This window comes from Paenibacillus ginsengihumi DSM 21568 (assembly GCF_000380965.1).
Lineage (GTDB): Bacteria > Bacillota > Bacilli > Paenibacillales > NBRC-103111 > Paenibacillus_G > Paenibacillus_G ginsengihumi.
The window spans coordinates 58,338-115,788 of sequence record NZ_KB905558.1 but is presented as its reverse complement, the minus strand read 5'-3'; the positions used below and the strand labels follow the sequence as shown (position 1 = coordinate 115,788).

Sequence of the window (57,451 nt, the reverse complement as noted above, 5' to 3'; positions counted from 1 at the left end):
TGCTGATGATGTATTGGCTATTCATGCATACGAACTTTGGCCTTCGTTCGCGGGCCACGATGCAAAACCGCGCGGTGGCGCAAAGTCTCGGCACGAACACCTCCGGCATGTACACGATCACCTTCATGATCGGGTCGGCGTTCGCCGGCTTGACGGGAGGCTTGTTCGCGCCGACGATGTCGATTTCGCCGACCTTCGGCTCCAGCTTCATTATGCAAAGCTTCGTGACCGTCATCGTCGGCGGAGCGAACCCGCTGGTCGGCACGGTATTGTCGGGCGGCGCTTTATCGGCTGTCAACAGCACGCTGTCGATGCTGTACGGGACGCTCATCGGCAAGCTGGGGCTATTGCTTGTGGCCATTTTGTTCATTCGCGTATTCCCGCTCGGCTTCTCGGGACTCGTCGAGAAAAAATGGCTTCGGGGGAGGTAATCACATGAAGATCCGGTTCAATGCGGAAAATGCGACCGCCGTGCTGATGTTCGCCTTTCTGGCGTGCATTCCGCTCGTCGCGTCGGCTTACAAGGTCGTTAATGTCGCCAACTTCCTCGTCATGGTGTTTTTGTCGCTATCCTTGGCGCTTATTTGGGGCAAAACGGGCATCTTCAGCTTCGGCCAAACGATCTTTTTCGGCGTCGGGGGCTATACGTACGCGATTTTGTTTTTGAACGTCAACGAGCTGTCGTTAACGCTGCCCGCGATGCTCGCCGGGGTGGCGATCGGCGGATTGGTCGCCTGGATCTTGGGCTACCTGATGTTTTACGGCGGCGTCAATGATGTGTTCGTCGGCCTCATTACGCTGTGCGTGACGCTCGTGCTGGAGACGTTCATGGCGCAGACGGCTGGGGCGGAATGGAAGATCGGCTCCGTACCGCTCGGGGGGTATAACGGGATCAACGGCATTCCGACGCTCCACCTTGGCTTCGGGGACAATCTTGTGGCTTTCACCGGCAAAAGCTTCTACTACCTGGTATTCGTGCTGCTGCTCGTTACCTACTTGCTGCTCCGTTACCTCGTCGCCTCCAAATGGGGGTATGCGCTGCTGGCGGTTCGCGAGAATCGGGACCGCAGCCAAATGTTTGGGTACAACGTGCCGAAAATTCAGACGATGGTGTTCACGCTCAGCGGCATGATTGCCTCGCTCGGCGGCATCCTGTACGCCGCATGGGGCAATTACGTCACCCCGTCGACGATGGGACTGGCGGCGGCGACGCTGCCGGTCGTGCTGGTGGCGGCCGGCGGGCGCAAAAGCTTGACCGCCGCCATGCTGTTCACACTGCTGTACAGCTGGTTCTCCCAATACTTGTCGTCGAGCGGGAGCCAATACGCGCTTGTTATTTTAGGGGTGTGCCTGCTCCTCGTCGTCCGGTTCATGCCGCAGGGCGTCGTCGTGGCTTTGTTCGAGGGCATCGACCGGCTGCTGGAGCGCAAAAGCAAGCGGGCGGGCGAACCGATCGAGCTCGCGAAGGAGGGTCTGCATGGCAAATCTACGGTCTGAAGCGGCGGCGGTGGCGAAAGCGGCGCAGCCGGGCGGCGAACCGATCCTGGAGCTGCGGCAGGTCGTCAAGCAGTTCGGCGGCCTCAAAGCCGTGGACGGCGTCGACCTGACGGTTCGCCCGGGCGAGCTGAGATGCCTGATCGGCCCGAACGGCGCCGGCAAAAGCACGGTGTTCAAGCTGATCATGGGCATCTACGCGCCGACGCAAGGGCAAATTTGGTTCCGCGGCCAAGATATCACCAGGCTGAACACGTGGCGCAGAGCCCGCATGGGCATCGGAATCAAGATGCAGGTGCCCGGTGTATACGGGGAACTGACACTGCGGGAAAACATGCGCATCGCCATCCAAAACTTCGTCAAAGGCAAAGAGATCGAGACGGAAATCGACCGTCTGCTGTCGTTCGTCGGCATCGACAAGCTCGGCAATCCGCAGGTCGGCAATCTGTCGCACGGTCAGCAGCAGTGGCTGGAGATCGCCATGGCGCTCGCGGCCAAACCAAGCATCTTATTGCTCGACGAACCGGCGGCCGGGATGGGCCCGGAGGAGACGGAGTTTACGGCCGAGCTGGTCAAGCAGCTGAATGCTTCCGGCGTCACGATACTTTTCATCGACCACGACATGGAGTTTGTGCGGCGGATCGCGCAAAGCGTCTCCGTCCTGCATTACGGCAAGCCGTTCGCCGAAGGGACGCTGGAGGAAATCGAGGCGAACGAGGAAGTGGTGCGCATTTACCTCGGCAAAGTGTAATGCAATGTGAAGAAGACATATGGGCAAAAAGGAGGCGGAACGGTTGCTTACGGTCGAAAAGCTGACGTCGGGATACGGTAAAGTGACGGTCGTGCGGAATGTCGATATTCATGTGGGCCAAGGCGAGATCGTCTCGATCATCGGCCGCAACGGGGTCGGCAAAAGCACGTTCGTCAAGACGCTGATCGGCTTGAATCGGGCGACGTCCGGAGTCATTCATTTTAAGGGCGTGAACATCTCCGCGATGAAATCCCATGATAGAGCGCGCAGCGGCATCGGGTACGTTCCGCAGGGCCACGGCATTTTTCCGAAATTGACGGTGGAGGAAAATTTGAAAATGGGCCGGGACATCAACAAGTCGTCGCCCAATCTCGATTTCGGCGTCGTTTACGATTATTTTCCGCGACTGAGAGAGCGCCGCTTGCAGAGAGCGGGGACGCTCAGCGGAGGGGAGCAGGCGATGCTGGCGATCAGCCGGGCGCTGGTCGGCCGGCCGGAGCTGCTGCTTCTGGACGAGCCGTCGGAGGGCATCCAGCCAAGCATTATCGTTCACATCAGCGACATCTTGAAGCGGATCAACCGCGAAACGGGGCTGACCGTGCTGTTCGTCGAGCAGCATATCGGGCTGATCCAGCAGCTGTCGGGCCGCTGCTACGCGATGGATAAAGGAAGCATTGTCGGCGAGCTGACGGAGGGGGACATCGCCGATTACGACAGCATCAAGCAATATTTGGCGGTATAGACGTATGTATAGAATAGGCAAGCTGCGAACGGAAATGTCGAAAGGGGAGACCGAAGATGCAAGAAATTCGCCAGCCTGGAGCGCACAGCTACGTATTCAGCCGGTATTTGGAGCCGATCGCCAAGGTGAAGCCGGGCGAAGCCGTCGTCATTCATACGAAAGACGCGTTTGAAAATCGGATTACTAGCGATTCCGACGTTCCGTCCGAGCTGCTCGGGGACTATCTGAACCCGCAGACCGGGCCGATTTGGGTGGAAGGCGCCGAGCCGGGCGATACGCTGGCCGTTCATATTCTCGACATCGAGCCGGCGCGGGACTGGGCGGTCAGCGTCCATAAACCGGGCTTCGGCGGACTGACGGCCACCGCGGTCACGCGGATGCTGCATGAGCCGCTCCCGGAGAAAGTGTTCATCTACAAGCTGGAAAACGGCCGGCTCACGGCGAATCCCCGGCTGTCGTTCCCGTGGCGCCCGTTTCTCGGCACGATCGGCACCGCTCCCGAGCTTGAAGCGGTGTCCGCGCTGACGCCCGCCGATCACGGCGGCAACATGGACGTGCCGGATACAAAGCCGGGCAACATCGTCTATTTGCCCGTACGGGTTCCCGGCGCTTATTTTTTCACCGGGGACTGCCACGCCGGGCAGGGCGACGGGGAGCTGTGCGGAGTCGCGCTGGAAATATCGGCTAAGGTGACGCTGAAATTCGAGCTGATCAAAGGGAAGGCGATACGCTGGCCGCGCATCGAGAGCAAGGACGAGCTGATGGTCGTCGGCAGCGCCCGCCCGATGGAGGACGCCGCCCGAATCGCTTATGCGGAGTTGATCGACTGGATGATCGAGCTCGGTTGGGACAAGTGGGAGGCGTATCAAGCGTTGACGCAGATCGGCAAGCTGCACGTCGGCAACATGGTCGATACGTACTATTCGTTGGTGGCGAAGATTGAGAAGACGTACGCGTATATCGACGACAAGGGGGGATCGCCGGAATGAACAGCTTTTCGTTTCAAGCGGCGACCGTACAGTTCGAGCCGCGGCAGTTCGAGAAGGAGCGGAATATAAGCCGCTTGTGCGAGCTGGTCGAAGAGGCCGCCCGGAACGGAGCCAGGCTTATTGTCACGCCGGAGATGGGTACGACGGGCTATTGCTGGTACGACCGGGCCGAGGTGGCGCCGTTCGTCGAGCCGGTGCCGGGACCGACGACAGACCGTTTTGCCGGTTTGGCCGCCCGCTGCGATTGCTATATCGTCATCGGCATGCCCGAAGTCGATCCGGTGACGAACGTCTACTACAACACCGCCGTGCTGATCGGCCCTGAAGGCGTCGTCGGCAAACACCGCAAAACGCATCCGTACATTTCCGAACCGAAATGGGCGGCGTCAGGCGACCGGCACGACGTGTTCGATACGCCGATCGGCCGCATCGCGCTGCTCGTCTGCATGGACATTCATTACATTGAGACGGCGCGTCTCGCGGCGCTGCAGGGCGCCGACGTCATCTGCCATATCAGCAACTGGCTCGACGAGCGGACGCCGGCTCCGTACTGGATCACCCGCGCGTTCGAGAACGGCTGCTACGTCATCGAGAGCAATCGCTGGGGCTGGGAGAGAACCGTTCAATTCAGCGGCGGCAGCTGCATCATCGACCCGGACGGAAGCGTACAGGTGGCGATCGACGAAGGGGACGGCATCGCTTACGGGACGATCGATCCGGAACGTGCCCGGAACAAGCGGGCAGGGGAAGGAGATCGGCTTGCCGACCGGCGGCCGGAGCTGTACCAGCAGCTGCTGCTTGATTCCTATTTGTGGAATCCGCTTGATTTCTTCGGACTGTACGGAAAATCGCCGCTTCCGCCGGGCCGGGCTTCGCGCATTGCCGTCGTGCAGTGCGAGTCGTCCGATGACGTGCAGGCGAATTTGCAGACAATGGAGACATACCTCGCCGAAGCCGCTGGCCGTCAGGCGGAGCTGGTTGTCTTTCCCGAGCTGTCCGTGAGCGGCCCCTATGCGGGCCAAGGGGGTGAACCGGTGCCCGGCCCGTCGACCGAAGCGCTGATCGCGCTGTCGATCCGCTACCGGACGTACATTGTCGCCGGCCTAGTAGAATCGGACGGGGACCGGCTGTACAACACCGCCGTGCTGACAGGGCCGGAAGGGCTTGTCGGTACCTATCGGCAAATTCATGTAAGCGGCAAGGACCGGGCATGGGCGTCGGCCGGCAGCGATTGGGCCGTCTTCGACCTGCCGGTCGGCCGGGTTGGCCTGCTGATCGGCCGCGACGCCCTGTTCCCGGAAGCGGGCCGCGTGCTGGCGCTGCTCGGCTGCGACCTGATCGTCTGCCCGTCCATGGCGCGGGAGCCCGTCCCGCAAGGACATGCCGGAACCGGCATTCGGCACAATTACCCGATCCCGACGGGCGCCGACCCGCATCACTGGCATCTTCATCGGGCGAGAGCAGGCGAGAACAACGTCTATTGGGCATTTGCCAATCCAGAGAGCCCGCAGGCCGGCCTATTCGGCAAAAGCGGTATTTTCGGACCGGAGACATTCCGCTTCCCGCGCCGCGAGGCAATCGTGCCTGCCGGCTCCGGCATCGCCGTACTGGACATCGATACGTCGAACCTGGACACCCCGTATCCGACCAATCCCGTCCGGCGCAAGGACCTCGTGCTGATGCGCCAGCCGACGCTGTATTACGGGCTGATCGCAGACGGCGGCATGGGGCGTTGAAGGTCGCCAAGACGGCAAGCCGTAAGGCTGTATTGCTGCAAAGCTGTATTGCCGCAAAGCTGCCAACCCGCAAACCTGCAAACCCGCAATGTCATAAAGCCGCAAAACAAAGACCGGAGCGTCAGCTTCGGTCTTTTCCCCATAAATTGGGATATTATTATCTCCATCTCCAATTGAAAGAGCCATCTTCATAGACGGCGGGAACGATAATTCCTCTCTTTAATCCGGCGTTGTCAATGATGAACCAGTTATCCTCATTCAACCAATCTTCGTCATACCGGTCTTCCTGGAATTCATTTTCTTCGTCCACCAATGCATTAAAAAAGCTTCTGAATTTTTCGAGGTGATCGTTCGGTATAATCTCCCCGTACAACCAAAAGCCGTCGGCTGTATAGTCGTCTTTTATTTCGCCGAGGTTTTCGTCTTTATAGTATAAATGCAATAATTAGGACTCCTTCCTGGAATTTTACAGAACTTGCAATCAATGATGCACTTCCAAGCAAAGCGGTTCTCCCAGGTCGGCCGGAATTCCTTCTTCCCAAATCGAAAACGGGATCGAAACGATGCAGTTATCTTCTCTGGGAGCGGTCAGCTTTCTTTTGGATGACAAATCAATCATTCCCCAGCCTTCGCCGTCAACGATCAGGATAGCCTTTGAGGAGTCATCCGACCAGGCAATGCCCACTTCTTTACATTCTTGAATAGGCGGTAAAATTTGATTATAAATCCACAAGGCGTCGGCAATGCCTAACATATTTCCATCAGCGGACATCGGACAAAAATACAAGTACCCCGTCTCGCCGTCATCCTCAAACACGCAAGCCCATTTCCCGTCTGGCGAAATCCGATCAATCAAAAAGCGTTCGTCTTGTGCATTCAACGAAAGTCATCTCCATCCAAGCTATTATTTAGCCATGGTTCATTTATATCAGAATGGTCGTGCGGGATCAACAGATCGATATTTTCATCGAGCATTCCGTTCATTGCCAGCAGTTTCAGGAACAACAACGGCATGTGGTCGACCGACCGCCGTCATGCAGCGAAATCACCGCGCGCTGGGAGCCGCGCACGGTGCGAATTCGCCAAATGGCTGAACGGGGGCTGGAGCGAGCTTGCTTCCTGAGAGCAGGGGAGGTCCTCCCTCGCTACGGATAACGTCCTGCCGAGGCGCTAAACTCTCTATTCCGCGGCGAAATTTCGCGCAATAACGCCGTGGCAAGGCTTTATTTCACGGTCGGAGCCCGCAATTGGGGCCGAAACGAGCGATCGCGAGAAAATAACGCCCTGCCGAGGCGCTAAACTCAATTCCGTGGCGAAATTTCGCGTATTAGCGCCCCGTCAAGATCTTATCCCGCGATGGGGTCCCGCCAGAACGCGGCCGAAACAGGCGCTGACGGGAGCCTGCCCTGCGATCACAGCCCCAACCGCTAAAGCCCCTCGCAACCGCGAGCGGTCGAGAGGGGCTTGCCTAACGGCCTTGAGCGCTCAAGCGAGCTCTTGACTGCCCAGGCCTCACATTTTTATGTTATTTTTCCCGAATCATCGTCTGCCACAGCGCCGCCGAATCGTAGCCGAGCCTCCAGGCGGCGACGCCGGCAAGCTCGTATTTCTTGGCAATGGCGATGCGCTCCTTGACCGTTGTCTCATCCTCCAGCCAAAATACGTACGTGTAGCCGCCTTCCTGATACTCGACTTTATATTGATTGAAGCGGCTGTCCCACGTCTGCTTGGCGTTCTTCTCAAGAATGAGCGCCGGCAAATCCTTCATCAGCAGAGCGCGGTTGCTTACCAGCTTGCCGGACGAATCGATCTGCCATTCCCGCACGTAGAACGGGATGCCCATGATCAGCTTGTCGCGGGGGATGCCATATGCGAGAAACTCCCGCACGCCTTCCTCGACCCACTGCAGACCGGCGACTGGGCCTGCTTCCGCGCTGCCCTTCCAGTGCTGGTCGTACGTCATCGTGATGATATAATCCGCGATGCCGGCCAGCTTCTCGTGGTCGAACGCGGTTTTGGCGTTCCAGGCGGCGCTGCCGCGCGGCAAATCGACCGAGACCAGCAAGCCTTTGGCATGCGCCGCTGCGGCAAGTTCCTGCATGAACAGGGTGAAATTGGCGCGGTCGCTGCCCGCGACGCTTTCGAAATCGACATTGACGCCGTCTGCTCCGAGCTCTGTCAGCCGGCTGACGAGCGCTTCGACGAAACGCTTGCGCGCCTCGGCGTCCGCCAGAAACTGGGTCGTCAAGGCCGTATCGAACTGGTTGGCGACGAGCGGGTGCACCGCATATCCTTGCTGCTTCAGCCAAGCGACCGTTTCATGGCTGGAGCTGTCCTGAAGCGCGCCCGCAGCGTCGGCAAGCTGGAAATAAGTCGGCGACACGACGTCGAGTCCGGCCGTATTGGTTACTTGGCTGCGAATCATGGCGTCGCTGGAGCTGCCGTTCCAGCCCCAAAACTGCAGTTTGCGGATATTGTCCCATATGACAGACCCGCCGTCCAGCCGGCGAATGGAGGAATTCGCGTACTGCCTGGCGAATTTCAGCGCTCCCTCGATCGTCGTCGACTCTCCGATCAAAGTATCGTTCTGGTACACTTGATAATAAGGATAATTATTCCATATTTGATTGTAAGAGGAAGGGGCGCTGTCGTTAATAATTTTCGAATGCGCAAACCGCTCCGCATAACGAATCGCCTCATCGAGTGCGACGAAGCTGTCCAAATAATGATCGTGCTGATAAACCCGGTACTTCTTGACGTTCGAGAACACCTCTTGGCCGGAATCCGTGCGGACGATTCGGGAATTGCTCCAGCGCAACGCTTCGCCGACCGCTTCCTCCAAGGCGGCGAAGCTCCAGCCGTCCTGGGTATATGTACCTTGGTACACCTGATATATTTTGTTTCCGGAGGCGCGCTGCTTCGCCTTGACCTCTTGCGGGATGTTGTCCCATACCCAGCGGTTGTCCTTCAGATCGATGATATGCGCGTTGCTCCATTTGGCCGCTTCGCGCTTCGCCTGATCCAGTGTGGCGAACTCCCAGGAGGAGCCGAGCGTCACGTCGCCTTGATACAGCCGGTAGCGGGCGTAATTGTTCCACACCCAGCCGCCGCCCTGCAAATCTCGGACGCTGGCGTTGCTCCATTTGGAAGCCTCGCGGATCGCCTGATCCAGCGTGGCGAATTCCCACTTCGACGTGCTGTAGCCGTGCTGGTATACTTTGTAGCGGGGATAATTGTGCCACAGCCATTCCCGCGTGCCGATTTGCTCGACGTGACTGTTCGCGAACTGCTTCGCATACGCCTCGGCTGACTTGTAATCCTGCGTTTCGGTGAGCAGCTTGTTATCCTGATACACCCGATATTTCGTCGTTTTGTCAGCGGCCGCGACAGCGTCCGGCGATATCGACAATACGGCGGAAGAGACGAGCATGGCGAGCATAGACACGATGAGCGACTTTTTTCTTGTCAAATTGCGATCAACCTTCTTTCTCCCTAAAGTCTATTCTATTAAACGCAGGGAGAATAGCGAAGTTGCGATGGAATTTAATAGGAGGGGGCGATCGCGGCCCAAATAAGCCCTTGGCATTGGTACGCCAAGGGCTTTAAGCACGTCATTTTATTCGATATCTGCGATAATCTCGTCCTGCAGATCCAGACGAATCTGCGAGCGGAACACCCGCATTTGATGCTCTTTCAGCAAATAACGTTCGATCGCTTCAAGGATGCTTGCGGCGGAAATCTCCTGCATCTGCCCCTGCGCCGTAACTTCCGCGGCGAAGCCTTGCTCCTCGTCCCACAGCATCTCGACCTGAACCTGGGTCGGGAGAATCTGCTTCCGTTCGGCCATATGAAGGCAGATCGCGTTGACGATCTCTTGCTCTGATAGTCTCAAGTCGATGTCACTCCGTTTTCAGCGTTTAGTAACGGCGGGTATTGTCGTTCAACCGTTTGCGTTCGCGGAAAAAGACGAAAATTTTGCGGATCACCACGAACAGCACCACGATCGCCAGCACATTGACCAGGAGGCCCAAAATGTTGCCGAGGAAGCCCATGCCTCCGAACAGACCGCCGAACAGCAGCCCGGCCAGGCCGCCGAGCATCAGGCCCTTCATGAGGCCGCCGCCGAACCCGGAGCCGGTTCTTGTCTGGTTCGTCGCGGATGCCGGCGATTTGGAAGCGGCCGGATCGGCTTTGGTCGCATTGCTGGACGGGTTTTGCGTGTTCGTGTTGGTCGTATTCGACGTCGCGCCGGATTTGTAGCTCTTCGACGACGACCTATATTTTCTCGCGTCGGCGACGTCCGGCGACGAGAACGAGAAGACGATCATCCCCGCCAAAAGAACCATCGAAAGTTTTTTCCACATGCCCTTTCCTCCATACTCTATATAATATATTGAGCCTAGACGGCTCCGTAACTATACATACGAGAAAACTTTGCGGCGGTTTCATCTTTTTTTTCGGCACGGAAAGTTTAACTTCGCTAAAGCGATGATGCGAAGTGCGACTTTCTGTACCAAGAAAAACAACTGCTGGACCGAGGCCCGCTCATCCTTGAATAGACTTCGATAGACGTTTTTCTTATCAACAGGTTACAATAAAATTGCAAATCGATTTCATAGACCGCTATACTCATCATTGTTGCCACAAAGTGATCATTATAAAATCATTGCGAATCGAGGTTGCCGCCGCATGCTCAGCTATCCTGACGCTTATCTCGAATATTTGTTTCATTTTCACGGAAGCAGAGATTTTTTCGAATGTCATGAAATCATGGAGGAATACTGGAAGGAGCATCCGCGCGATCCGCATAGCCGCACGTACGTAGCGCTCATACAGATTGCCGTCGCGATGTATCATCACCGCAGGGGCAATGTAGCGGGAGCCGTCAAAATGGTGCAGGCGTCCCTTCGGAATTTGCAGGACGATGCCGCGGCTTCGCTGGGGCTGGACGCAGCCGGGCTGCGCCGCATGCTGCAGTGCCGGCTGGAGAGCCTTACGCGGGCAGAGGCGCCTTACGCGGACATGAATTTGCCGATAACCGATCCCGGCCTCATCCGGCAGGTTGCCGCCATATGCGAAGAACGCTCGGCGGCTTGGTGCCGCAGCAGCGACATGAGCGACCCCGAGCTGATCCACAGGCATCGCTTGCGCGACCGCAGCGGCGTGATTGAGGAACGGCAAAGAGCGATCAAAGAGCGTTCGCGGGCCAAAGGGCAGAGGGAGTGAAGGGGGAGGCCGCACTGCCACACCGCTGGCCTGCCGTCCCGCCGCCGGCCAAACGCCGCAGCGGCAGGAGCGCTCCGGCGGCTGCCTCTATGCGAAGCGTCGCCGCCCCGCCCATCGCGGCGCGCGGTAGCTTGCGGCGATCCGGTCTCAGCGGCACCTGGTCCGCCCTATCAGCGTCTGGTCTTGCCTTGTTCCCGGCTCGCGATATATTCGTAGCCGTCGGTGATAACGTCCAGTCGACCGGTTTCGGGGCTGATAATGAGGCCGTGGACAGGCAGATTGGCGGGCAGCAGCGGGTGATTGCGGATTACCTCGACGCTGTTCAGCACGCTGTCGTGGACGCGCTCGAAGCCGGTCAGGAACTTGTCCAGCTCGATGCCGGCATGCTCCAGCATGCGAATGAGCTTGTCCGGCACGCCTCTTTCGCGGGCCTTGGCCAGCACCTTCTCCGAGTTGAGGCCCGTCATGCCGCAATCGTAGTGGCCGACGACGAACACTTCTTCTGCCGACAGATCGTACACGGCGACGATCAGACTGCGCATGATGCTGCCGAACGGGTGCGAGACGAGCGCTCCGGCGTTTTTAATAATTTTGGCGTCGCCGTTGCGCAGATTCATCGCTCGCGGCAGCAGCTCCGTCAAGCGGGTGTCCATGCAGGTGAGAATGACCATCTTTTTATCCGGGAATTTCGAAGTCAGGAACTGCTCGTACTGCTTGTTCTCGACAAACTGTTCATTGTGCGAGACGATGTTGTCCAGCAAGCTCATATTCATCCACGTCCTACCAAAAGTTTTTTTATTGTTAGCAAGTCATAGCCCAACCTAAGCTTCCGATGAGGGGCGCTTGTCGATCAGGTTCATGTAGGCGCTATATATTTGGCTGCTGCTCTTCAGCACGTAGCGAAGGCCGTCCTCCATATAGTCGATCGTCATGCGGTCCTCGAAGAACACCTCGTCCTTCGTTTCAACCCACACCTCGAACGGCTCGCCTGAATAAACCGATTCGCGCCCGACGGGCTCGTCCACGATCCAGAGCGCCGGAACCCCGCTTACCGCGCAGCCGCAGCCTTCCGTATCGTATACCAGCTTAAGCCGGCCCTTCTTGGCGCGGCTCATCGCTTGGCCGATAGCATCGGCAGCCGCCGCGGTGAAAGCAATATGCATATCATTTACCTCTCTTCCTGAAAATTTGACGGTCATCCACGGTAAATGTTCAGCGGCCGCAGTCGGCGGCCGGGCGACGCAAAGATCGTTCGCTCGTCATAGACGTCTCATTTAATGTACACGATATTTGCTTCTCCGTTCAAGAAAAAGTATGATCGATATATGCTGACGGAAAGGGGAAAAGCGTATGAATGAGAAGCGTTTGGCCGAATTTCGCGCGTTTTTGAAAAAAATGAAAAGCTACGAGGAAGCGATCGGGCTCATCTATTGGGATATGCGCACGGGCGCGCCCAAAAAAGGCCTCGATGCCCGCTCGGAGGTTGTCGGCGTGCTGTCCGGAGAGCTGTTTCGGATGTCCGTCTCCGAGGAAATGGGCTCATTTTTGGAGGAATTCGGGTCGCCGGAAACGTTGTCCCAACTGTCCGTCATCGACCGGCGCATCGTCGAGGAATGCCGGAGGGAATACGATCGCAGCGTGAAAATACCGCCGAAGCGCTACCAGGAATACGTCGTGCTGACCTCGCAGGCCGAATCGGTCTGGGAGGAAGCGAAGGAGAAGGCGGACTTCGCCATGTTTCAGCCATACATAGAGAAAATCGTGGCAACCAATCTCGAATTTATCGATCTGTGGGGATGGGAAGGCCACAAATACAACACGCTGCTCGATATGTACGAGCCCGGCATGACGGTGTCAAAGCTCGACCAGGTGTTCGGCGCGCTGCGGGAGAAGGCGGTGCCGCTGCTCGCCGCCATCATGGAATCGGGCAACAAGCCGGATACGTCCTTCCTCAGACAGACGTTCGACAAGGAAAAACAGAAGCAGTTCAGCCTGTTTATTCTGGAACAGATGGGCTACGACTTCGCGGCAGGCCGGCTGGACGAGACGGTGCATCCGTTCGCGACAGGCCTGAATCCGGGCGATGTGCGGATTACGACGCGCTATCTTCCGGACGACGTCAACAGCGCCTTGTTCGGCACGATCCACGAGGGCGGCCACGCCTTGTACGAGCAGAACATCTCGAAGGAACTGATCGGCACGCCGCTGTGCACCGGCACATCGATGGGCATTCACGAGTCGCAGTCCCGCTTTTGGGAAAATATGATCGGCCGCAGCCGCGCCTTCTGGAACCGCTACTACCCGGATTTGCAGCGCAATTACCCGGGCCAATTCGATAGCGTGTCCGCGGAAGCCTTTTACCGGGCGACGAACGAGGTGAAGCCGTCGCTCATTCGCATCGAGGCCGATGAATTGACCTATAATCTGCATATCATGGTCCGCTACGAGATCGAGAAGGCGCTGATGAACGGCGACGTGAAGGCGTCCGAGCTGCCGAACGTATGGAACGAGAAATACCGCGAATATTTGGGCGTCGAGCCGTCCCACGACGGAGAAGGGGTGCTGCAGGACGTTCACTGGTCGGGCGGCGCCTTCGGCTACTTCCCGTCCTACGCGCTCGGCAACATGTATGCGGCCCAATTCTCCCGGACCATTCGCCGGGAGATGCCCGATGTTGACGCCAAGGTGGAGGCCGGGGAGCTGCTGCCGGTCAAGGATTGGCTCGCGGAGCGCATCTACCGGCACGGCAAGCTGCTGACGCCGAACGACATTGTGCTGCAGGTGACCGGAGAGGAACTGAATCCCGACTATTTGATGGACTATCTTACGGAGAAATATACCGATATTTATAAGCTGTAGCCGGCTTTAGTACGGCACGGTCCGGCTTCATGAACTGCTCCTCGGGCGAGGGGCGGTTTTTTTGTCTTTGAACTTCCCGGGCCCGGCAATGAATCTGTCCCAGGGTATTATGGACATGGAGCGCAGATTGCAGCCAGGTACGAAAAGCAGCTGAGGCTGAGTAGGATCAAGGGAGGCGTATCGTGAAGAAAGGCCCCAAGCCGCAGGTCCGCGAAGGAGACCGGCAAGAAAGAATCCAAGCCGCAGGTCCGCGAAGGAAACCGGCAAGAAGGGCCCCAAGCCGCAGGTCCGCGAAGGAGACCGGGAAGAAGGACCCCAAGCCGCAGGTCCGCGAAGGAGACCATGGAAGGAGGCACGACCTGCGGCTCGCTTCTGAATCGCTGCCAAGGCGGATTGCTTGCTTTACGTTCTCTGCCAGGGAACCGTCGCCAGCACTTGCGATCGGCGGACCCGAGCTTACGGGAATGGATTGCTTGCTTGGCTAGCCTCACGTTGCAAGCCTCGTTTGGCTTGCCTTACACTCCCGTTTTGCCGGGCAGACCTTAAGCTAACGCTAGCCACAGAGCTTATTTCGCTCAAAACGCTCGATTTGAAATTGTAACGCAAGTGAGCAGCCTTATTTCGCGTTTTCGGCTACCCGATTCAGCGTTTTTGACAAAATAGCGCTCCCTGGCCAGCGTTACATTTTAAACAGGGTACGATTCAGCAAAATAGCGTTTGTCACTTTCGTTAGAGAGGATATTGGTGGCCAGATAGGCGACCAGATAGGCGGGGCACCAGTGTCCCAGGTGGGTCCCGTGCCCCAATACGCTGTACGAGCCGATCCTGCGGGAAGAGACGCCTGTGACGAGCGATTCCTTTCGCCATTCGTCGTCACCTTCGGGATTGTCGGTGGTTACCGCCCAATTTTCAGTAGAGTCAGCAAATGTTGTATTTTGTACAACAAAAACGGGGAGATATCCTGCACTTGCCGCTCATTGTTGTAGAAAGTGCAACATTTCGGGTTATGCGCCTCGATTTGAAACCAATCTCGCCTAAATTGTTGCACAAAATACAACATTCCCCTGCTTCTTGCGCCGAAGATGCGGAAAATGTTGCATTTTTTGCAGGATTTGCCCGCCTCCGGGAAGGGGCAGCGCCAATGCGGAGTCTGCACGTTGACGTGGATTCCGCACGCCAATGCGGAGCTTGCATGTTTACGTGGATTCCGCACGCCAACGCGGAGTCTGCACGTTGACGTGGATTCCGCACGCCAATGCGGAGCTCGCATGTTTACGTGGATTCCGCACGCTAACGGAGAGTTCGCACGCTTACATGGAGTTCAAACGTAAACGCGGAGCTCGAGGGTCGCGGGCCGAGTATCTCCGTCGCAGCGAAGTTGCGCGCTAAAGGACCTTGCCGAAGGCAAGGTTCGGCAGTATCGCCGCGTGCGCGGTCTTGTCGCTAAAGCCGCCAGGGCGGGCGCGTATCCTTTCGCATCTTTGCGTCCTGCACGGCTGCAGCCCTCACCATTGTCTGGGCTCATGCATAGGATGACAGCAAGCGATCGCGACAAAGCTCGAACGTCGCGGGGGTGGGAGGGATTGCACATGAGTCAAAGGAGCAGCTGGATTGCCGCTGCGCTCGCGGTCTGCCTGACGCTCGCCGCCGCGCTGGCGGGATGCGGGGGGACGCAGAGCGGAGGGGCGGCAAAGGTGCGGGTCGGGGAAGTGACGCGCTCGATCTTTTATGCGCCGCAATATGCCGCGCTGCAAAAGGGCTTTTTTAAGGAAGAAGGGCTGGACGTGGAGTTGACGACGACCTTCGGCGGCGATAAGACGATGACGGCGTTGCTGTCCGGAGGGATCGACATCGCGCTCGTCGGGTCCGAAACATCCATTTATGTGCATCAGCAGGGGGCGGGCGATCCGGTCATCAATTTCGCCCAACTGACGCAGACGGACGGAACGTTTCTGGTCGCCCGCAAGCCGGCTGAGGGGCTTTTCGACTGGAGCCAGCTGAAGGGCTCGACCTTTCTCGGTCAGCGCAAAGGCGGAATGCCGCAAATGGCCGGCGAATTCACGCTCAAGAAGCACGGCATCGACCCGCAAGTCGATCTGAACCTGATTCAAAACGTCGATTTCGCCAATATTCCCGCCGCGTTTGCCTCGGGAACCGGCGAATATGTGCAGCTGTTCGAGCCGCAAGCGACGATGTTCGAGAAAGAGGGCAAAGGCCATGTCGTCGCCTCGTTCGGAATAGAAAGCGGCAAGCTGCCGTACACCGTGTTTATGGCCAAAAAGAGCTTTATCGGCAAAAACGGAGATATCGTGCAAAAATTCGCCAATGCGGTGCAGAAGGCGCAGCGATGGGTGCAGGCGGCCAGCGCGGAGGACATTGCGGAAGCGATCGCTCCGTTTTTCCAGGATACGGATAAAGGGGTGTTGACAGATTCCGTCAAGCGCTACAAGGAGCAAGGCTCGTTCGCCGCGGACGGCGTCGTCGACGAGCAGGAATGGAACAACTTGCAGGACGTCATGGAATCGGCCGGCGAACTGAAGCAGCGCGTCAGCCACGAGACGTTGGTGGATAACCGTTTTGCCGAGAAAGCGAAGCAGCACGCGAAGTAATCAGGAAAAATTCGGCGATGGGCGAAGGGGGCTATGCGCTTGCGGAGCGTTACCTCGCCCCTGTACGCCTTGCCGCCGTCGGGAGAGGGAGTGAATGAAGTCCGGATAAGAAGGAGGCGGATACGATGACTGCGATCGAACTTGCAGGTGTCTCTCATGTTTTTGTCAATGAGAAAGGCGCCTTTCTGGCGCTTCGGGATATCGATCTCCGCGTGAGGCGGGGGGAATTCGTCAGCCTGATCGGGCCGAGCGGCTGCGGCAAGACGACGCTGCTCTCGCTGATCAGCGGCTTGCTTGTGCCGACCTCGGGGACGGTGACGGCCTTCGGCGAACCGGTCGGCGGGCCGAGCGGCGCGCCGAAGGTCGGCTATATGCTGCAGCAGGATTATTTGTTCCCGTGGCGGTCGATTTTCGCCAATGCCGCCTTCGGGCTGGAGATGCTCGGGCGGCTGGACGGCAAGGGGAAGCAGGCCGTATCCGAGCTGCTCGCCGAGTTGGGGCTGGCAGCTCACGCGGAGAGGTATCCACACCAGCTTTCCGGCGGGATGAGGCAGCGGGTGGCGCTGGCCCGGACGCTGGCGACGGAGCCGGACATTTTGCTGCTCGACGAGCCGTTCTCGGCGCTCGATTACCAGACCAAGCTGCAGCTTGAGGACCTGGTGTGGGAGACGCTCAAATCGCGCGGCAAGACGGCGCTGCTCGTGACCCATGACATAACGGAGGCGATCGCGATGAGCGACCGTATTGTCGTGCTGGAGCCGAATCCGGGCCGCATTCGCAGCGAGGTGGAAGTGCCGGACGCCATCCGCCAGGCCGTGCCGTTCTCGGCGCGCGAGCGGGCCGGCTTTCAGGAGCTGTTCCACACGCTGTGGAAGCACTTTGAAGATATGGAAGCAGGCGGAGAAGGGGGGCGTGCCCGATGAAGCAAGAGAAGAGCATGACGGAAACAGTCTATCGCCAATACCGCGCGCAGGAGCGGGTGCGTACATTTTGGGTGCGGCTGACCCAGTTCAGCCTGCTCGCGCTCTTTTTCGCGCTTTGGGAGGCTGCCGCCCGGCTGCAGTGGATCGACGGTCTGCTGTTCAGCTCGCCCAGCCGCGTCGCGCAGCTGCTGCTGGAGAAGTGGCAGGACGGGACACTGCTCGTCCACATTCGGGTGACGCTGTGGGAGACGGTCGTCGGCTTCGTGCTGGGGACGCTGCTCGGCACAGCGATCGCGGCGCTGATCTGGTGGTCGCCGTTCCTGTCCCGCGTGCTCGACCCCTATATCGTCGTGCTGAACGCCTTGCCGAAGGTGGCGCTCGGGCCGCTCTTTATCGTCGCGCTCGGACCGGGCGTGCTGGCCATTATCGCCACGACGCTCTCGTTGACCGTAATTATAACGATCCTCGTCGTATACACCAGCTTTCGCGAGGTTGATCCGAACTACGTCAAAGTCGTGAGAATATTCGGCGGCAACCGCCGCGCAGTGTTCGTTAAAGCGATATTGCCCGCCTCGTACCCGACCATCGTCTCGACGCTCAAGGTGAACGTAGGGCTGTCGTGGGTCGGCGTCATCGTCGGCGAGTTCCTCGTATCGAAGGAAGGGCTGGGCTATCTCATTATTTACGGGTTCCAGGTATTCAATTTCACGCTCGTCATCGGCAGCGTGTTGATTATCGCCATCGCCGCAGCGCTGATGTATCAGGCCGTCGCCTATTTGGAGAAGCGTCTGGTCAGCCATCGCTTGTGAGGCAGTTTGGCTGCATGCGAGCGGCGCTCTCGCGATCAAGCAGCGAGGAGGCAGTCGTCTGCTGCCGCAGCAGGCAAGGGAACAAGGCTCCTCTAGCCTGTCCAGGCGTGCGGCGTCAGCGGAACGCACCGCTTTCCGAACGAGCGGAGCATAGAAGCGGTAGGGACGGGAAGCTGTGCTTAACGAGCGGAGCATAGAAGCGGTAGGGACGGGAAGCTGTGCTTGAAGGGCGCGGGCAGGCGCGCCAGGTTCCCGCGCTGCGGCTATCCAGCGCGCCTGCCCGCGCGTGCCAGTTGATGCGGCCGCTGAGCCTGCGCGCGTTAGATCCGATTGAGAAAAAAAGCTGGACAAGCTATGATGGGTGTACCGGAACGGCCGGCTTCATCTACGCTTCGGAGGGGCAACATTCATGGGATACCGCATATGGGGATTTCGCATTTGGAAAACGACGGCGGCGGTCGTCGCTGCGATGTATTTGGCCCAGGCGCTCGGGCTCGACTCCCCGCATTCCGCCGGGCTGCTCGCCATGCTGGGCATCGATGTGACGAAGAAGAAGGGCATCCGCACTTCCTTTCAGCGCATCGCTGCGTCCGTGCTCGGGCTTCTGATCGCCTTCGCCTTGTTCTGGGCGTGCGGCTTTCAGTATTGGACGGTCGGGCTGTTCGTGCTGCTGTTCATGCCGCTGCTGGTCAAGTGGCAGCTGAAGGAGGGCGCCGTGACCGGATCGGTTACGATGTTTCACGTGTTTGCCGCGGGCAAGCTGGAGGCCGGGCTGCTGCTGAACGAGATCGCGCTTCTTGTCGTAGGCCTTGGAACGGCGACGCTGATCAATATTGTTTATATGCCGAAGGAGGACGAGCGGCTGATGCGCTACAAGCAGCGGCTGGAGCACGATTTCTCCCGCATATTCAACGAAATCGCCATGCATCTGCGCGACAATGAGCACATCTGGAACGGTCAGGAGCTGCTGGACGCAGAGGATGCGCTAAACGGCGCGCTGGCGGCCGCGGACCGGGCCAGGGCCAACTCGCTGCGCGGCGGCGACGAGGGGTGGACCGCCTACTTTTATATGCGCAAGCAGCAGCTCGATTCCATCGACCGCATGGTGCGGCTCGTTGCCCGGGTGTACCGGACGCTGCCGCCCGGCGAGCTTCTGGCGTCCATCTTCGACAACTTGAGCGAGGATGTGAAAGCCGACTATTACACGGGGCGTTCCGAGCAAGGCTTGCACGAATTGGAGGAGCAGTTCCGGAGCATGGACCTACCTTCCACGCGGGAGGAATTCGAAGTGCGCGCGGCGCTCCTGCAGCTGGTGCTGGAGCTGAAATCGTATTTGGCGGTCGCCAAGCGGGAAAAAAAGCGCATTGCCGCCGCGAAGGCTCATTCCTGAAATCTTGCTGCGCTTTGAAAGAAAGAAACCAGAGGGCCTGTAAAAGTTTTTGTCACCCTAGACGAATGTCCTGCATACACATGTAATGAATGATTGTATGGAGGAGGTTCAGAGGATGTCATTAGATAAAGATCTGCAGTGCAGAGAGATCTATACAAAGGCTGTCTGCGGCAAAGGACGCAAATTCTCTCAGGTATCCAACACGGTCACTCCGCCTCATTCTCCGACTAGTATTTTGGGTGCGTGGATTATCAACAACCAGTACGAAGCGGTGAAATCGGGGGACAACGTGGAGGTGGTGGGTACTTACGACGTCAACATCTGGTATTCCTACGACAGGAACACCAAGACCGACGTCGCGAAAGAAACGATTTCATACGTAGAAGCCGTTCCGCTTTCTTATCTCGATAAGAAGCATCGGCCTTCTACGGCCGAAGTGTCGGCCATTGCCACCCAGGAACCGAACTGCGTCGAGGCGAGCATTTCTTCCAACGGCAGAGATGTCGTTATTCGCGTCGAGCGGGAGTACAAGGTCGAGATGATCGCAGAAACCAAGGTATGCGTGGTGGTGTGCCCAGGCGGTTGCGACGATCTCGACGACAAGCACATTGATTTCGACAGTATCGAGGAAGGCGACTTCGAAGACCTCGATCCGGATCTGTTCGACGATGAACTGAACTGATTCATTTGTTACCAGTATATGTCGGTAGTGGCATTTCGGCAGAGGGCGTTAGCCCTCTTTTTTGTTAAAAAGGTTAGTCCGCGGCCACAATGGGCGCGGCCGGACAAGGAGCGTCCGAAATCAGCCAGGTCCGATCAATTCGTGAGGGGGATCTTCATGCGCGCATTCCTGCTTCATTCGAACGAACCGACGCTCGAGCTGCTGCTGCCGTCGCTTACGGTCAGCCACGGCTCCTCCTTGCCCAAGGATGGCGGGGACGATCTGTATATTATTCACTGGGGCGCCTTCCACCCGGACCGGGGACGGTCCGAGGTCTTGCAGCCGGTCAAGAGCATCGTGCTGGCGCTGAATCCGCGGCGCGCTGCCCAGACGCTGCGGCTGCACGGCATCGACAGCGTCCTTGGCGCCGGGCAGGAGGAGGCAAGCGGGGACGTTCGCAGCGGCCGCGCCGCGGCGCAAGCGGCACTGGCCGCGCACGCCGGCCGGGCGGCGGAACGCAGGTCCACCGCATCTGCCGCCGCATCCGTCGCATCCGCCCCATCTGCCGCACCCGCAGCATCCGCTGCATCCGCCGCATCTGTCGCATCTGCCGCCGCATCCGTCGCAGCCGTTCGCGCAGGGCGCGGCGCCTCCGCGGCCCTCCTGGCGGACGAGCGCGGCGACGCGACCGGCGGCACGGGGCACCGCTGGACGCGGGAGTTTGTCGTGCCCGTCTTTCACCTGCAGGCGCTGACGCTGTATGAGCGGCGACAGCCGACGCTGTATATGGCCGGTTCCGCGTATTCCTCCGCTGCCGGCGGAGCCGGGGAGCTTGCGGAGCTCGGGACCGAGCAGCCGACCTATCACGGCGCGCGGGCGATGCGCGAAGCGGTCAAGGCCGTCTATGCGCTCGGGCTCGATTACGCGGTCGTGCGGATCGGCGTGCGGAGCGACGGCGCGCTGGCCGTGCTCGGCCTCGATCCCGTCCCCCGGCTCGACCCGCGGCTCGCCGAACTGTTCGCCGAAGCGATCCGGCGGTTCGACGTCGACATCGTCCGCAAGCGGAGCGAGCCCGTCAAGCATACAGCCATGCTCGGCGCCGATCCCGAATTCGTGCTGCGCAACGCCCGCGGCAAAATCGCCTTCGCCTCCAATTACGCGGACAAGGACGGGCCGTTCGGCTGCGACGCGATCGTGCTGCGCAGCTTCCGCAAAATATACCCGCTCGCCGAGCTTCGTCCGCGCCCGAGCACAGAGGTCCGGCAGCTCGTCGTCAACCTGCACCGGACGATGCAGCTGGCGGCCCGCCGCATCGCCGACGACAGCCTGGAGTGGCTGGCCGGAGGGATGCCGGTGCGCGGCTTTCCGCTGGGCGGCCACATTCACTTCAGCGGCGTGCCGCTGACCTCCGAGCTGCTTCGCGCGCTTGACAATTACGTGGCGCTGCCGCTCGTGCTGATCGAGGACGGGACGACGGGCAACCGCAAGCCGAAGTACGGATTTCTGGGCGATTTCCGGCGTCAGCGGCACGGCGGCTTCGAATATCGCGTGCTGCCGAGCTGGATGGTGTCGCCCGTCGTGGCGCGCGGCGTACTGGCGCTGGCCAAGCTGGTGTCCGAGCATTACCGCCTGCTGAGGCGCCGCCCGCTCGACGAGCCGGAGGTGGCGAGAGCCTATTACAGCGGCGACAAGGCGCGGATTCGCCCGCTGCTGCTCAAGCTGTGGCGGGATTTGGAGCGGCTGGACGATTACGGCAGGCACGAGAAGTATCTTATCCCGCTGCGCCGCAGGCTGATGCTCATGCAGCCGTGGAACGAGCAGCAGGATATTCGTCCGCGCTGGAAGGTGCCGCCTTTCTCTTAAAGGCGGGTTTTCTCTGGCGATTCATGTTATAATAGGTCATATTCTGCTAGAAGCGGGCATCGCACTCATGCGTTCGGCAGCATACATACGTTTATTCATATCGCGAGAAGCGATGCCCGCTGCTTATTGCAACAATCACTGAGAACAAGCCAGGGGATGAGCATGGCCAAATATACGCCGATGATCGAGCAATACCTCGCCATTAAGGCGGAGGTGCCCGACGCGTTTCTGTTTTTTCGGTTGGGCGATTTCTATGAAATGTTTTTCGAAGACGCGGTGGCGGCCGCGCGTGAACTGGAGATTACGCTGACGGGCCGGGACGGCGGGGGAAGCGAGCGCATTCCGATGTGCGGCGTCCCCTATCATTCCGCCGACAATTATATCGCCCGCCTCGTAGAGAAGGGCTTCAAGGTGGCCATCTGTGAGCAGGTGGAGGACCCGGCGGAGGCCAAAGGCGTCGTGCGGCGCGAGATCGTGCGCATCGTGACGCCGGGAACGGTCATGGATGCGCGAAGCTTAAGCGATGCCGGCAACAATTTTATCGCTGCCGTCGTCTGGTCAAGCGGGGGATATGCGCTGGCCGTGTGCGACATTTCAACCGGCGAGCTGTATGCGACGCGACTGGAAGGCGGCATCGAGCAGCTCGCCGACGAGCTGAACGTGTACGAGCCGTCCGAAGTGCTCGGGACAGCCGCGCTCCTTGAGCAGCTGGCGGCCGGCGCGCATTTTCGTCTGACGCAGGCGGTGCTGACACCGCGCAGCGAGGAGGACGAGAGCGCCGACTGGGCCGAACGCTTCGCCCCGGCCGAGCTGAATGCGCTCCCCGAGGGAGGGCGCGCGGCGATCGCCCTGCTGATGCGGTACCTGCAGGAGACGCAGAAACGGTCGCTGACGCATATCAAGCGCATTCGCGTGTACGAGCCGAACCAGTACATGATTATGGACCCGTTCACCCGCCGCAATCTGGAGCTCGTGGAGACGGTCAGGGACCGCTCCCGGCACGGGTCGCTGCTGTGGCTGCTGGACAAGACGGTGACCGCGATGGGCGGGCGGCTGCTGAAGCGGTGGATCGAGAAGCCGCTGATGAGCGCGGCGCTGATCCGCGACCGGCTGGAAGCCGTAGACCGGCTGTACAATCAACTGATGACGCGCGAGGAGCTGAAGGACGCGCTCAAGGAAGTGTACGATCTGGAGCGGCTCACGGCCCGCATCGCCTACGGCAGCGCTAACGCGCGCGATCTCGTCGCTCTGAAGGCATCGCTCGACCAGGTGCCGCGGCTTAAAGAACTGTGCGCGGCGAGCGGGTCGGAGACGCTGTCCCGGCTCGGGGAGCGGATGGACGACTGCGCCGACCTGGCCCGGCTGATCGGCAAGGCGATCGTGGACGAGCCTCCGGTGTCGGTGCGCGAGGGCGGCATGATCCGCGATGGCTATAGCGAGCGGCTCGATCGGCTGCGCGAGGCCAGCGCAAGCGGCAAGCAGTGGCTGGCCGAGCTGGAGCGCAGCGAACGGGAGCGGACCGGCATCAAGTCGCTGAAGATCGGCTACAACAAAGTGTTCGGCTACTTCATCGAAGTGACGAAGGCCAACCTGTCCATGCTCGAGGAAGGACGCTACGAGCGCAAGCAGACGCTGGCGAACGCGGAGCGTTACGTCACGCCGGAGCTGAAGGAGAAGGAGGCGCTCATCCTCGAGGCCGAGGAAGGCATGGTCGAGCTGGAATACCGCCTGTTCACGGAGCTGAGGGAGCAGCTGGCGGGGCAAGTATCGCGGCTGCAGCAGCTGGCGGAGCTGATCGCGACCTTGGACGTATACCAGTCGCTGGCCCGCGTCAGCGCCGAGAACCGGTACGTCCGCCCCGACATCGGGGAAGGGCTGGAGCTGAAGATCGAGGAGGGCCGGCATCCGGTCGTCGAGGCGGTGCTGGACGGCGGCGTCTTCATCGCCAACGATACGGCGATGACCCGCGCGGACGGCAGCATGCTGCTGATCACCGGCCCCAATATGGCCGGGAAGAGCACGTACATGCGGCAGGTGGCGATCATCTGCCTGATGGCGCAGATCGGCTGCTTCGTGCCCGCGCGGACCGCGTCGATGCCGATCATCGACCGCATCTTCACGCGCATCGGGGCTGCCGACGACCTGGTCGGAGGCCAGAGCACGTTCATGGTCGAGATGATGGACATCCGCATCATGACGGAGAAGGCGACCGAGCGCTCGCTCGTCATTATCGACGAGCTCGGACGCGGCACGTCGACGGGGGAAGGAATGGCGATCGCCCAGGCAGTCATCGAATATTTGCACGATCGGATCGGCTGCAAGACGCTCGTTTCGACGCATTTTCACGAGCTGGCGCATCTGGAGGACAGCCTTGCGAATTTGCGCAATTACTGCATGGCGGTCAAGGAAAGCGGCCGCGACGTCACGTTCCTGCGGCGGCTCGTTCGCGGCGCGGCGAGCACCAGCTACGGCATTTACTGCGCGCAGATCGCCGGCCTGCCGGGCGCCGTCATCGAGCGCTCGTACGAGCTGCTGAAGGCGTTCGAGACGCGGGCCGAGCTGCTCCAGGGCAGCCTGCAGCAGGCCGCCTCCGCCGAAGCGGCGGCTTCCCCCGCGGCGGAAGACCGGCGCGAGGATGCAAACGCGGCCGCTGCTGCCCCGGCAACCCAGCGGCCGGATGACGTGTCCGCGGTCGCTCCGCCTGCTGAACGGCCTGCTAACGATACCAGCGACGTCGGTGTGACAGACCGCGTCATGGAGAGCGGCGCCGCCGCGCCGGGCATCGTTCAGCTCAGCCTGTTCGACGAGCCGGCCGCAGGTGCAGACAAGCAGCGGCGCAAGGCCGAGGCCAAGGGCGAGCTGCTGCTGCAGAAGCTGCGCTCGGCCGATCTGATGAATATGACGCCGATGGATGCGATGAACTTTTTATATGAATTGAAGAAGCAGCTGCCGTAATCCGCGAAAATGGCGGCTTCGGCCCGAATCATGGCATTCTGGCCGCCGCCTCCGCTGCAGTTATCATACAGTGAAAGGAATGATCGCGATATGAAAATGAAACGTCTGCGCCCGCTGTTTTGGCGCAAGTCCGTTTCCGTCGTCCTGTCGCTGTCGCTGCTGCTTCCGGCGGCGTCGTCCGCTCTGGCCGACGAGATTCCGGCAGGGACGAGATCGGGAAAAGTTCAGGAAGTGATGGACCTGCTCGAGAAGCATCACGTCAGCGCGCCGTCCCGCAAAAAGCTGGAGGACGCCGCAGTGGAAGCGATGATCGCCGCGCTGGACGATCCGTATACAGACTATTTCACGCCGGAGGAGCTGCAGCAGTTCACCAGCTCCATCGAAAACAATTATGTCGGCATCGGCGTCCGAATCAGCGAAGACCCGCTCGGCATCTACATCGAGGAGGTGTTCGACGGTTCTCCGGCGAAATCGGCGGGCCTGATGCCCGGTGACATCATCGTGGCCGTGGAGGGCGAATCGGTGGCCGGCATGAAATCGACCGACGTCACTTCCAAAATCGTCGGCCCCGAAGGCACGAAGGTCAACGTGACGGTGCTGCGCGGCGAGGAGCGGTCGGACAAGCAGATGACTCGCCAGGCCGTTCATATCCCGCCGGTGTCGAGCCGCATGTTCAGCGGGGGCATCGGATATATCGAGGTCACGACCTTTTCCAGCGACGCCGACGAGATGATGGGCGAGCAGCTGGACGCTCTGAAGAGCCAGGGCTTGAAAAGCCTCGTCGTCGATCTGCGCGACAACCCCGGCGGACTGCTCGATACGGCGCAACAGATGGCGGCGATGTTCGTGGAGAAGGGCGTGCTCATTCATACCCGCAACCGCGATAATATCAACAATCAGGTCGAGATCAGCGGCGGCGAGAAGCAGCCGTTCCCGGTCTATTTCCTCGTCAACGAGATGAGCGCCAGCGCTTCGGAAGTGCTCACCGGCGCGCTGCAGGACTACGGCGTCGTTACCGTGATCGGCCAAAAGACGTTCGGCAAAGGCAGCGTGCAGAACATGCACGAGCTGTCCAGCGGCGGAGCGCTGAAAATTACGATCGAGGAATATTTGACGCCGAAGCTTCGCAAGGTAAACCAGGTTGGTCTGGAGCCGGATATCAAGGTGGAGGGCTCCGTGCCGCAGCTGCTTAAGGCGCTGCGCCTGGCCGGCATGAAGAGCTTTGACCTTACGCTGCGCGGACAGACGCTTGAGGTCGAAGGGCAGCTCGTCTCCGACTGGTTCGATGTCGTTCGCCAGGACGGCAAGCTGTACGTTCCGGCCCGGGTGCTGGCCGCGCTGGCGGACATCGGGGTGCTCTGGAACGAAGAGAAGCGGGCGGTCGAGCTGACGAGCAAGGACGGCAGCGTCTCCTTCGTGCCCGAAGGGCAGCAGGTGCAGCTGAAGGACGGCACGAGCTATGTGGATATTGCCGCATTTACCGCCAAGTTTCCGGGGATCTCCTGGACCGACGACGGCCGCAAGGCGACGTTCCGCACGTCCGGCGAGTAAGGGGCTTGGATTATGGGTAAAATTAACATTTTAGACGAGCATGTCGCTAACCAGATCGCCGCCGGGGAAGTCGTCGAGCGACCGTCCTCGGTCGTCAAGGAGCTGGTCGAGAACGCCGTCGACGCCGGCGCCAGCCGCATCGACGTGACGATCGAGGAGGGCGGGCTGCAGCTGATCCGCGTCGTCGACAACGGCAGCGGCATGGAGCCCGACGACTGCGAGCGAGCGTTCGAGCGCCATGCGACAAGCAAAATCGCCGGCTCGGCCGACCTGTTCGCAATCCGGACGCTCGGCTTCCGCGGCGAGGCGCTGCCCAGCATCGCCGCGGTTTCCAAGACGGAGCTCGTCAGCTGCGCCGATGGCAGCGGGCTCGGTCGCCGCATTGCGATCGAAGGCGGCGTCGTCAAGCAGCGGGCAGATACGGCCGCGCCGCGCGGCACCGACATCACTGTGCGCGAGCTGTTCTACAACACGCCGGCGCGCCTGAAGTACATGAAGACGATTCAGACGGAGCTCGGCCATGTGACGGATTATTTGTACCGTCTCGCGCTGGCCCATCCCGGCATCGCCTTCTCGCTGCGGCATAACGGCCACACGCTGCTGCAGACGCTCGGCAACGGCGACCTGCTTCAGGTGATCGCCGCCATCTACGGCACGGCCGCAGCCCGCAGCATGCTGCCGATCACCGGCGAATCGCTCGACTACAGGCTGCAAGGATACATATCGAAGCCGGAGCTGACCCGCGCCAACCGCAACGCGGTGTCGACGGTGATCAACGGGCGCTACATCCGCAATTATTCGCTGATTCACGCCCTGCTCCAGGGATACCATACGCTGCTGCCGATCAACCGCTATCCGCTGGCCGTGCTGCACATCGAGATGGATGCTACGCTGCTCGATGTCAACGTGCATCCGGCCAAGCTGGAGGTCCGCTTCAGCAAGGAGCAGGAGCTGCTCAAGTTCGTGGAAAGCCAGGTGCGCGAGACGCTGGGCCGGCAGGTGCTGATTCCTGGCGCGATGTCCGCCCGGAAGAAGCCGGAGGCGGTCGTGCAGGAGCAGCTTGAGCTGTACCGCCCGGGCGCCCCGACGCCGGCCGGGCAGGCGCCGCCGAGCTCGTCGGCGAGCCTGGCGGCGGAGCCGGAGGCGCGGCGCGGCGAGCAGCCGGCCGCGGCATGGCCCGGCGGCAGCGGGGGCGGCCCGCAGCGCGGCGCATCCGCCGGCGGGCTGCGCTCGGCCGCATCCGCCGGCGAGCCGCCCGCGGCCGCGGCTGCAGCGGCCGGCACGCGCGCCGGAGACGCCGGCCGTGGCATGGCGGCAAGCGCGCCGGCAGGCCGGGCCGCCCGCCGCGAAGCCGCGCCCGGCGCAGCGGCGCCAGGCGCGGCTGCCGCCCGCGGCTCGCTGCGGCAGGCCGCGGCGTCTGCGCCGGACCGGGCGGACGCCGCCGCGGCGGAAGCGCTAATGCGCTCGCTGTCGGCTGCGGCCGAGCAGGAGCCGCCGGCGCTGCCGGCATTTCCCAAGCTGTACCCGATCGGCCAAATGCACGGCACCTATATCGTCGCCCAGAACGAAGAGGGCCTGTTCCTGATCGACCAGCACGCCGCGCATGAGCGGATCAATTACGAGCGCTATTACGAGCTGTTCGGCCGCCCGGCCGAGGCGAGCCAGGAGCTGCTCGTGCCGATGACGCTCGAGTTCACCGCAGCCGAAGCGGCCAAGCTGGAAGGCCGCCTGCCGCAGCTGGCGCAGGTTGGCGTCCATCTGGAGCCGTTCGGGGGCACATCCTTCCTGGTGCGGGCGCATCCGCACTGGTTCCCTCCAGGGGAAGAGCAGGAGCTGGTCGAAGAAATGGTCGAATGGCTGCTGGCCGAGCATAAGCAGGTCGATCTGGCCAAGCTGCGGGAAAAGGCGGCGATCATGTGCTCGTGCAAGGCGTCCATCAAGGCCAACCAGTCGCTGAGCACGCTCGAGATCGAAGCGCTGCTGGATCGGCTGGCCGCCTGCCGGAATCCGTACACATGCCCGCACGGACGGCCGATCGTTGTCAGCTTCTCGACCTACGAGCTGGAAAAAATGTTTAAAAGGGTGATGTAGGCTTGTTGATCACCACGTCCTTCGATCCGGACGACATACTGTCAAGGAAAGCCGCTGCGGCAGCGGCGCATTTCGGACCGGACGCGCGTTTTGCGCCCCGCGGCCGAATGACGCTGGCGCAGCTTCGGGAGCGTTACGGAGACGAGGATATTCTGCTGTTTGCCAAGGGGCGGGTCGAATTTCACCGGGGAGCGCAGCCGCCGCTGTTCTTTCATCCCAGCATGTCGCTGATTCGCGTCAAAAGGTTGCGCAGCGGCGAGGAAGATCCGCTCGTCCGGCTCGCCGGCATACGCCCCGGCGACCGCATTATCGATTGCACGGCCGGGCTCGGCTCGGATGCGATCGTCTTTGCCTATGCCGCTGGCGAGCAAGGGAGCATCACGGCGCTGGAGAGCGCCGCGGTGCCCTGCTACCTGCTGCAGCAGGGGCTGGCAGCCTATGAATCGGACGTGCCCGGGCTGGAAGCGGCCATGCGCCGCATCGAGGTGCTGTGCTGCGACCACCTGTCCTATTTGCAGGCGCTGGAGGCGGGCAGCGCGGATGTCATATACTTCGATCCGATGTTCCGCAAGCCGATCCGCGAATCGTCCTCCATTCGCGCCATCCGCGGGCTCGCCGACGACCGGGCGCTGAGCGAGCAGGCGATCGCCGCCGCCCGCCGCGCTGCCCGCCGCGCCGTCATCCTGAAGGAGCACCGGGACAGCGGGGAATTCGCGAGGCTGGGCTTCGCGGAAATTCACCGTTCCTCGAGCAAAATCGCATACGGAGTGATACGATGCTGAAAGAGAAGCTGCTCGTGCTCGTCGGGCCGACGGCGGTGGGCAAAACGAAGCTCAGTCTGACGCTGGCGGAGCGGTATGACGCCGAGATCATTTCCGGCGACTCGATGCAGGTGTACCGGGGGATGGACATCGGCACCGCCAAGGCGACGACGGAAGAGCGGGCCCGGGTCCCGCATCATATGATCGATATCCACGATCCCGATTACCCCTTCTCCGTGGCCGAATTTCAGCAGCGGACCGAAGGGCTCATCCGCGACATCAACGGGCGCGGCAAGCTGCCTTTTATCGTAGGCGGCACCGGCTTGTACATCGAATCGGTCTGCTACAGGTTTCAGTTCGGCCAAGGCGGCTCGGACGAAGCTTTTCGCGCCGAGATGCAGGCTTACGCCGAAGCGCGGGGAGCCGAAGCGCTTCATGCGCGGCTCCGCGAGGTCGATCCGGAGATGGCGGAGAAGCTGCATCCGAACGATTTGCGCCGCGTCATCCGGGCGCTGGAGGTGCACCATTTGACCGGAGAACGGCTCAGCGAGCAGCTCAAAGGTCAAAAAAAACAGACTCCTTACGAATTGTGTATCATCGGGTTGACAATGGATAGAGCTTTACTATATAACCGTATTGAGAAGCGAATCGACCAAATGATTGAAGAAGGCTTGGTCGACGAGGTTCGCTCCTTGCTGAACCGGGGATACGGCAAGGATCTCGTCTCGATGCAGGGGCTGGGCTATAAGGAAATCGCCCTGTTCCTCGAGGGACGCTGCACGCTCGACGAAGCGGTCGAGCTGCTCAAGCGGAACACCCGCCGGTTTGCCAAACGGCAGCTGTCATGGTTTAGACATATGCAGGACATACAGTGGGTGGATGTGACCGATATGGAAAAAATTTCTGACCATTTGTCCGAGATTCATGCTATAATAGCAGGAAAGCTCACATTGGATCGTTAACCATTATGAGGGGGACCACGATGAACAAGTCGATTAATATTCAGGATACGTTTTTGAACCAATTGCGCAAGGAAAGTATTCCGGTCACCGTCTATTTGACGAACGGATTCCAGCTTCGCGGAGTGATTCGCGCCTTCGATAATTTCACGATCATCATTGACAGCGATGGACGCCAGCAGATGGTGTACAAGCACGCCATCTCCACGTTCACGCCGCAGCGCCCGGTCTCTTTGATGCAGCAGCAGGAAAGCGGAGAATAAGCGACGGGTAGCAACCTTTCGATTTGCCTTTACGTCTAATCGAATATAATCGATCGGAGCAACCCGGATTCGTCAGGGTTGCTCTTTGTTTGAGAGGCAACATCGAGCAGCACCCGAGACTAGATAGGGAAGGGAGTCGGTGGCATGGCGGAGAGAACCAGCAAGACTCAGGGAGCGTCGCGCAAACCTGCAGCCGGCAAAGCGGTAAAAGGCGGACAGAAGAAGAACAGGAAGAAGCGAAAAAAATTAACGGCGATGGCCGTCTTCGGCTGGGCGTTCGTCGCTGCGGTCCTGGCCGCGATTTGCGCCATGGGCGTCTATATTTTTGTCATTATTAACGGGAATATGATTTTGCAGCAAAATATGAACAAGCTCGATCTGGACGAGGTCACGCATATTTATGACGCCGCGGGCAACGAAGTCGGCATGCTGTACGCAGACGCCGTCCGGGAAAACGTCGAGTCTGAAGAAATTCCGCAGCTGCTGAAGAACGCCTTCATCGCGACCGAGGACAAGCGGTTCAACGAGCATCAGGGCATCGACCTGCTCGGCATCGGGCGGGCGCTGGTCAAAGATATCATCGCTCGCAAAATGGTGGAGGGCGGCAGCACGATCACCCAGCAGCTGGCCAAAAACTTGTTCCTCAACGCGGATAAAACGTTCTTCCGCAAGGCGACGGAAATGTCCATCGCCGTTGCGCTGGAGGATCAGTTGTCGAAGGAGGAAATTTTGGAGCTGTACTTGAACCGGATCTACTTCGGCAACGGGGCTTACGGCATCAAGGCAGCCTCGAAGGTATATTTCAATCAGCCCGACCTGAACAGGCTGGAGCTTTGGCAGATGGCTACGCTGGCGGCGATGCCGAAGGCGCCGAACCGCTACAACCCGATCAATAACCCGGAATTGTCGCTAGAGCGGCGCGGCGTCGTGCTCCGGCTCATGGCCGATCAGGGATATATCACCGAGGAGCAGCGGGCTGCTGCCGCCGCCGTCGAGTATGTGGCACCGCCCAAGACGGAGAAGGCCGATAAAGGCCGGAACCAGACGTACATCGATTATGTGCTGAGGGAAGCGCAGGAGAGGTACGGGCTGGAAGAGGACGATCTGCTGCGCAAAGGCTACCAGATTTACACGACGATCGATTTGAACGCGCAAAAAATATTGGAAGAAACCTATAAGAACGATAACTTTTTCCAGAAGGACGGCCCCGAGCAAAAAATGCAGAGCAGCATGGTCATCCTGAACAACGAGGACGGCGGCATCGTGGCGATGATCGGCGGCCGGGATTACGTCGTCCGCGGGCTGAACCGCGCGGCCGATCCGCGCGCGGCGCGCCAGCCGGGCTCCGCCTTCAAGCCGCTGATCGCTTACGCACCGGCCATCGAGAAGAACAACCTGAATCCGTACAGCATGCTGCCTGACGAAAGGCGCACTTACAACGGCTACAGCCCGCGCAACTACGACGGCGTCTATCGCGGCCAGGTGACGATGATGGAGGCGGTGCGCAAGTCGATCAACGCACCGGCTGTGTATTTGCTGAACGAAATCGGTCTCGGCACAGCCAAGTCGTTCGTCGGCAAGCTCGGCATCGAGCTCGATCCGAACGACAACAACCTGGCGATCGCGCTCGGCGGCCTGACCAAAGGCGTAACGCCGCTGCAGATGGCCCAGGCTTACACGGCCTTTCCGAACAATGGCAAGATGCAGACCGCGCATGCGATCACCAAAATCGTCGACTCCTCCGGGGCCACGGTGCACACCTACAAGCCGCCGGAGCAGCCGGAGGCGATGAGCCCGAAGACCGCCTGGTACATGACTCAGCTCATGCGCTCGGTCGTAGAGCCGGGGGGCACCGGTGCCAAGGCCCGCTTCGAGCGGCCGGTGGCCGGCAAGACGGGCTCGACGCAGGAGACGATCAAGGGGCTGGAGAAATACAACCGCGATCTGTGGTTCGTCGGCTACACGCCGGAGTGGACCGCGGCGGTATGGATGGGCTTCGAGAAGCCGGACGCCAAGCATTACGTCAATATGTCAAGCGGCGCGCCGGCGGCTATCTTCAAGGAAGTGATGCAGAAATCGCTGGCAGGCAAACCGGTGACTCAGTTCGAGCGCCCGAAAGGCGTGCCGGATGTGACGGCTCCGCCGAAGGGGATTTCCGATCTGAAGGCGGAATATACGGATCGCTCCGTCCGCCTGGCGTGGAGCTCTGTCGGCCACAATATCACGTATCAGCTGTATCGCAAGGACGGCGGAGCGGCGGAATTCCCGTCCGAGCCGCTGCTGTCGACGACGACGAATGAAGCCAGGGATATATCCGTCATGCCTGGCCAGACATACGATTATGCGGTCGTCCCGGTCAATCCGAACAACGGCTTGGCGGGGCAGCGCTCGAACACGGCGTCGGTAGAGATTCCGGCTGCGGAAGACGAACAGCAAAACCCGCTTGACCCGCTCGATCCGCTGCAGCCGGGCGACGGAGAAGACGGGGACGGCGAAGCGGATTCCGATCGGCCGGACGACGGGGAAGACCGGGGGACGGGCGGCGAGGATGGCTCCGAGGGAGACCGGAATGACCGTCCCGGCAGGCAGGCCGGCTCCGGCGACACGGACGGCGTCGGCACGGATCACGGCGATACGGACAGCGGTACAAGGACGAACGGCAGCGGCGGTCAAGGTTCGGGCCGTCCTGGCGGTTCCTCCGGCTCCGGCGATATAAGCGACGGCCATACAGGCAGCGGCACGGGGACGAACGGCGGCGGGGTTCAAGGTTCGGTTCGTCCCGGCGGCTCCTCTGGCGCCGGCGGCACGAGCGGCGGCAGAACCGGGACCAGCGAGACGAACGGAGGCAGATCAGGAGCCGGCGCCGGCACGGCTGCGCCTGGAGGCGCGGCTTCTGGCGGAGACGCCGCAGACGAATCGCCCGGCGGCGATCTTCCGGCCGATGACGGGGCCAATTAAACTGTTGGCTGCCGGCCAGCAGCGTCGAAACGGCTTTTTTCGGAGGGACATTTCATTTTTTGAATGTTCGGGTGGTATAATGTGGAAGGGGGATCGCACCCCGAATAACAGGGATCAGTATGAATAGATGGAGTTGAGACGAAGCAGTGAAACGAACGAATGGATGGAAAGCGGCAAAATGGATCTTCACGGTATCATTGTGCGCCGTCATGCTGACGGCTTGCGGCCAGAAACCGGTCGGGCAGGGGGGACAAGGCGCGGCGGCGGGCGGCAGCGGTTCCGGCTCCGGTGCGGAAGTCCAGAAATCGTGGTCCGAGCCTCCGGCGATGAGCATTGATCCGAACAAGACGTACCATGCGACCGTCAAGACCTCCAAGGGAACGTTCAAGATCGAATTGTTCGCCAAGGATGCGCCCAAGACGGTGAACAACTTCGTGTTTTTATCGAAAGAGAAATTTTACGACAATGTCAAGTTTCACCGGATCATGCAGTCGTTCATGATTCAGACGGGCGACCCGACAGGCACCGGCAGAGGCGGCCCGGGCTACAAGTTCGAGGATGAGCTGAACAACGGTCATAAGTATGAGCCGGGCATCGTGGCGATGGCCAATTCCGGACCGAATACGAACGGCAGCCAGTTTTTCATATGTACAGGCGAGGACAGCAAAAGGCTGAACGATTACCCGGATTACTCGATCTTCGGCAAAGTCGTCGAAGGCATGGAGACGGTGCAGAGCATCGCTGCGACACCGGTCGGACCGGACCCCCGCGGCGAGATGAGCGTGCCGTCGGAGACGGTTACGATCGAATCCGTTGAAATTACAGAGTCATAGGCAGGGAGGAGACAGCGTGGATACCACGCTGTTTTTTCGCAATCCATTCAACCGCGGGCACTTTTATGTCGTCCATAAGGGGAGGGGTACATATGTCGCTACAATCAATCGAACGATACCGCGGCTGCTTGTTGGGACTGGCGGCCGGGGATGCGCTGGGTACGACGCTGGAATTCAAGCCGCCGGGAACCTTCGGGGCGCTGACCGACATGGTGGGCGGCGGCCCGTTCGATCTCGAGGCGGGGCAATGGACCGACGATACGTCCATGGCACTGTGTCTTGCCGAAAGCTTGACGGAATGCGGCGGCTTCCATCCGCTCGACCAAATGCGCCGTTATGTGCGATGGTACAGGGAAGGATATTGGAGCAGCACCGGGGAGTGCTTCGATATCGGCGGAACCGTGCGCGACGCTTTGGAGCGGTTCGAACGGACCGGCGAGCCGTTCAGCGGCTCGATCCGCCGCTCCGCTTCGGGGAACGGCTCGCTGATGCGGCTTGCTCCCGTGCCGATGTTCTACGCCCGCCATCCCCGCGAAGCGATCGTCCGCTCCGGTGACAGCTCGCTGACGACGCACGGCTCGGTTATCGCCGTTGACGCTTGCCGCTATTACGGCGGTCTCCTGGTCGGAGCGCTCTCCGGCGCGGACAAAGAGGAACTGCTTAAGCCCCGTTATTCGCCCGAGCCCGGCTTCTGGGACCGCTATCCGCTCGTGCCGGAAATCGACGAGGTGGCGTCCGGCTCTTTCCGCCGCCGCCAGCCGCCGGAGATCGCCGGCACCGGCTACGTCGTTCGCTCGCTCGAAGCCGCGCTCTGGGCTTTCGAGCAAAGCGACAGCTTCGAGGAAGGCTGCTTTCTCGCCGCGAATCTGGGGGACGACGCCGATACGACGGCGGCCATATACGGGCAGCTCGCCGGCGCCTATTACGGCGAATCGGCCATCCCCGAGTCGTGGCGGGGCAAGCTCGCAAGGGGCGATGAGATTGCCGCGATGGCGGAACGGTTGCATGACTGCGCCTTAGAGGTGGTCGCGGAATGAGCGGAGCACGATGCCTGCTCCTGCACGGCTTTACGGGCGGGCCTTACGAAGTGATGCCGCTTGCGGAGCACCTCAGCCGCATCGGATACGAATGCCGCGTGCCGGAGCTGCCCGGCCACGACAAGGAGCTGCTTGGCCTCGGCCAGGTGACGTGGCACGATTGGCTGGATGCCGCCGCCGGGGAAGCTTACAGGCTATTGCGCGCGGGCGGCGGCTTCGATCTGGTCGGCTTCTCGATGGGCGGGCTCATCTCGGCCTATTTGGCGAACCGCTTTCCTGTCCGCCGGCTCGTGCTGCTCAATGCCGCGGCCATTTATGCCAGCCCCCGCCTGTTCGTCAAGGATGCGCTGCGGCGCATGCGGGCCGGGGATCGCAGGCAGTGGAACAAAATGACGCGGACGCCGCTGCCGGCGGCGGTGCAGTTCCTGAAGCTCGCCAGGCATGTGCGGCGCGAGGAGCTGCCCCGGGTGGCCGTGCCGACGCTGGTCGTGCAGAGCCAGCGCGACCACATTATCCATCCCCGCAGCGCAAATTATATTTATAGGCAGCTGAAGGGCGACAAACGGCTCGTTTGGTTTCCGCAATCGGGCCATATGATTTGCCACGAATCGGAAGCGGGCGAGATGTTTCATGCGGTAGAACAATTTTTGTGCGACGAAGCCTACATATACAAGATGGACGGTGAGAGGCTGACCTAATGAACATACAGGGCTTCAACCATGCGACGATTCGCGTGTCGGATTTGGAACGGCCAAAGTCGTTTGGCTGCGGCGTTCCGGGAATGCATCCCGTCCAGCGGGAACGGAAAGACGTTTATTTGTGCAGCGACCAATTTCCCGCCCCCGACGCCACGGAGCCGGAGCGCTTCACCGGCACTTTAGCCGGGCGGATGAAGGAGCGGGCATGACGGCGCGCGGCATCCGTTGGGCGCGTCCGGGATCGCGCCGCTTCTTCCGCCCCTTTCGTTTTCTGCTTCGCGGCTTGCTGTTCGCGCTCGTCGCGCTGATCGCGTGGACGCTATTCGTGCAGTCGCGGATGATTTGGCTGCCCGACCGGCCGCTCACGCCCCGCGATGCGGGCATCGTGCTCGGCGCCGCGCTGTGGCAGGACGAGCCGAGCCCCGCCTTGCGGGAGAGGCTGGACCGCGCCGCCGAGCTGTACGCATCGGGCACGATCCGCAAAATCGTCGTCTCCGGAGGCTACGATTATGCGGGAGCGAGGCTGACCGAAGCGGAAGGCATGCGCAATTATTTGATGGACCGGGGCATTCCCGAGAACGATATTTTGCTGGAAAACGATGCGACCAACACCTACGAGAACATGCTGTTCAGCCGCGGGATTATGGAGCAGAACGGTCTGAGCACGGCCGTCATCATCACGCACCGGTATCACGCGGTCAGGGCGCTGGACATTGCCGGTTTCCTCGGCTTCGAGGAGCCTGCCGCAAGTCCTGTCGATTCTCAAGTTTTAGCCATGTTCTGGCATCGGGGTAGGGAGACGCTGGCGCTGGCCAAGTGGCAGTGGGACAAGGTTCGGCTATCCATCGGCCAGCCCCCCGCGGCTTTGCCCGATTGGTAAAAAAGCGGTCGATAGTTTTCTTTCATTGGACTTGCTGTTATAATGGGTCATATTAGCTGATTATTTAAAGGAGTGGGCTCTCTTGCTACCGTTCGGGAATATCGGTGTTGGCGGCCTGATTCTCATCATTATTGTCGTCCTCTTATTGTTCGGCCCGTCCAAGTTGCCCGAGCTCGGCAGAGCTTTCGGCAGAACGCTCAGCGAGTTCAAGGATGCGACCCGCGGGCTCGTTTCCAGTGACAAGGATGAGAACAGACAGCAGGAAGAGAAAAAGTCATAAGCGGTGCCCGGCTTGCTGCCGTCCGATTTCGGACGGCAGCATTTTTTACATAGAATAAACCCTCTGTTAATACGGCGTTGATTTTCGGCCGCTAAGATTGTCCATGAGCAGGAAATGACTATGGACAAGGGGATGTTTTCGATGCAGACGATGACCAGAAGGAAGTTTTTGGCTTATCTCGGGACGGGTACGGCCGCATTGGCAGCGGCATCTGCCGGACTCGGGCCGCTTGCCGGAACGGCGCATGCCGGGAGAACGGCTGATCATATGTTCGGTTACAAGAGCAACAAGGTGTCGGGCTTTTTCGAGCCGATCGCCCCTTCCAGCGAAGATCAGCTGATTTTGCCGCGAGGTTATAAATACGACGTCGTCGCCGCTTACGAGGACGTCATCAACGAAGCGGGCGACACGTTCGGCTTCAACTGCGACTTCACGCTGTATTTTCCGATCAACGGTTCCAACACGCACGGCCTTCTGTGGGTGAACCACGAATACTCCAGCGATCTGTTCGTCACCGGCGCGCCGGCGGGCGCAGACGGCAAATATACGGCCGAGCAGATCCGCAAGCTGCTGTACGTGCAGGGCGGATCGATCATCGAGGTCGTCCGCGACGATAGCGGCGTATGGTCCATGAATCCGAAGTCCCCATACGCGCGCCGCATCACCGGCCTTACTCCGTTCCGGCTGGTCGGACCGGCTGCAGGCTCCACAGCCGTCAATGGCGCGACGACCGTGCAGGGCACTTTTGCCAACTGCTCCGGCGGGATGACGCTTTGGAACACGGTCTTGTCCTGTGAGGAGAACTTCGAATCGACCGCCGAGGACGCGGGGCTTAATCCGACCCATTATGGCTGGGTAGTGGAGGTCGATCCGTTCGATGCCGCCTTCGAGCCGCGCAAGCATACGGCGCTCGGGCGCTTCAACCATGAGAATACGGCCATGGGCCTCAGCAAGGACGGCCGCGTCGTCGTATATATGGGCGATGACAAGAAGGACGCCTGCATATACAAATTCATCTCCAGCAAGCAGTACTTGCCCGAGCTCGGCCGCGGCAATACCGTGCTGCTGCAGGAAGGCACGCTGTATGTAGCGGACATGAAGAAAGGCAAGTGGGTGGCGATGACGATCGAGGCCGTCACCAAGCGCTTGAACGACGCCAACTTTAAAATTCCTTCCAGCATCAAGCTGAAGCGGGAAGAGCTTCAGGCCAAGTTCCAGTCGCAGGCGGACATTCTCGTAAATACGCACGAAGCGGCCATGCTGCTCGGCGGCACGCCGACCGACCGTCCGGAGGACATCGAAATTTGCCCGTTCGACAACACCTTCTTCGTCGCGCATACGAATAATGACAGCCATGGCAACATTCATGGACATATTACCCGCTTCTTCGAGAAGGACAACGACCTCGGCGCGCTGGAATTCGATTTTGAAATCTTCGCCGCCGGCGGACGCCAGAGCGGCTTCAGCGCGCCGGACAACCTGTCGTTCGACAGCAGCGGCAATCTGTGGACCGTCACCGACATTTCGTCCGGTAGCTTGAACAAAGGCGTATTTGCGCATTTCGGCAACAACGGTCTGTTCGTCATTCCGACTCAAGGCCCGAACATGGGCGAGGCGCTGCAGTTCGCGTCCGGACCGGTCGAGGCGGAGATGACCGGACCTTGGTTCACTCCTGACGAAACGACGCTGTTCCTGGCCGTTCAGCATCCGGGCGAAAATACCGAGGACATCAGCAAGCCGACCAGCATGTGGCCGCACCGCCCGGGCGACACGATTCCGCGTCCGGCAGTCGTGGCGATCACCGGCTTCCGGTTCTCTTAAGAAGGGAGCAATGGCATCATGCCAATCGGAAATATTGGAATATCCGGACTCATATTGATTTTGGTCATTACGCTGCTGCTGTTCGGGCCTTCCAAGCTGCCCGAGCTCGGCCGGGCGGTCGGCCGCACGCTCAGCGAATTCAAGGGCGCGACCAGAGGCCTGATAGGCGGGGACGAGGACAAGCCCCGGGCGGAAGCGGAGCAAAAGAAATAACCGCATAGCTTGCGGTCTTCCCGAGAAGGCGGGAAGGCCGCTTTTTTTCTTATTATTTTGCGGAACGGGCGTCCGGCTTGTATACTATAGGGAGAAGAAGCGAGAGAGGAGTCGAATCGTTTTTGGCCACCATCATTTTAATGCTGTGCCTGGTTGTCTTGGGAGCGCTGTTCAGCGTGGCGTTCGTTCTTTTCTTTCAAGGAAAAAAGGCGCAGGGGACGCTGTGGATCGCGCTGTTCGCGCTGGCCATGGTACTATTCTACTGGTCCATCGCCCAAGGCTATCTCGTGTTGCCGGAGCAGGCTTGAAGCTGCCGGCTAGCCGCCCTTCAGCCTGAAGGGCGGCGTCATGGCGCGATGGCGCGGCGATCGGCGACCGCGCGCAAAGCCGTCCCGCTGCCAGCAGCCGGGCGGCTTCGCGTCTTCGGAGGAACCGGACCCGTTACCGCGTGCGGCCCCACCTGACCCGATCTTCGCTCGCACGTCAATATCGAACGCTGCGCGCGGGGCTCCTTGCCCGTTCATCCCGCACCTGCTTGAGATATGGATACCCAAGGCTCGTACATACATGCCGCAGCCGTCACATTCGATCCGGCTTTTGCACGTAAAATTTGCGCGGCGGCCGCTCGGAATTCGCATTTGACGTGAAGACGGCGATTCGTTACAATAAGGCTGTAAAGGCGATGGAGTTCGCCTGAATTGCCACATGGCTGATGACTCCTACCAGTAACTAATGTTGTCGCTGGTAGGAGTTTGTTTTTTGCGGAATGAGACGGATTGCGGAAGGTACGGCATAAATATATGAAGAGCGATAAAGATTCAAGGCGCCGTTCGTTCGCCGGCTTGCCGCATGCGGCGCTGCTCGGCGCTTTGCTGAAATGGATCTGGCTCGGCGGGCTGGTCGGGCTCGCCGCCGGAACGGCGTCCGCCCTGTTTTTGACTGCCCTTGGCTGGGCGACGGAGATGCAGCGGACGCATGCCTGGCTAATGTACTTGCTGCCGGCCGGCGGAGCGGCGGTAAGCTGGGTTTATGGCAAATACGGAAAGGAGAGCTTGCAGGGGAACAACCTCATCCTCGCGCAAATTCAGCGCGGCGACGGACGCATTCCGCTGCGCATGGCGCCGCTCGTGCTGGGTGGCACGATCGCGACCCATTTGTTCGGGGGTTCGGCCGGACGGGAAGGGACCGCGGTGCAGATGGGCGGCAGCTTGGCGGACTGGATTGCCCGCAGCGTGAAGGCCGACGCGGCGGACCGCCGCATCCTGCTGATGTGCGGCATCGCCGCAGGCTTCGGCTCCGTCTTCGGCACGCCGCTGGCCGGCACCGTGTTCGCCCTTGAGGTCGCCGTCATCGGGCTGGTCCGGTATGAGGCGTTAATGCCATGCTTCATCGCGGCCTATTCCGGCCATCTGACGACGACGCGGCTGTGGGGCGTGCCTCATCAGCACTGGTCCATCGGGGACGTTCCCGCCTTTTCCCCCGGATTGCTGCTTAAGATCGTCATCGCCTCGGCGCTGTTCGGGCTCGCCAGCCTCGCGTTCAGCGAGCTGACCCATGCGCTCAAGAGAGGGTTCGCCCGGTTAATCGGGAATGCGGCCATAAGGAGCGCCGCCGGCGGGCTGCTAATCATCGGCCTCGTCTTCGCGGCCGGCACGCGCAATTATTTGGGCCTCGGCCTCCCTTTGCTGGATGAAGCGTTCGCGGTAGACGGGAATGTTTCGCCGTTTGCATTTTTGTGGAAGCTTGTATTTACCTCCGTCACGCTTGGCGCCGGCTTTCAGGGAGGAGAAGTTACGCCGCTGTTCGTCATCGGAGCGCTGCTTGGCCACACCCTCGGCAGCGCGCTCGATGTGAGCGCTCCGTTCCTGGCGGCGCTCGGGATGGTGGCGGTGTTTTGCGGCGCGACCAATACGCCGCTCGCCTGCTTCATCCTGGGCGTGGAATTGTTCGGGGCGGTGGGGGCGGAATATTGGTTCATCGCCTGTCTCGTCAGCTATTTATTGTCCGGGCATACCGGCATTTACGGCGCGCAGCGCATCGGCATTCCCAAGAGCCGCAGGCTGCAGGTCCCGGAACTTTCTACGCTGCAATCCGTAAGAAAGGGTAGCGGCCATTCGCCGGAGGACGGCGAAATGACGGACAAAAGGCCGCCTGGCTGACGGCCGCATGAGCACAGGATGGAAGAATACAGACGCTTTGACGACGACCGATGCCATGCTTTTATGAGGAGGGGACCGGTTATGCGGATGATTGATATGATCAAGCAAGGCGCGGCCGTTGCCGCGGATAAAGCCCAGCAGGCTGTCGAGCTGACGAAGCTGGCTGCCCGGGTGCACAGCAAGAAGAAGCACCTGGAAGCCAATTTGACAAAAATCGGCGAAGCGGTGTACAGAGCCTACCAGTCGCGGAACCTGCCCTCTGCCGAACCGCTCATCAGCAGGCTGTCGAAGGAGAACGAAGCGATCGAAGCGGAGATTCAGGCGTTGGAGGAGAAGATGCGGCAGCTGCGCCAGCAGCAGGTATGCCGCTGCGGAGCCTCGGCCCCGCTTACGGCAGTATATTGTCCGCGGTGCGGGGTCCCTTTTGCCAGCCAGCGCATCATCGTAGAATCCGCGCCGAGACCTGCGGCAATCGATGAGCGGGATAAGGAAGGCGGCCTATGATCAAGGCGGCTGTTTTCGATTTTGACGGCTTGATTCTGGATACGGAAACGCCGGAATTTCAGTCTTTCGTCCAGGTGTTTCAAGAACACGGCGCGGAGCTGACGATGGAGGGGTGGGGGCGATGCATCGGCGCCGCCCCGGGCTCCTTCAATCCCTATGCGCACCTGGAGCAGTGCCCTGGCTTCGCTATCGATAAAACGGCAGTGAGAGCGCGGAGAAGAGCGATCTACGAGCAGCTGATGCAGGGCGCCGACGCCAGGCCCGGCGTGGCTCGACTCGATGGCGGCGCGGCCGCTGGACAAGGTGCTCGCCGGGCTGAACCGGGCATAGGCGGCGCAGCGCAGCGAGGAGCCCGCTAAAATTTTTATAACGAATTGTTATTTTGAAATATTGCCCCGGAAAAGCTACAATGGATTGCAGACCGCAAGAAAACTGACACAATCCGTTGGGCTGCTGCGTATACTCTAACACCAAGCAAAGAGGTGATACGCATGAGCGGTCGTTCGCAGCCGTCGGAACCGATCCGGATCACTAAAAACGACAGGCAAATCAGCGTGGTGCTGCGCAGTCACGACTCCGCCGCGCAGACGGCCCCGGCCGAACCGAGCGTCGCCGGCAAGCCGCAGTCCCAGCAGGGGCAATTCGCGGAAATCATGAAGGAATTGGACCGCATGGTCGGATTGGACAACGTCAAGGAGCTGGCCTTCGAAATCTACGCGCTGCTGCGCATAGCCGGCATGCGCGCCGAGGCCGGCCTGATGGCGAATACGCAGGTGTACCACATGGTGTTCAAGGGCAATCCCGGCACCGGCAAAACGACGGTCGCGCGCATTCTCGCCAAGCTGCTGCAAACGATGGGCGTGCTGAGCAAGGGGCACCTGGTCGAGGTGGAGCGGGCCGATCTGGTCGGCGAATACATAGGACATACGGCGCTGAAGACGAGGGAGATGGTCAAGAAGGCGCTCGGCGGCGTGCTGTTCATCGACGAGGCGTACAGCCTGGCCCGCGGCGGGGAGAAAGATTTCGGCAAGGAAGCGATCGACACGCTGGTCAAGGCGATGGAGGATCATAAAAACCAGTTCATCCTGATTCTGGCGGGCTATTCCGAGGAAATGGAGCTGTTCCTGCAGACGAATCCCGGGCTGCCGTCGCGGTTTCCGATCCAGCTCGATTTTCCCGATTACACAGTTGATGAGCTGATGCAGATCGCCGAGATGATGATCAGGGAACGCGAATATACGCTGACGCCGGCGACGGAGATGAAAATTCGCCAGCTGATTGTGAACGAGAAAAATAATCTGGAGGTTTCGTTCAGCAATGCCCGGTTCGTGCGCAATCTGATCGAGAAGGCGATGCGCAACCATGCCGTGCGCCTGCTCAATCAAGGGATCGCCCATCCGAGCCGCAACGAGCTGATGACGATCCGGCCGGAGGACGTGAAGCTTGACCGGAAGCCGGTCAAGGATGCCTATATTCCTTAAGCCAAAGGAGTACCATTGAAATCGATGAAAAATCACTTGCATGACATTCAACCTGATGCCTGCGACCGCGCCGTGCTGGTCAGTCTTGTCACGCCGCAGCTGAAGCGGCAGGACGATTACGATCCCGAGCAATCGCTGGCCGAGCTGGTCCGCCTGGCCGAAACGGCCGGCGTCGAGGTGCTTGACACGCTTACCCAGCACAAAGAGTATCAGGATTACCGCTGGTTTATCGGCAAAGGCAAGGCGGAGGAGCTGAAGCGGCTGATCGAGGCGCGCGAGGCGAACACGGCCATCTTCGACCAGGAGCTGTCCGGCGCCCAGGTGCGCAACCTGGAGCAGTTTCTCGACGTCAAGATCATCGACCGCACCCAGCTCATTCTCGATATTTTCGCCCAGCGCGCCAAGACGCGGGAAGGCATCATCCAGGTGGAGCTGGCGCAGCTGAGCTACCTGCTGCCGCGGCTGTCCGGCCACGGCAAAAACTTGTCGCGGCTTGGCGGCGGCATTGGGACGAGGGGGCCGGGGGAGAGTAAGCTCGAGACGGACCGGCGCCATATCCGCGGCCGCATCTCCGAGCTTAAGCGGCAGCTGCAGGAGGTGCTGAGACACCGCACGCTGCACCGCGAGCGCAGAAAGAAGAGCGGGGTATACCAGGTCGCGCTGGTCGGCTATACGAACGCCGGCAAATCGACCCTTTTGCGGCAATTGACGAGCGCGGATGTCTATGTCGAGAATCAGCTGTTCGCGACGCTGGACCCTACCTCCCGCAGCTTGCGACTGCCCGGCGGGCAGGATATCCTGCTGACGGATACGGTCGGCTTCATCCAGAACCTGCCTCACGATCTCGTCGCGGCTTTCCGGGCGACGCTGGAGGAGGTGTGCGAGGCCGATCTGATTTTGCACGTCGTGAATTGCTCGTCCCCGATGATGGATGTGCAGATGAAGGTGGTCGATTCGGTGCTGAAGGAGCTCGGCGCCCACGGGAAAGAGCGCATTACGCTGTTCAACAAGGCGGATGCGGTGCCCGCGGGCCGCGTGGAGATGCTGACAGCGGAAGGCCCAAGCCTGCGCATATCGGCGTATAACGACGAAGACCTGCTGCGGGTCAAGCAGGCGATCGAGGAAAGGATGACGGGCGGCAATCGTTCGTTCCGCATTCCTGCGGACAGAGGGGACATGATCTCGGTCGCTTACCGCATCGGGGAAGTCGTCGACAGCGCGGTCGAGGGCAGCGATATGCTGCTGACCGTGCGCATTAACAACAAAGAATATGAGAAGATCGGCCATATGCTGGCGGCTTACGCTATGTCGCATGCCGCCGAAGGAATGCACAGGGGAGAGAGTTCGGACCATGTTTGATGAACGGATCATGGGCTTGATGGAGGAAGCGGAGGCTTTGGCGGAGGACCGGCTGAAGCAGATCGACCGGATCGTCGATCGGAACCAATGGAAGGTTATTCGCGCGTTTCAACAGCACAAGGTCAGCGATTTTCATTTTGCCGGCTCGACCGGCTACGGCTATAACGACCGCGGGCGCGAGGTGCTCGATCTCGTCTACGCGGACGTGTTCGGCGCGGAGGCCGCCCTGGTGCGGCCGCATTTTGTTTCCGGCACGCATACGATCGGCACCGCTCTGTTCGGTGTGCTCCGTCCCGGCGACGAGCTGCTGATGCTGACCGGCCGCCCGTACGACACGCTGCACAAGGTGATCGGGGAGCCGGGCGACGGCAAGGGCTCGCTGCGGGACTGGGGCGTCGGATACCGTGAGGTGGCGCTGCTGGAGGACGGCTCTCCCGATTACGAGGCGATCGCCTCCGCCATCGCGCCCAGCACCAGGGTCGTCGGGATTCAGCGCTCCAGGGGCTACTCTTGGCGCCCGTCGCTGACGGTGGATCAGATCGGGCAGCTAACGCGGTTTGTCAAAGAGATCAAGCCGGATGTCATTGTCTTTGTCGACAACTGCTACGGGGAGTTCACCGAACTTAAGGAGCCGACGGAAGCGGGCGTCGATCTGATGGCCGGCTCGCTGATCAAAAACCCGGGCGGGGGCCTGGCTCCCACCGGCGGATACATCGCCGGCCGCCGCGAGCTGGTGGAGCTGGCCTCGTACCGCCTGACCGCCCCGGGATTAGGCGGGGAGGTCGGCGCCATGCTCGATACGCTGCGCCCGATGTTCCAAGGTTTCTTCCTGGCGCCTCATCTCGTTGGACAAGCCGTGAAAGGGGCGGTTTTCGCCGCCGCCGTCTTCGAGCGGCTCGGCTTCGTCACCCATCCGCAGTGGAACGATTCCCGCACGGATCTGATTCAGGCGATCCGCTTCACCGCGGCGGATCATCTCATCGCCTTCGTGCAGGGCATTCAGCAGGCTGCAGCAGTCGACTCGCATGTCGTGCCCGAGCCGTGGGACATGCCGGGCTACGAGCATCCGGTTATTATGGCCGCCGGCACGTTCGTTCAGGGCGGCAGTCTGGAGCTGTCGGCCGACGCGCCGATCCGCGAGCCCTATACGGCATATATGCAAGGGGGACTGACGTATTCCCACTGCAAGCTGGCGGTGATGACAGCGGTTCGGAATATGGCGGATCGCGGCCTTGTCGAGTGGCTCTTATAGCATAAACCTAACATAACTTGACAAGTTTATGTATGAAGGTTACAATACGAGTAAGGGTTCACAAGCAAGGAGTTGATGAATCATGGGTGATGATATCCGCAGAAACATGGCGCTTTTTCCGATCGGCATCGTGATGAAGCTGACGGATCTGACTGCGCGCCAGATTCGTTACTATGAACAGCATGAGCTGGTTATTCCGGCCAGAACCGGCGGCAATCAACGGATGTATTCGTTCAATGACGTTGAACGCCTGCTGCAGATCAAGGACTTGATCGAGAAGGGCGTCAATATCGCGGGCATCAAGCAAGTGCTGCTCCCGGTATCCAAAGATTCCGAGGATGCCACCATCTTCAACGAGCAGAGCGAAGTGAAGCGCCGCGAGCTGACCGATTCGCAGCTGCACAAGATGCTCAAGCAGCAGCTGCTCGGCGTGCGCCGTCCCGGTCAAGTGTCCCTGATTCAAGGCGAGCTGTCCCGGTTTTTCAACAAGTAATTCTCTGCCAGAGGCTGCCCTTTGGTACCGCTTACGGACAAGTGGCAGTCTCCGTATTATTGTTACATAATGTTATCCTATGACTTTAAGGAGGAATATTTCGTGACGGACAAAAGCTTTACGAAAGATGACATTTTGCGTATCGCCCGGGAACAAAACGTGAGATTTATTCGTCTGCAGTTCACCGACCTGCTCGGTACGATCAAGAATGTGGAGATTCCGGTCAGCCAGCTGGAGAAGGCCCTCGACAACAAGATGATGTTCGACGGTTCCTCGATTGAAGGCTATGTGCGCATCGAAGAATCCGATATGTACTTATACCCCGACCTCGATACTTGGGTTATTTTCCCATGGGTCACGGAAGACCGTGTCGCACGGCTGATCTGCGACGTTTACTTGCCGGACGGCCGCCCGTTCCCCGGCGATCCCCGCGGCATTCTCAAGAGGGTGCTGAAGGAAGCGGAGGAGATGGGCTATACGGCGATGAACGTCGGGCCGGAGCCGGAGTTCTTCCTGTTCAAGACGGACGAGAAGGGCAGCCCGACGCTGGAGCTGAACGATCAGGGCGGCTACTTCGACCTGGCGCCGACCGACCTCGGCGAGAACTGCCGCCGCGAGATCGTGCTGACGCTGGAGGAGATGGGCTTCGAGATCGAAGCGTCTCACCATGAGGTAGCTCCGGGGCAGCACGAGATCGACTTCAAATATGCGGATGCCATTAAAGCAGCCGATCAGATTCAAACGTTCAAGCTGGTCGTGAAGACGATAGCCCGTCAGCACGGGCTGCACGCTACCTTCATGCCGAAGCCGCTGTTCGGCGTGAACGGCTCCGGCATGCATTGCCATCAATCGCTCTTCAGCGGCAAGGAGAACGTCTTCTACGATGAGAATGACAAGCTCGGCCTGAGCGCGGCGGCGCGCCACTACATGGCCGGCATCCTGAAGCACGCCCGCGCGTTCGCGGCCGTGACGAACCCGACGGTCAACTCCTACAAGCGTCTGGTGCCCGGTTACGAGGCGCCGTGCTACGTAGCCTGGTCGGCCAGCAACCGCAGCCCGATGATCCGCATCCCGGCGTCCCGCGGCCTCAGCACTCGCGTGGAGGTGCGCAATCCGGACCCGGCAGCCAACCCGTATCTGGCGCTGGCCGTCATGCTGAAGGCGGGCCTCGACGGCATCAAGCACAAGATGACACTGCCGCCGCCTACCGACCGCAACATTTATATTATGACCGACGAAGAGCGCGAGGAGCAGGGCATTCCGAGTTTGCCCGTCGATCTCAAGCAGGCGATTGACGAGCTGCTGCGCGACGATGTCATTTGCGACGCGCTCGGCGAACATGCGCTCGCCCATTTTGTCGAGCTTAAGGAGATCGAGTGGGATATCTACCGCACGCAAGTGCACAACTGGGAGCGGGACCAGTATATGACGCTGTACTGATCCTAAAGTACAACGAAAAAGCCATGAATACGGCGCAATGCCGGTTCATGGCTTTCTTTGTTTGTGCAATATTTCTTAAAAAAACTCCCCGCGCAGGCGCGAACAGGGGAGAGGGGATATATTCCGGCATACGCTTTAAATTCATTAATGGATGTCGCGGAAGACGCCGATGACTTTGCCGAGGATCGTCACATGCTTCAGGCGAAGCGGTTCCATCGTCTCGTTCTCCGGCTGCAGGCGAATGTGATCCTTCTCTTTATAGAAACGCTTCACGGTCGCTTCATCGTCGGCCGTCATCGCCACGACAATGTCGCCGTTGTTCGCCGTCTGCTGCTGGCGGACGATGACATAATCGCCGTTGTGAATGCCCGCGTTGATCATGCTCTCGCCGACGACGCTGAGCATGAACACCGTATGGTCGCCGACAAAATGGCTTGGCAAAGGAAAGTAATCCTCGATATTCTCGGTTGCCGTGATCGGCATGCCCGCCGTGACGCGGCCGATGAGCGGCACGCGGGCTATGGAGACGGAATAGGCGCCGTTGTCGCCGGCCGTCCCGTCGGTAATCTCGATCGCGCGCGGCTTGGTCGGGTCCCGCCGGATCAAGCCTTTCTTCTCCAGACGCTCAAGATGGCCATGCACGGTCGAGCTGGAGGCGAGGCCTACCGCTTCGCCGATCTCGCGAACGGAGGGGGGATATCCTTTGTCTCTGACTTCGTTCTTAATAAATTCCAGAATCGCTTGCTGGCGATTGGAAATCTTCCGCATGAACATCACTCCGTTATTGGTAATTCATTACTGAAAAGTATAACACAGAACCGGAGTTCGCACAAACATAAGTTCGAAATAAGGATTGACACAAACGTTTGTTCGTGTTATTTTAAATACCAGAACAAACGTTTGGAGGTTGTGCATCGTGTTCCAGAACACTGCATTGCTTGCGAAATCCCACGCCAATTATGACGCGACAAACCATACGTCCGGCAGAAGCGCCGAACAAGCCGAACAAGCTGGAAGACTCCGCCGTCAAAACAATAATAATAAGCGAACATACGATCGGTTGATGCTGCTTGCTTTGTCTCTCGTCATGGTGATGTTCTTTTGCGCTTTCGTCACGCATCTGTTCGGCGAACGCGGCGTCCAGGCGTCGGAACACAAGGCTGGCGAGCCTGCCTATGTTTATGTAGAAGTCGGCGACAGCCTGTGGAGCATTGCAGCCGAGCATGCAGGGGAAAGCAGAGACCTGCGGAAATACGTTTACGAGATGCAACGGATCAACGGTTTGCGCTCAGCTACCATCTACGAAGGCCAGAAGCTGCTGCTGCCGGATTGATGCGTATCGATAATCTATAGCGGTTTTCATCGTTTTGTCCTATCCATATCGGCTTCACTCTATTATTCCTTTGTTTCCCGCAGGGCGAATTCCGAGCCGTGAATCGTTCGGCAAGCGGCGGGAAAACGGAGGTTTTTTTGTTTTACAGGAAAGGATGCTGAGCAATTACGGGGCTAACGGAAATGGCAGCTCCCCCGAAAATCATCGGAACAAGCTGCGAACAGTCGCCTCATTGCGGGGGCATGTTCGCTGGATAGCGAATCGACCGGAGAATGGCGGCTGCCGGGTCTCAAATGCTTGACAACAGAACATCGGGATGTCAAAGTATATTTGTTACTGAAGACAGGAGGATTGACATGAACGAAAGCGATCACGAAGCAAGCGTGCGGCGGATCAACGAGCTGGCGCGCAAAGCCAAGAGCGAAGGGCTGACAGCGGCGGAGAAGGAAGAGCAAAGCCTGCTTCGCCGGAAGTATATCGACGCGTTCAGGGCTTCGCTCCGTTCGCAGCTGGACAATATCAAGCTGGTGGACAAGGATTAAGGAAATCATCGATGCGAGGGGTTTGAGACATGTCGCGCAAGTGGGAACGCATGGTTCGCAGAAATACGAAAGCGGTCAACAATTACCGTAAAAAAACGGGAAAACCGACCATTCATGAAGCGGCCGCAGAGGACGGGGCGGTCGTCTATCGCGGACGAAGCTGGTTTTTTCCGATGCTGCTTGTCATGACCGGCGTCTTCTGCTTTATTGCCTTTCGCGGACAAGCCGGGTCCGATGCGATGTATTGGGTTACGGGAGCGAGCTATCTGCTGCTGGCCGTTCTCATTTTTTACGGACGCCGGCCGTATTTGAAAATCGGGCGTCAGGCGCTCACTTCGCGGCGGTTTGGCGGCGACCGGACGATGGAAGCGTCGCAGATCGGGAGCATCGAAGTGAGCAAGGATGCCGTCGTCATCACCTTGAAACCGAAAAACAGCCGCTGGGTATTCACGAAGCAGTATCATTTGTTCCCGGTTGCGGAGGCGGGCGAAAGCCTGAAGGTGTTTGCCGACCGGCACTCCATCGCATACAGCGAAAAGTAGTTCACGCCGACAGATGAGGAGAGAGGATAACATGGGAATTCAAGCCGTACTGTTTGATCTGGACGATACGCTGCTGTGGGACGAGCGCAGCGTCAAGGAAGCGTTCGAGGCTACCTGCCGGGCGGCGGCGGAGCGCTATGCTGCCATCGATCCGGCTGAGCTGGAGCAGGCTGTTCGCCGGGAGGCGAGAGCGTTGTACGAATCGTTCGAGACGTTTCCGTTTACGAAGATGATCGGCATCAATCCGTTCGAAGGCTTGTGGGCCCGCTTCAGCCAAGGGGAGCACCCGTCTTTTCGCAAGCTGGAGGCGCTCGCGCCCGAGTACCGCACCGCATCGTGGACCCGCGGCTTAAAGGCGCTCGGTATTGACGATCCGGAGCTCGGGTACGAGCTTGGCGAGCGGTTCCCGGCGGAAAGGCGCAGCCGCCCGATCGTCTATGAGGAGACGTTCGAGGTGCTGGAGCAGCTTAAGGGCAAGTACCGGCTGCTGCTGCTGACCAACGGTTCGCCGGACCTGCAGAAGGAGAAGCTGGCAGGCGTGCCGCAGCTGGCGCCGTATTTCGATCATATCATCATTTCCGGCGAGTTCGGGGAAGGCAAGCCGGCCGCTTCGATTTTCCGCCATGCGATGGAGCTGCTGAAGATCGGGCCGGACGAAGGCGTCATGATCGGGGACAAGCTGACTACCGATATTTTGGGCTCGAACGGCGTCGGCATGCGCAATATGTGGATAAACCGCCATGGAATCAGCCGCACCGACGAAATCGTTCCTTCCTTTGAAATCGCCAGCCTTCGCGATATTCAAGGCATTATTGAGCAATTATAAGATCGACGCCAATGACAAGCGATTCCTTCGTCATCGGTCGTTACCTGCGGTAATGAAAATTCAGCGTGTGAATACCGCCGAATCAGCAAGCCTAAAAGGACCGCCCATATCGGGCGGTCCTCCGCGTAGCAAAGCATATGAAAAATTCTGCTGTCATACAGGACGCAGTATATTTTCGTTACGCCTTCTGAAACGCCGGGTCGTCGAACGGATGGGCGATCCAGCCTTCCGTTTCGATGAACAGCCGCACAGCGACGATTTGGCGATTCTCCATCAGCGTGAAGAAGTGCGGTTTGTTCTCCGGCACGGAGATGACGTCGCCGGCCTCCAGCTCGACGTCGAAATAGCCCACGTCGTCGCTGCCTTTGATGACAAAGATGCCTTTGCCGGCTGTGATGGCGCGAACTTCGTCCTCCGTATGGGTATGCACCTGCTCGAATTTTTTCAGCAGTTCCTCCAGATTCGGGGTTGCATCGGACAATGCGACGATGTCCCACGTTTTGTACCCGCGCCGCTTGGCCAAGTCGCGGATCTCCGCATCGAACGTCTCCAAAATTTTATTTTTCTCGTCGTCGGTCAGAACGAACTTATTTTGCAGCTCAGCCGGAAGCTTGTCCGGATTCCAATGCTCGTAGAGCACTTCCTGCCGATCCAGAAAAGCCTTCACATTCTCTTCGCCCGAGATGCGTTCATTCGTATTGCGTATGCGAATTTCCGCCATGTTCATCCCTCTTTCCCCAAGTTCAATGCTTCACACACTTATTATAGTCAAACGGAAACGGGATGTCGATGGATTCGCCTCAAAAAACATAAAACCTATGGGATTAATTGAATTTAATATGAATTTGGCCATTTTGGGCGGATTGCAAGCGCTTGAAACAAAGATTGTCGCTTTTCATTGCATACGGTTTCTGATAAACTAAGCCTTAAAACGCTTAAAGCGGACGCCGCAGGGCGCCGCCCTCATGAATCGGCCGCAGCCCAATCATGACGAGGGGCTTCATCGTCGCGCTCCCCGGCTCACGTCGGCCGAAGTCGGGGGAAAGGGGAATGTTGGAATGACCAAGCCATCGTTACAGGAACAATTGAAACGTAAAATATTGATTTTGGACGGAGCCATGGGCACGATGCTGCAGCAGGCGAACCTGACGCCGGACGATTTCGGCGGCGAAGAGCTGGACGGGTGCAACGAGAATCTCGTGCTGACCCGGCCCGATGTGATCGCCCGCATCCATGAGGCGTATCTGGAAGCCGGCTCCGATATTATAGAGACGAATACGTTCGGAGCGACCAGCGTCGTGCTGGCAGAATACGGGCTTCAGAGCAAGGCCAGAGAGATCAACCTTGCCGCGGCGCGAATTGCCGTGGAGGCCGCGAATAAATACAGCACGCCGGAGCGGCCCCGCTATGTCGCCGGAGCGATGGGGCCGACGACCAAGACGCTGTCGGTTACCGGCGGCGTCACGTTCGACGAGCTGGTCGACAGCTACCGCGAGCAGGCGGCCGCGCTGATCGAGGCCGGGGTCGATGCGCTGCTGCTTGAGACGTCGCAGGACACGCTGAACGTCAAGGCCGGCAGCATCGGCATACGCCAGGCGTTCGAGGAGACGGGACGGAAGCTGCCGATCATGATCTCCGGCACGATCGAGCCGATGGGCACGACGCTTGCCGGGCAAAATATCGAGTCGTTCTACATTTCGCTCGAGCATCTCGAGCCGATATCCATCGGCCTCAACTGCGCTACCGGACCGGAATTCATGCGCGATCATATTCGCACGTTGTCCGATATTTCCTGCACTTATATCAGCTGCTATCCGAACGCCGGCTTGCCTGACGAGAACGGCAAATACCACGAGTCGCCGGACTCGCTCGCCAAGAAGCTGGCCGGCTTCGCCGAGCAGGGCTGGCTCAATATCGCCGGCGGCTGCTGCGGCACGACGCCGGACCATATCCGGGCCATGTCCGAGATTCTTGCCGGGTACGAGCCGAGACAGCCGCAGGGCTCGCATCCGCCGGCCGTATCCGGCATCGAGACCGTCTACATCGAGGACGCCAACCGGCCGTACTTGGTCGGCGAACGGACGAACGTGCTCGGCTCGCGGGCGTTCAAGCGGCTTATTGCCGAAGGGAAATACGAGGAGGCGTCGGAAATCGCGCGAGCCCAGGTCAAAGGCGGGGCGCACGTCATCGACGTCTGTCTGCAGGACCCGGACCGCGACGAGCTGGCGGACATGCAGCGCTTCCTTGAGCTGGTCGTCAAGAAGATCAAGGCGCCGCTCATGATCGATTCGACCGACCATCGCGTGATCGAGCTCGGACTGAAGTATTCGCAAGGCAAAGCGATCATCAACTCGATCAACCTCGAGGACGGCGAAGAGAAATTCGAGCGGGTCGTGCCGCTTATCCACAAATACGGCGCGTCGGCGGTCGTCGGCACAATCGACGAGCGCGGGCAGGCGATCAAGGCCCAGGATAAGCTGGAGGTGGCCCGACGCTCCTACGATTTGCTAGTCGGCAAGTATGGGATGAGGCCGCAGGACATCATCTTCGATCCGCTCGTGTTCCCGGTCGGCACGGGAGATCAGCAGTACATTGGCTCGGCGAAGGAGACGATCGAGGGCATTCGTCTGATCAAGCAGGCGATGCCGGAGACGCAGACGGTGCTCGGCCTGAGCAACGTGTCGTTCGGACTGCCGCCGGCGGGCCGCGAGGTGCTCAACGCCGTCTATTTGTACCACTGCACGAAAGCCGGTCTTGATTTTGCCATCGTCAACACCGAGAAGCTGGAGCGTTATGCGTCCATTCCGGAGGAAGAGCGCAGGCTTGCCGAGGATTTGATCTACGATACGAATGACGATACGCTCGCCGCGTTCGTGGCCCATTTCCGCGCCAAGAAGGTGGAGAAGAAGGAGACGGCCTCGAGCCTGTCGCTGGAGGAGCGGCTCGCTGCGTATGTGGTGGAAGGGTCGAAGGACGGGCTGTACGCCGATCTGGACGAAGCGCTCAAGAAGTACACGCCGCTCGACATCATCAACGGCCCGTTGATGGCAGGCATGGCCGAGGTCGGCCGTCTGTTCAACAACAACGAGCTGATTGTCGCCGAGGTGCTGCAGAGCGCGGAAGTCATGAAGTCGTCCGTCTCTTATCTGGAGCCTCATATGGAGAAGGCCGACAGCGCCGTGAAGGGGAAAATTTTGCTCGCCACCGTCAAGGGGGACGTGCACGATATCGGCAAAAACTTGGTCGAGATCATTCTCTCGAACAACGGATACCAGATCGTCAACCTCGGCATCAAGGTGCCGCCGGAGCAGTTGATCGAGGCTTACCGCAAGGAGAAGCCGGATGCCATCGGCCTGTCCGGGCTGCTTGTTAAATCCGCGCAGCAGATGGTCGTCACCGCGCAGGATTTGAAAAACGCCGGCATCGACGTGCCGATTCTCGTCGGCGGCGCGGCGCTCACCCGGAAGTTCACCAAGACGCGGATCGCTCCCGAGTACGGAGGCATCGTGCTGTACGCGAAGGATGCGATGGACGGCCTCGATCTCGCCAACAAGCTGAGCGATCCGCAGCAGCGCCAGCAGCTGATCAAGGAGCTGCGGGAGAGCATGGATTCGGATGTGATGGAAGCCGGCCGAAAGGATAACGCCTTGCCGCCGCTGACGCGCGTCCGCACCTCGCAGGTCGACCGGACCGTGCCCGTGCAGACGCCGCCCGATTTCGAGCGGCATGTGCTGCGCGACTATCCGATCAGCCATCTAGTGCCGTATGTGAATATGCAGATGCTGCTTGGACATCACCTCGGCCTGAAAGGCAAGGTTGAGAAGCTGCTGGCCGACCGGGACGCCAAAGCGCTGCAGCTGAAGGAGACGGTTGACGGTATTTTGGTTGAAGCGCAGCAGGAAGGCATTATCCAGGCGCATGGCATGTACCGCTTTTTCCCGGCGCAGGCCGACGGCAACGACGTGCTGATCTACGATCCGGCCGACCGGAAGACCGTGCTGCAGCGCTTCTCGTTCCCGCGTCAGGAGACCGAGCCGTTCCTCTGCTTGGCCGATTACCTCAGGCCGGTAGATAGCGGCGAGATGGATTATGTCGGCTTCCTCGTCGTGACCGCGGGCAAGGGCATTGGCGAGAAAGCCGCAGAGTGGCGGGAAAAAGGCGATTACCTGCGCTCGCACGCCCTGCAGGCAACGGCGCTGGAGCTGGCCGAAGGCTTCGCCGAGCGCGTGCATCAGATGATGCGGGATGTGTGGGGCTTCCCCGATCCTGCAGAGATGACGATGCAGGAGCGCTTCGGGGCGAAGTATCGTGGCCAGCGCTTCTCGTTCGGCTACCCGGCCTGCCCGGATCTCGAGGATCAGGAGAAGCTGTTCGCGCTGATGAAGCCTGAAGATATCGGCGTACAGCTGACGGAAGGCTTCATGATGGAGCCGGAGGCTTCCGTATCGGCGATCGTTTTCGCACACCCGCAAGCGAGATATTTTAACGTGGACAAAATGTAGCCGGAGGCCGGCGAACGGTTTCAAGATCGGCGCTTTTGCTGACATCAACAGCAAAAGATAGGGTATAATAGGGTGGAGCTTAAGCGGGGCTCCACTCTTTATCTTTACGCGATTACGCAAATGGAGACGATGGACACGTGGAGTTATATTTTCTTGGCACGGGAGCCGGCATGCCTTCGAAGGAACGGAACGTCACCTCGCTCGTGCTGAATTTGATGGCGGAACGCAATGCCATCTGGATGTTCGACTGCGGGGAAGCGACGCAGCATCAGGTGCTGCGGGCTCCCGTGCGCATCGGCAAGCTGGAGCGGCTGTTCGTCACGCATTTGCACGGCGATCATCTGTACGGGCTGCCAGGCTTATTGACAAGCCGGTCCTATCAAGGGGGCGACACGCCCTTCACGCTGCACGGCCCTGTCGGCTTGAAGCGCTTCATTCACACCGCGCTGGAGGTCAGCCAGGCGCACCTGGCTTATCCGCTAGAGATCGAAGAATTCGAGCCGGATTTTGAGGGCGTCGTATTCGAGGATGAGCAGTTTCGCGTCACGACAGCGCCGCTCGTCCACCGCATCGACAGCCATGGCTATCGCATCGAGGAGAAGCCGCAAAAGGGTCGCCTGCAAGCAGAGCGGCTGAAGGAGCTGGGGATTGCCTCAGGGCCGCTGTACGGCAAAATCAAGCGCGGCGAAGATGTGGTGCTGGAGGACGGGACGGTGCTGCGGGCTGCCGATTTCGTCGGTCCGTCCATCCGCGGCAGAACGGTGACGATTCTCGGCGACACCCAGCCTTGCCCCGGCAGCCTGATGCTGTCGCGCGGCGCCGATGTCCTGGTGCATGAGGCGACGTTCATGGAGAACCGGAAGGAGCTGGCCGTAAAGTACGACCATTCGACGGCCGCGGACGCGGCCAAAACCGCTCGCGAGGCGGGGGCGGGCGTGCTGATTTTGACGCATATCAGTTCCCGATACCAGGGCGAAGAGACCGAGCGGCTGCTTGCGGAAGCGAAGGCGATCCACGGCAACACGCTGCTGGCATACGACCACTTCCGCTTTGAGCTGGCCGCGCCTGGGCGGGGCGGAGGCGGGGCATGACAATTTGCCGTCACGTCTCCCGTTTCCGGCAACGGCTTCTATATGGTCGAAAATAAACCCCGCCTTCGGAGGAAAGGCGGGGCTTGCCCTCGCGCAAACAGCTGGCGCGATTACTCGTTATGCTGATGCCGGGCTTCGTCGCGAATTTCGCTGCGGAACGAATCCAGGCTTTCCCGCCGGCGGGCGTTCTTTTCCCGAATTTGCTCCTGCTCCTGCGGGCTGATTTCTTCCGCATGCTCGGCCAAATACGCTTCGGCTTCCTCGATGTTTTCAATCGTATGGTTAATATTGTTCTGCAAATGCTCGACATTGTCGGCGCGGTTATCCGGCTTTGCCATAGTTCGCTGCAGCTCCTTGTCGTATAGTGGAATCGGCCGGCCTGAAAGACCGCCAACCATTAATGTGTCACCGAAGGGAAGGAAATATGCAGGGGAGCGCCGTTCGCCAGGCAGGCGAGAGCCGCAGCCCAGATGCGATGCGCAGTAAACAGCAAGCGCTGTCATGCGGGAGAGGGGGAATGGACGTGACCGGATTCGCGCTGCTGCTTGGTTTTTATTTGCTCGGATATGCGCTGC

The 57,451-nt window shown here is 59.8% G+C and carries 55 protein-coding genes and 1 riboswitch (2 of these 56 only partly in view); of the genes, 45 read left to right on the top strand and 10 right to left on the bottom strand.

Going from position 1 to position 57,451, the window contains the following annotated elements:
* The 6 genes in view from F591_RS0108635 to F591_RS0108610 are tightly spaced (at most 56 nt apart) and all read left to right on the top strand, a layout consistent with a single transcriptional unit that may run on beyond the window.
* On the top strand, positions 1-431 hold the 3' end of the coding sequence (locus tag F591_RS0108635) for an ABC transporter permease subunit (RefSeq protein WP_019534198.1). The gene continues 451 nt to the left of window position 1, outside the view; 431 of the gene's 882 nt are visible here — the last part of the coding sequence; its start codon lies off the left edge, out of view; the stop codon is at positions 429-431.
* Positions 432-435: 4 nt separating this feature from the next.
* Positions 436-1,497 carry a branched-chain amino acid ABC transporter permease gene (locus F591_RS0108630; RefSeq protein ID WP_019534197.1) on the top strand — a complete coding sequence of 354 codons (1,062 nt, stop codon included), beginning with the start codon at positions 436-438 and terminating at the stop codon, positions 1,495-1,497.
* Positions 1,478-2,245, top strand: coding sequence for an ABC transporter ATP-binding protein (locus tag F591_RS0108625; RefSeq protein ID WP_019534196.1), 768 nt, complete (start codon positions 1,478-1,480; stop codon positions 2,243-2,245). Before F591_RS0108630 ends, F591_RS0108625 begins: the two co-directional genes overlap by 20 nt.
* A 43-nt stretch (positions 2,246-2,288) precedes the next feature.
* Positions 2,289-2,987, top strand: coding sequence for an ABC transporter ATP-binding protein (locus tag F591_RS0108620; RefSeq protein WP_026326467.1), 699 nt, complete (start codon positions 2,289-2,291; stop codon positions 2,985-2,987).
* A 56-nt stretch (positions 2,988-3,043) separates the two neighbouring features.
* Positions 3,044-3,976, top strand: a complete 933-nt coding sequence (locus F591_RS0108615) for an acetamidase/formamidase family protein (protein ID WP_019534194.1) — start codon at positions 3,044-3,046, stop codon at positions 3,974-3,976.
* Positions 3,973-5,712: a nitrilase-related carbon-nitrogen hydrolase gene (locus F591_RS0108610; RefSeq protein ID WP_019534193.1), complete on the top strand. Its 1,740-nt coding sequence runs from the start codon at positions 3,973-3,975 to the stop codon at positions 5,710-5,712. The genes F591_RS0108615 and F591_RS0108610 overlap by 4 nt, the downstream gene beginning before the upstream one ends.
* Before the next feature lie 157 nt (positions 5,713-5,869).
* Here the strand turns inward: F591_RS0108610 and F591_RS0108605 are convergent, their stop codons facing one another.
* The 5 genes from F591_RS0108605 to F591_RS0108580 all read right to left on the bottom strand — a co-directional run bounded on the left by F591_RS0108605 (position 5,870) and on the right by F591_RS0108580 (position 10,076).
* A complete protein-coding gene (locus F591_RS0108605) occupies positions 5,870-6,154 on the bottom strand; it encodes a hypothetical protein (RefSeq protein WP_019534192.1) in 285 nt (94 codons plus the stop codon).
* Between the two features lie 39 nt (positions 6,155-6,193).
* Positions 6,194-6,592 (bottom strand): DUF2251 domain-containing protein, encoded by a 399-nt coding sequence (locus F591_RS0108600; protein WP_019534191.1) that lies wholly within the window; start codon positions 6,590-6,592, stop codon positions 6,194-6,196.
* Between the two features lie 645 nt (positions 6,593-7,237).
* The gene (locus F591_RS0108590) at positions 7,238-9,181 is read right to left on the bottom strand and encodes a glycosyl hydrolase family 18 protein (protein WP_019534189.1); all 1,944 of its coding nucleotides are present in this window, start codon (positions 9,179-9,181) and stop codon (positions 7,238-7,240) included.
* A 147-nt stretch (positions 9,182-9,328) separates the two neighbouring features.
* A complete protein-coding gene (locus F591_RS0108585) occupies positions 9,329-9,604 on the bottom strand; it encodes a DUF2653 family protein (protein ID WP_019534188.1) in 276 nt (91 codons plus the stop codon).
* 25 nt (positions 9,605-9,629) lie between these two features.
* Positions 9,630-10,076, bottom strand: coding sequence for a hypothetical protein (locus F591_RS0108580; RefSeq protein ID WP_019534187.1), 447 nt, complete (start codon positions 10,074-10,076; stop codon positions 9,630-9,632).
* A gap of 325 nt (positions 10,077-10,401) precedes the next feature.
* Between F591_RS0108580 and F591_RS0108575 the strand changes: the two genes are divergently transcribed.
* Positions 10,402-10,938 (top strand): DUF309 domain-containing protein, encoded by a 537-nt coding sequence (locus F591_RS0108575; protein WP_019534186.1) that lies wholly within the window; start codon positions 10,402-10,404, stop codon positions 10,936-10,938.
* 170 nt (positions 10,939-11,108) lie between these two features.
* Here F591_RS0108575 and F591_RS0108570 read toward each other — a convergent pair whose 3' ends face one another.
* Together F591_RS0108570 and F591_RS0108565 are read right to left on the bottom strand one after the other, a co-directional pair.
* Positions 11,109-11,705, bottom strand: a complete 597-nt coding sequence (locus F591_RS0108570; RefSeq protein ID WP_019534185.1) for a beta-class carbonic anhydrase — start codon at positions 11,703-11,705, stop codon at positions 11,109-11,111.
* 54 nt (positions 11,706-11,759) lie between these two features.
* Complete coding sequence (locus tag F591_RS0108565; RefSeq protein WP_019534184.1) at positions 11,760-12,101, bottom strand: iron-sulfur cluster biosynthesis family protein; 342 nt, start codon at positions 12,099-12,101, stop codon at positions 11,760-11,762.
* Between the two features lie 187 nt (positions 12,102-12,288).
* Between F591_RS0108565 and F591_RS0108560 the strand changes: the two genes are divergently transcribed.
* The 31 genes from F591_RS0108560 (at position 12,289) to glnA (ending at position 48,040) form a co-directional block, all read left to right on the top strand.
* Complete coding sequence (locus F591_RS0108560; protein ID WP_019534183.1) at positions 12,289-13,797, top strand: carboxypeptidase M32; 1,509 nt, start codon at positions 12,289-12,291, stop codon at positions 13,795-13,797.
* 1,589 nt (positions 13,798-15,386) lie between these two features.
* Positions 15,387-16,406 (top strand): ABC transporter substrate-binding protein, encoded by a 1,020-nt coding sequence (locus F591_RS0108545; RefSeq protein WP_019534180.1) that lies wholly within the window; start codon positions 15,387-15,389, stop codon positions 16,404-16,406.
* A 125-nt stretch (positions 16,407-16,531) separates the two neighbouring features.
* A complete protein-coding gene (locus tag F591_RS0108540) occupies positions 16,532-17,329 on the top strand; it encodes an ABC transporter ATP-binding protein (RefSeq protein WP_019534179.1) in 798 nt (265 codons plus the stop codon).
* Entirely contained in the window at positions 17,326-18,138 is an 813-nt protein-coding gene (locus tag F591_RS0108535; RefSeq protein WP_019534178.1) for an ABC transporter permease, read from the top strand. The genes F591_RS0108540 and F591_RS0108535 overlap by 4 nt, the downstream gene beginning before the upstream one ends.
* Positions 18,139-18,547: 409 nt before the next feature.
* A complete protein-coding gene (locus F591_RS0108530; protein ID WP_019534177.1) occupies positions 18,548-19,528 on the top strand; it encodes an aromatic acid exporter family protein in 981 nt (326 codons plus the stop codon).
* A gap of 115 nt (positions 19,529-19,643) precedes the next feature.
* The gene (locus F591_RS0108525) at positions 19,644-20,210 is read left to right on the top strand and encodes an outer spore coat protein CotE (RefSeq protein ID WP_019534176.1); all 567 of its coding nucleotides are present in this window, start codon (positions 19,644-19,646) and stop codon (positions 20,208-20,210) included.
* Positions 20,211-20,366: 156 nt separating this feature from the next.
* Positions 20,367-22,052, top strand: coding sequence for a putative amidoligase domain-containing protein (locus tag F591_RS32250; protein ID WP_026326466.1), 1,686 nt, complete (start codon positions 20,367-20,369; stop codon positions 22,050-22,052).
* Positions 22,053-22,214: 162 nt separating this feature from the next.
* Positions 22,215-25,007, top strand: coding sequence for a DNA mismatch repair protein MutS (mutS, locus tag F591_RS0108515; RefSeq protein WP_019534175.1), 2,793 nt, complete (start codon positions 22,215-22,217; stop codon positions 25,005-25,007).
* Between the two features lie 90 nt (positions 25,008-25,097).
* A complete protein-coding gene (locus tag F591_RS0108510) occupies positions 25,098-26,558 on the top strand; it encodes a S41 family peptidase (RefSeq protein WP_019534174.1) in 1,461 nt (486 codons plus the stop codon).
* 12 nt (positions 26,559-26,570) lie between these two features.
* The gene (gene mutL / locus F591_RS0108505) at positions 26,571-28,649 is read left to right on the top strand and encodes a DNA mismatch repair endonuclease MutL (RefSeq protein WP_019534173.1); all 2,079 of its coding nucleotides are present in this window, start codon (positions 26,571-26,573) and stop codon (positions 28,647-28,649) included.
* A gap of 2 nt (positions 28,650-28,651) precedes the next feature.
* Positions 28,652-29,431: a class I SAM-dependent methyltransferase gene (locus F591_RS0108500; RefSeq protein WP_019534172.1), complete on the top strand. Its 780-nt coding sequence runs from the start codon at positions 28,652-28,654 to the stop codon at positions 29,429-29,431.
* Positions 29,425-30,372, top strand: coding sequence for a tRNA (adenosine(37)-N6)-dimethylallyltransferase MiaA (miaA, locus tag F591_RS0108495; protein WP_019534171.1), 948 nt, complete (start codon positions 29,425-29,427; stop codon positions 30,370-30,372). The genes F591_RS0108500 and miaA overlap by 7 nt, the downstream gene beginning before the upstream one ends.
* Positions 30,373-30,392: 20 nt before the next feature.
* The gene (gene hfq / locus F591_RS0108490) at positions 30,393-30,632 is read left to right on the top strand and encodes an RNA chaperone Hfq (protein WP_019534170.1); all 240 of its coding nucleotides are present in this window, start codon (positions 30,393-30,395) and stop codon (positions 30,630-30,632) included.
* 144 nt (positions 30,633-30,776) lie between these two features.
* Positions 30,777-33,590: a PBP1A family penicillin-binding protein gene (locus F591_RS0108485; protein WP_019534169.1), complete on the top strand. Its 2,814-nt coding sequence runs from the start codon at positions 30,777-30,779 to the stop codon at positions 33,588-33,590.
* A 146-nt stretch (positions 33,591-33,736) separates the two neighbouring features.
* Positions 33,737-34,423 (top strand): peptidylprolyl isomerase, encoded by a 687-nt coding sequence (locus F591_RS0108480; protein ID WP_019534168.1) that lies wholly within the window; start codon positions 33,737-33,739, stop codon positions 34,421-34,423.
* Between the two features lie 92 nt (positions 34,424-34,515).
* Positions 34,516-35,460 carry an ADP-ribosylglycohydrolase family protein gene (locus F591_RS0108475; protein WP_019534167.1) on the top strand — a complete coding sequence of 315 codons (945 nt, stop codon included), beginning with the start codon at positions 34,516-34,518 and terminating at the stop codon, positions 35,458-35,460.
* Complete coding sequence (locus F591_RS0108470) at positions 35,457-36,158, top strand: alpha/beta hydrolase (RefSeq protein ID WP_019534166.1); 702 nt, start codon at positions 35,457-35,459, stop codon at positions 36,156-36,158. The genes F591_RS0108475 and F591_RS0108470 overlap by 4 nt, the downstream gene beginning before the upstream one ends.
* Complete coding sequence (locus F591_RS0108465) at positions 36,158-36,367, top strand: VOC family protein (protein ID WP_019534165.1); 210 nt, start codon at positions 36,158-36,160, stop codon at positions 36,365-36,367. The genes F591_RS0108470 and F591_RS0108465 overlap by 1 nt, the downstream gene beginning before the upstream one ends.
* Positions 36,364-37,038 (top strand): YdcF family protein, encoded by a 675-nt coding sequence (locus tag F591_RS0108460; protein ID WP_019534164.1) that lies wholly within the window; start codon positions 36,364-36,366, stop codon positions 37,036-37,038. Before F591_RS0108465 ends, F591_RS0108460 begins: the two co-directional genes overlap by 4 nt.
* A gap of 82 nt (positions 37,039-37,120) precedes the next feature.
* A complete protein-coding gene (gene tatA / locus F591_RS0108455; RefSeq protein ID WP_019534163.1) occupies positions 37,121-37,318 on the top strand; it encodes a twin-arginine translocase TatA/TatE family subunit in 198 nt (65 codons plus the stop codon).
* Positions 37,319-37,438: 120 nt separating this feature from the next.
* The gene (locus F591_RS0108450) at positions 37,439-39,139 is read left to right on the top strand and encodes a PhoX family protein (protein WP_019534162.1); all 1,701 of its coding nucleotides are present in this window, start codon (positions 37,439-37,441) and stop codon (positions 39,137-39,139) included.
* Positions 39,140-39,157: 18 nt separating this feature from the next.
* A complete protein-coding gene (gene tatA / locus F591_RS0108445) occupies positions 39,158-39,352 on the top strand; it encodes a twin-arginine translocase TatA/TatE family subunit (protein WP_019534161.1) in 195 nt (64 codons plus the stop codon).
* Positions 39,353-39,474: 122 nt separating this feature from the next.
* The gene (locus F591_RS0108440) at positions 39,475-39,660 is read left to right on the top strand and encodes a hypothetical protein (RefSeq protein ID WP_019534160.1); all 186 of its coding nucleotides are present in this window, start codon (positions 39,475-39,477) and stop codon (positions 39,658-39,660) included.
* Between the two features lie 361 nt (positions 39,661-40,021).
* A riboswitch (Fluoride riboswitch) is annotated at positions 40,022-40,081 on the top strand.
* Between the two features lie 71 nt (positions 40,082-40,152).
* On the top strand, positions 40,153-41,511 hold the full coding sequence (locus F591_RS0108435) for a voltage-gated chloride channel family protein (protein WP_019534158.1): 1,359 nt from the start codon (positions 40,153-40,155) through the stop codon (positions 41,509-41,511).
* An 81-nt stretch (positions 41,512-41,592) separates the two neighbouring features.
* The gene (locus F591_RS27640) at positions 41,593-42,015 is read left to right on the top strand and encodes a hypothetical protein (protein WP_019534157.1); all 423 of its coding nucleotides are present in this window, start codon (positions 41,593-41,595) and stop codon (positions 42,013-42,015) included.
* Positions 42,012-42,374 (top strand): HAD family hydrolase, encoded by a 363-nt coding sequence (locus F591_RS27635; protein ID WP_019534156.1) that lies wholly within the window; start codon positions 42,012-42,014, stop codon positions 42,372-42,374. The genes F591_RS27640 and F591_RS27635 overlap by 4 nt, the downstream gene beginning before the upstream one ends.
* Before the next feature lie 132 nt (positions 42,375-42,506).
* Positions 42,507-43,496 (top strand): AAA family ATPase, encoded by a 990-nt coding sequence (locus tag F591_RS0108420; protein WP_019534155.1) that lies wholly within the window; start codon positions 42,507-42,509, stop codon positions 43,494-43,496.
* Between the two features lie 24 nt (positions 43,497-43,520).
* Positions 43,521-44,855: a GTPase HflX gene (gene hflX, locus F591_RS0108415; RefSeq protein WP_019534154.1), complete on the top strand. Its 1,335-nt coding sequence runs from the start codon at positions 43,521-43,523 to the stop codon at positions 44,853-44,855.
* A complete protein-coding gene (locus tag F591_RS0108410) occupies positions 44,848-46,107 on the top strand; it encodes a methionine gamma-lyase family protein (protein WP_019534153.1) in 1,260 nt (419 codons plus the stop codon). Before hflX ends, F591_RS0108410 begins: the two co-directional genes overlap by 8 nt.
* An 82-nt stretch (positions 46,108-46,189) precedes the next feature.
* Positions 46,190-46,600, top strand: coding sequence for a MerR family transcriptional regulator (locus F591_RS0108405; RefSeq protein ID WP_019534152.1), 411 nt, complete (start codon positions 46,190-46,192; stop codon positions 46,598-46,600).
* Between the two features lie 102 nt (positions 46,601-46,702).
* Positions 46,703-48,040: a type I glutamate--ammonia ligase gene (gene glnA, locus F591_RS0108400; RefSeq protein ID WP_019534151.1), complete on the top strand. Its 1,338-nt coding sequence runs from the start codon at positions 46,703-46,705 to the stop codon at positions 48,038-48,040.
* Positions 48,041-48,184: 144 nt separating this feature from the next.
* On the opposite strand, the gene lexA is transcribed toward glnA, so the two are convergent.
* A complete protein-coding gene (gene lexA, locus F591_RS0108395) occupies positions 48,185-48,808 on the bottom strand; it encodes a transcriptional repressor LexA (RefSeq protein WP_019534150.1) in 624 nt (207 codons plus the stop codon).
* Positions 48,809-48,956: 148 nt separating this feature from the next.
* Between lexA and F591_RS32675 the strand changes: the two genes are divergently transcribed.
* The 4 genes from F591_RS32675 to F591_RS0108375 all read left to right on the top strand — a co-directional run bounded on the left by F591_RS32675 (position 48,957) and on the right by F591_RS0108375 (position 51,283).
* Positions 48,957-49,373, top strand: a complete 417-nt coding sequence (locus F591_RS32675) for a LysM peptidoglycan-binding domain-containing protein (protein ID WP_019534149.1) — start codon at positions 48,957-48,959, stop codon at positions 49,371-49,373.
* 356 nt (positions 49,374-49,729) lie between these two features.
* On the top strand, positions 49,730-49,915 hold the full coding sequence (locus tag F591_RS0108385; protein WP_019534148.1) for a DUF896 domain-containing protein: 186 nt from the start codon (positions 49,730-49,732) through the stop codon (positions 49,913-49,915).
* Between the two features lie 29 nt (positions 49,916-49,944).
* Positions 49,945-50,457 (top strand): hypothetical protein, encoded by a 513-nt coding sequence (locus F591_RS0108380; RefSeq protein ID WP_019534147.1) that lies wholly within the window; start codon positions 49,945-49,947, stop codon positions 50,455-50,457.
* A gap of 31 nt (positions 50,458-50,488) precedes the next feature.
* Complete coding sequence (locus F591_RS0108375) at positions 50,489-51,283, top strand: HAD family hydrolase (RefSeq protein ID WP_019534146.1); 795 nt, start codon at positions 50,489-50,491, stop codon at positions 51,281-51,283.
* Positions 51,284-51,461: 178 nt separating this feature from the next.
* On the opposite strand, the gene F591_RS0108370 is transcribed toward F591_RS0108375, so the two are convergent.
* Positions 51,462-52,004 (bottom strand): 1,2-dihydroxy-3-keto-5-methylthiopentene dioxygenase, encoded by a 543-nt coding sequence (locus F591_RS0108370; protein WP_019534145.1) that lies wholly within the window; start codon positions 52,002-52,004, stop codon positions 51,462-51,464.
* A gap of 337 nt (positions 52,005-52,341) precedes the next feature.
* Between F591_RS0108370 and metH the strand changes: the two genes are divergently transcribed.
* Both metH and rnz read left to right on the top strand, forming a co-directional pair.
* Complete coding sequence (metH, locus tag F591_RS0108365; protein WP_019534144.1) at positions 52,342-55,785, top strand: methionine synthase; 3,444 nt, start codon at positions 52,342-52,344, stop codon at positions 55,783-55,785.
* A 137-nt stretch (positions 55,786-55,922) separates the two neighbouring features.
* A complete protein-coding gene (rnz, locus tag F591_RS0108360; RefSeq protein WP_019534143.1) occupies positions 55,923-56,876 on the top strand; it encodes a ribonuclease Z in 954 nt (317 codons plus the stop codon).
* Positions 56,877-56,986: 110 nt separating this feature from the next.
* Here the strand turns inward: rnz and tlp are convergent, their stop codons facing one another.
* Positions 56,987-57,214, bottom strand: coding sequence for a small acid-soluble spore protein Tlp (tlp, locus tag F591_RS0108355; protein WP_019534142.1), 228 nt, complete (start codon positions 57,212-57,214; stop codon positions 56,987-56,989).
* 179 nt (positions 57,215-57,393) lie between these two features.
* Between tlp and F591_RS27625 the strand changes: the two genes are divergently transcribed.
* Positions 57,394-57,451 carry the start of a CidA/LrgA family protein gene (locus tag F591_RS27625; RefSeq protein ID WP_019534141.1) on the top strand. 335 nt of this gene lie beyond the right edge of the window, so only the first 58 of its 393 coding nucleotides appear in the window; its start codon is at positions 57,394-57,396; its stop codon lies off the right edge, out of view.

Excerpts from the sequence above, each read along its gene's own strand:
- F591_RS0108615 (WP_019534194.1), top strand. The coding sequence starts at position 3,044 with ATGCAAGAAATTCGCCAGCCTGGAGCGCACAGCTACGTATTCAGCCGG.
- F591_RS0108545 (WP_019534180.1), top strand. The coding sequence starts at position 15,387 with ATGAGTCAAAGGAGCAGCTGGATTGCCGCTGCGCTCGCGGTCTGCCTG.
- hflX (WP_019534154.1), top strand. The coding sequence starts at position 43,521 with ATGAAAAATCACTTGCATGACATTCAACCTGATGCCTGCGACCGCGCC.
- F591_RS0108410 (WP_019534153.1), top strand. The coding sequence starts at position 44,848 with ATGTTTGATGAACGGATCATGGGCTTGATGGAGGAAGCGGAGGCTTTG.
- tatA (WP_019534161.1), top strand. The coding sequence starts at position 39,158 with ATGCCAATCGGAAATATTGGAATATCCGGACTCATATTGATTTTGGTC.
- metH (WP_019534144.1), top strand. The coding sequence starts at position 52,342 with ATGACCAAGCCATCGTTACAGGAACAATTGAAACGTAAAATATTGATT.
- F591_RS0108630 (WP_019534197.1), top strand. The coding sequence starts at position 436 with ATGAAGATCCGGTTCAATGCGGAAAATGCGACCGCCGTGCTGATGTTC.
- mutS (WP_019534175.1), top strand. The coding sequence starts at position 22,215 with ATGGCCAAATATACGCCGATGATCGAGCAATACCTCGCCATTAAGGCG.
- hfq (WP_019534170.1), top strand. The coding sequence starts at position 30,393 with ATGAACAAGTCGATTAATATTCAGGATACGTTTTTGAACCAATTGCGC.
- F591_RS0108450 (WP_019534162.1), top strand. The coding sequence starts at position 37,439 with ATGGACAAGGGGATGTTTTCGATGCAGACGATGACCAGAAGGAAGTTT.
- F591_RS32250 (WP_026326466.1), top strand. The coding sequence starts at position 20,367 with ATGCGCGCATTCCTGCTTCATTCGAACGAACCGACGCTCGAGCTGCTG.
- F591_RS0108610 (WP_019534193.1), top strand. The coding sequence starts at position 3,973 with ATGAACAGCTTTTCGTTTCAAGCGGCGACCGTACAGTTCGAGCCGCGG.
- F591_RS0108435 (WP_019534158.1), top strand. The coding sequence starts at position 40,153 with ATGAAGAGCGATAAAGATTCAAGGCGCCGTTCGTTCGCCGGCTTGCCG.
- F591_RS0108370 (WP_019534145.1), bottom strand. The coding sequence starts at position 52,004 with ATGGCGGAAATTCGCATACGCAATACGAATGAACGCATCTCGGGCGAA.
- F591_RS0108525 (WP_019534176.1), top strand. The coding sequence starts at position 19,644 with ATGTCATTAGATAAAGATCTGCAGTGCAGAGAGATCTATACAAAGGCT.
- F591_RS0108460 (WP_019534164.1), top strand. The coding sequence starts at position 36,364 with ATGACGGCGCGCGGCATCCGTTGGGCGCGTCCGGGATCGCGCCGCTTC.
- F591_RS0108420 (WP_019534155.1), top strand. The coding sequence starts at position 42,507 with ATGAGCGGTCGTTCGCAGCCGTCGGAACCGATCCGGATCACTAAAAAC.
- F591_RS0108560 (WP_019534183.1), top strand. The coding sequence starts at position 12,289 with ATGAATGAGAAGCGTTTGGCCGAATTTCGCGCGTTTTTGAAAAAAATG.
- F591_RS0108575 (WP_019534186.1), top strand. The coding sequence starts at position 10,402 with ATGCTCAGCTATCCTGACGCTTATCTCGAATATTTGTTTCATTTTCAC.
- F591_RS27635 (WP_019534156.1), top strand. The coding sequence starts at position 42,012 with ATGATCAAGGCGGCTGTTTTCGATTTTGACGGCTTGATTCTGGATACG.
- F591_RS0108475 (WP_019534167.1), top strand. The coding sequence starts at position 34,516 with ATGTCGCTACAATCAATCGAACGATACCGCGGCTGCTTGTTGGGACTG.
- F591_RS0108380 (WP_019534147.1), top strand. The coding sequence starts at position 49,945 with ATGTCGCGCAAGTGGGAACGCATGGTTCGCAGAAATACGAAAGCGGTC.
- F591_RS0108385 (WP_019534148.1), top strand. The coding sequence starts at position 49,730 with ATGAACGAAAGCGATCACGAAGCAAGCGTGCGGCGGATCAACGAGCTG.
- mutL (WP_019534173.1), top strand. The coding sequence starts at position 26,571 with ATGGGTAAAATTAACATTTTAGACGAGCATGTCGCTAACCAGATCGCC.
- F591_RS0108580 (WP_019534187.1), bottom strand. The coding sequence starts at position 10,076 with ATGTGGAAAAAACTTTCGATGGTTCTTTTGGCGGGGATGATCGTCTTC.
- F591_RS0108535 (WP_019534178.1), top strand. The coding sequence starts at position 17,326 with ATGAAGCAAGAGAAGAGCATGACGGAAACAGTCTATCGCCAATACCGC.
- F591_RS0108540 (WP_019534179.1), top strand. The coding sequence starts at position 16,532 with ATGACTGCGATCGAACTTGCAGGTGTCTCTCATGTTTTTGTCAATGAG.
- miaA (WP_019534171.1), top strand. The coding sequence starts at position 29,425 with ATGCTGAAAGAGAAGCTGCTCGTGCTCGTCGGGCCGACGGCGGTGGGC.
- F591_RS0108470 (WP_019534166.1), top strand. The coding sequence starts at position 35,457 with ATGAGCGGAGCACGATGCCTGCTCCTGCACGGCTTTACGGGCGGGCCT.
- F591_RS0108530 (WP_019534177.1), top strand. The coding sequence starts at position 18,548 with ATGGGATACCGCATATGGGGATTTCGCATTTGGAAAACGACGGCGGCG.
- F591_RS0108375 (WP_019534146.1), top strand. The coding sequence starts at position 50,489 with ATGGGAATTCAAGCCGTACTGTTTGATCTGGACGATACGCTGCTGTGG.
- tlp (WP_019534142.1), bottom strand. The coding sequence starts at position 57,214 with ATGGCAAAGCCGGATAACCGCGCCGACAATGTCGAGCATTTGCAGAAC.
- F591_RS0108570 (WP_019534185.1), bottom strand. The coding sequence starts at position 11,705 with ATGAGCTTGCTGGACAACATCGTCTCGCACAATGAACAGTTTGTCGAG.
- F591_RS0108510 (WP_019534174.1), top strand. The coding sequence starts at position 25,098 with ATGAAAATGAAACGTCTGCGCCCGCTGTTTTGGCGCAAGTCCGTTTCC.
- F591_RS0108565 (WP_019534184.1), bottom strand. The coding sequence starts at position 12,101 with ATGCATATTGCTTTCACCGCGGCGGCTGCCGATGCTATCGGCCAAGCG.
- F591_RS0108485 (WP_019534169.1), top strand. The coding sequence starts at position 30,777 with ATGGCGGAGAGAACCAGCAAGACTCAGGGAGCGTCGCGCAAACCTGCA.
- F591_RS27640 (WP_019534157.1), top strand. The coding sequence starts at position 41,593 with ATGCGGATGATTGATATGATCAAGCAAGGCGCGGCCGTTGCCGCGGAT.
- F591_RS0108625 (WP_019534196.1), top strand. The coding sequence starts at position 1,478 with ATGGCAAATCTACGGTCTGAAGCGGCGGCGGTGGCGAAAGCGGCGCAG.
- F591_RS0108465 (WP_019534165.1), top strand. The coding sequence starts at position 36,158 with ATGAACATACAGGGCTTCAACCATGCGACGATTCGCGTGTCGGATTTG.
- F591_RS0108405 (WP_019534152.1), top strand. The coding sequence starts at position 46,190 with ATGGGTGATGATATCCGCAGAAACATGGCGCTTTTTCCGATCGGCATC.
- lexA (WP_019534150.1), bottom strand. The coding sequence starts at position 48,808 with ATGCGGAAGATTTCCAATCGCCAGCAAGCGATTCTGGAATTTATTAAG.